A 55,509-nucleotide genomic window follows, 5' to 3' on the forward strand; every position below is an offset into this window, starting at 1 on the left:
CTTGATGCCGCGGTTCTTCAGCTCTTCCAGGGCATCCCAGTACAGGTAGCCATCCAGGCCGGTCGGCAGCACATCATGGCTTTCATACAGCCATGCTTCGCCCAGATTTTCGCCGCGCATCGCGCGCGTGCGTTCCATCTGCGAAAAGGTTGGTGGCTTCGGGATGATGTTCGGATTGATTTCCGACCGTCCGAACCATGCGCCGATGATGTTCTGTTCCGCAATCTGCGGGAACAGGGTGCGCAGCGACTGCCGGATCTTCTGGTTGAGCGCCACCGTGTCATCGATCTTCGGGTCGAACCACTGTTTGTTGGCGCCCACATGGTGATTCATCAGCACCACCGCCGTTTCGTTGAGCGGAACATTGCTGTTGATTGCGCGGACAATGCCCACCACCTGGATCCAGGCCAGGGCCGGATCCTCGGTGAACGGGTTGGGTCGGCCGGTCAACGGCACTGCTGCATCCGTGACGGGTGCGCCGAGTGAGGAGGTCCAGTTCGCCGGGGCGGTCGGGTAGGAGTCGGTCATCAGGTTCGACGGATCATTGACCCACTCGACCGTCACGCTTTTCCCGTTTGCAGTGTTGTAGGCGTTGACCAACTTGCGGGTTTCGCTGATCTGCTCAAAGGTTTTCCAGAAACGTACACCGCTGGTGGTGGTGTCAACGACGATCAGCCGGCTGATGTCGTTGGCGAGCATGCGCTCAACGGCCCCATCGACGTTGTAACGCTGTGGATCACAACCTGCCCAGGGGCCACCGTCGGTCGGGCCGCCACAGTAGGTCAGGGGCGCACCGCCAGCGACCTGCGGGTTGTACATGCCGCGTGGATTCGGCAAGTCGGCCGGGTTGTCGCTGATCCAGCTCATTTTCCCCGTGAAAATGGTTACAGGGGTCTTTTTGTTGATCTTGTTGTAGCTGGCAGCCCGGATGTTCAGCGCGGAGGTCATGTGCGCCAGTTGGGTATCGGTGATCGAGTTGTAGCGGTCCTGCCCACCCAGCCGCGCATATTCGAAATCATATTTTTTCGACTGGGCCTGGCCGGTCGGATCAAGCAGCATCAGTGGCCAGAATGTGGGATTCCAGATGATGTTCTTGTAACCGAATGAATTTGCATCGTAATAAAACATCTGTGCGCTGGAGTCCCAGGCGTTTTGCGGGCCCCAGCTTGTCGCTCCACCGTGGATCGCGTAGAGCACGCCAATACGTTGCGGTGGACTTGGCGGTGCAGCACCAGCCTGGCTGGCCAGTGTCAGACACAGGGCGGCCAGCAAACCGGCCCGGATCGTTTTCTTGCGTAGCATTGTTCTCTCCCCGGATATACATGAATGACGGTTTCCCCCGTCCGCGTCCCGAGTAATCGCATCGCCGGCGATCCCTCGCAAGCGGAAAGTCTTGAATCCACGGGTATTTGTCCTGAGTGGAGATTCATGTCAGGGGCTCTGGCATGAAATGCAGCCGGAATGACCGGCTTGTGGACGGTGAGGAGGCTGGTTTGCCCGATCCGGGCTTGCCGGTTGCCACTGCTCGTGGCATTAATTGGACAGGCCCATGATCAACAAGAACAGGCTTGGAATCGGCGAAACACGGTGATTGCCCAACCACTATCTGCCGTCTGGAACGGTGCTGGTCGATCGCCGCGCGGTCAGCCCGGTAATCTGCGTGACCGAAAACCCGGCCGCAGGGATCATGTTTTCTTCCTGCTGGTGACGCCGCTGCTGATTTCCCTGTGGATTGCCGCACTGGGTATCCGGCCGATCGGTGAACTCGGCTTTGCGGCCGGCTGGTTTTATCTGGGGAGCCGGGTTCTCATCGCGTGGTGGGGCGGGCATCTGGGTGCGCTGGCAGCTGCGCACCTTGTGCGTGATCGTGGTTGGGCATTGTGGCGGATCCTGCTGCTGGGTTTCCTGATTGCCTGGTTGCCGCTCACGGTGCTTCTGTATTGCCACCTGCTGATATTTTCATGGCTGTACCCGGATCACGCGGCCAGCCTGTCACCACAGGCGGTGACATTTACCAGTGATTACCTGCTGCGGTTGTTCAGCCGGTCCACAGTGTTTTTTCTGCCTCTCTGGATGGCTGCCGTCCATGGTTACCGGCGTCAGTTCGGCGTCGGCTGGTACACGCAGCGCGAGGCGAAGCCAGCCGCACGACTGGCTGGTCGTGAAGTAATGACCACCGATGCCTCCGCGTCCCCCGCTGCGACTGCTGTCATTGTCGACCCTGAACGGCCGGGTTTTCTGCAGCAGTCGAAGCTGCCGCCTGAATCCAGGGTTCAGACGCTGAAGGCGGCCGAGCACTACATCGAGGTGGTGAGCGACTGCGGAAGTGACCTGGTGCGCTATCGCTTCAACGATGCGATACGGGAAATGGTTGCACTGGATACTGGTAGCCAGGTGCATCGGTCCTGGTGGGTCTGCTGGGACAGCGTTGCACGGATGGTTCAGCGGGGCAGCGGGCTGGATCTCATACTGCATGACGGGCGCACAATTCCGGTCAGCCATGCCTGGAAAAACGAGGTGCGACGGCGTTGCTCTGACCGCAACCAGAGCCAGCCCTGAGCGCTACGGTTGCGCCTGCATCAATTGCTGCCAGTGTGCGAAACGCGAGTGCAGACCCGGATTTCGTGCCGGCGTCAGCGTTGATGTGCTTGGCAAGGGCCAGTCGCGAGCCTCATCAGCGGCAATCAGCCGCGCCAGTCCGCGCGCGGTCGCTTCGGGCTCATCGCTGCGCACGACCGGCATCCCGCAGAGATCGGCCAGGCACTGGCACAGGTAGTCGTTCGCGGTCAGGCCGCCGGTCAGAAGCAGCCGAGTGAAGCGCGGCCCGTGCGCTTCCAGTTCGCGGTAGTTGGTGTACAGCAGGAAGGCGACGCTCTCGAGTACGGCGAGCAGGCGTGTGCCGGGAGTCCCTGTACCTGCGAAGCGTGATTCGAAATCGCTGCGCCAGAAAGGTGAGCCGAGTCCGCCGATGCCGTTCAGAAACAGGGGTGGCTCCAGACCGGCAGCAATCGCCGATTGTCCCGCCTCCAGCAGTTCGCCCAGTGTCAGCTTCTCGCTCTTGGCCAGCCAGTCGAGCGCACTGCCGGCCCCGTTGACCGTGCCTTCAAGCATGTAGTCGACGCGTTCAGCATCGGACCAGACGACGCTGACCAGCAGCTGCTCTGCCGCCGGCATGCGGTCGCGCAATGCGCGCTGGATGAAGGCACCCGTGCCGATGTTCACGTAAGCCGTGCGGGGATCGAGCGGGCCGAAGGCAAAGGGCACGGCCGATTGGTCGCCGGTGACAACTGTCAGGGGGACAGCGCCGGATGGTGTGCCCAGCTGACCCCAGGTGTAGCGGCTGGTGACCGGCAGGGGCAAATCTTCGCGGGCGATGCCAAAGAGGCGCAGCAGCTCGGCCGACCAGTCTCGTGTAGCCGGATCCCAGAGCTGGGTGCGTGCAGCATTGGCCGGATCGGCGAGGCAGGGCTGGTTGTCGAGCAGACGACTGCAGATAAAGCTCGCCAGCGGTCCCATCACGAGGTTGCCGGCCGCGTGGGCAGCCTGCACCGCCGGCAGATGGTCCAGGCACCAGCGCATCTTGCTGGCACCGTAGTGCGGGGTCAGCACCAGGCCGGTCCGATGCCGGATCATGCCGGCGTGCGTGCCGAGTGTCTCCAGCCAGGCTGCGTTGCGCCGGTCCTGCCAGGAAATCACCGGGCTGAGCGCGGTGCCGCTTCGACGTTGCCAGCAGCACATGCTCGAACGCTGGGTGGCGAGTCCCGCCGCAACGATCCGGCCGTGCGCAGGAAGCCCCTTGCAGGCAATTGAGATCGCTCTGTTCAGCGAGGCGATCAGTGCCTCGGGCTCGTGCTCGACATGGCCGCTGGCATTGCGGAGCGTGTCGATGGGCATGGAGCCGGTCGCCACAAGCTGACCGTTATCGTCAAAGACCAGTGCCCGGCTGGTATGACCGCCCTGATCGAGCGCGAGGTAGAGTCGCTGCTCAGTCCTCATCGGGCGGCGGGGTCTTGTGGGGATACTCGCAGTAAGCGGCGATCACGCAGTTCGGGCAGTCGGGCTTGCGTGCCTTGCAGACATGCCTGCCGTGCAGGATCAGCCAGTGGTGTGCATCAAGCTTGAAGGCTTCCGGTGTACAGGCGACCAGACGGTCCTCGACAGCACGCGGCGTCTTGCCGGGGGCGAGCCCGGTGCGGTTGCAGACCCGGAACACATGGGTATCGACCGCGATGGTGGGTACACCGAAGGCGATGTTCATCACGATATTGGCGGTCTTGCGGCCTACCCCGGGCAGAGCCTCGAGCGCCTTGCGGTCCGCAGGCACCTCGCCGCCATATTCGTCCAGCAGGATGCGGCAGGTGCGGAGGATGTTCTTCGCCTTGGTGTTGTAGAGACCGATGGTGCGGATGTATTTCTTGAGTCCCGCTTCACCGAGTTTCAGCAGTCCTTCCGGTGTGTTGGCGACCTTGAACAGGGGTTTGGTTGCCTTGTTGACGCTGACGTCAGTGGCCTGGGCAGACAGGATCACCGTGACCAGCAGCTGGAATGTCGAGCGGTAGACGAGTTCGGTCTTCGGCCGCGGATTGGCCTTCTGCAGACGGCGGAAGATCGCCAGGCGGCTCGCGGGCGTCATCGGGATGCGACCTTCCTGTTCCGCAGGACATTGCGCAGGGCGATCAGTCCGGCCAGTGCGAAGAAGCCGCCCGGCGGCAGGCTGGCGATCAACAGGCCCTGGCTGAACAGCTCGCGAGCCGCGCCAAGTGCCGTGAGCACCAGCAGAAAGCCCAGCCCGTGGCCGAGGCCATCGAGCAGTGCGGGCAGCAGCGGATTGCGGATCGCGAAGGCCTCGGCGCGGCTGAGGATCACGCAGTTGGTGACGATCAGCGGAATGAACAGGCCGATCTCGCCGTACATGTCGAACCAGAAGGCCTTGAAGACCAGGTCTACGCTGGTCACGAAAGCGGCGATGATCAGCACCAGGGCGGGCAGTCGTACGCGGGCGTCGATCCAGCGACGGGAAACCGAGACCAGTACGTTTGTGGCGCAGATCACCAGCAGCGTCGCGATGCCGAGCGCCAGTCCGGCAAGCAGCGTGCGGCTGACGGCGAGCAGCGGGCACAGGCCGAGCAGCTGGGCCATGCCCGGATTGTTCGACCAGATGCCGGTACTGAAGATTTCCCGATAGCTGCCCGTCGTCGAGGTCTGCGCCGTCATCCTTCCCGCTGACTCCGGAGTCATTGCCGTGCCTTGCCTTCAGTCGCTGTCGCCGGTGCTGCAAAGATCTGCTCGCGATGCAGGCCGAAGTATTGCATGGCGCGGCGGGTTGCCGCGACGACCGCGCGGCTGCTGATCGTTGCGCCGCTGATCGCGTCGAAGTCGCCGCCGTCCTTGCGCAGCCGCCAGCGGCTTTCTTCCGGATCAGTCAGCGAGTGCCCGGAAAAATTGCCGATCCATGCGGATTTTCGTGCCTCGATCGCGTCACCGATGCCAGGCGTTTCACTGTGACTTGCCACGCGCACGCCGAGCAGCTTTCCATCGATGGCAATTGCAACCAGCAGCCTGATCTGGCCGGAATAGCCATCGGGCGCCAGACTGGTGAGCACTGCGGCCACAGGCTCGCCGTTGCGCCGGGCGCGCCAGACCTGGCGCGGCTCGTCGCCAGGCAGATCCAGTGCGATGACGTCCAGCTGCGGTTCATTGTCATAGAGCGCCGGGGGGAGAATCGTGGTCAGTTCGTCCAGCACGCGCCGCGCTTCATTGTCGGCGATGCGCTCGTGTGTGGTGTCCCAGGCAAGACCAACGACCAGCCCGACCAGCGCCGCGAAACCGGCAAGACTGAGTGCAGCGCGCCAGCCCGCACGCCGCGCGGATGCCGGAGGGCTGATTTCCGTCTCCTGTTGTGCCATCACGCAGACCTGCCGTAGATGCGCGGCCGCGTCCAGCGCTCGATCAACGGTACCGTCATGTTCATGAGCAGCACCGCGAAGGCGATGCCATCGGCATAGCTGCCCCAGGTACGGATGATGTAGGTGAGCATGCCGATGCCCGCGCCATGGATGAGCCGCCCGCGCGCAGTGGTCGGCGAGGAGACCGGATCGGTGGCGATGAAAAAGGCACCGAGTATCGCGCCGCCGCTGAACAGGTGGAAGGCAGGGGATGGACTGATTTCCGGATCGAGCAGCCACACGAAGCTCGCCATGCCCAGCAGGCCGCCGAGCACGCCAGCCGGTATATGCCAGCGGATGATCCCGAGCAGCAGCAGGGCGCCGCCGCCCATGGCGACGAAATTGTTCACCCATTCCCAGCCGGCACCGCCGAAATCGCCGAATACCGGATTCATGCGGATCTCGTCCATCGTGCGCATGGCACCGAGCCCTGCGCGCACGCTGTCGAGCGTGGTTGCGCGCGCGATGGCATCGAGCGTCAGCGCATCGGGGAACTGGCCGGTAAGACAGTATTGCAGCGTTGCGCCGATTCCCGGCCGCTGATAATCCAGATCGCCGATATCGGGCGCCGGCCAGCCGGTCATAAGGTCAGGAAAGGAAACCAGCACCAGCACGTAGCCCGCCATCGCCGGGTTGAACAGGTTGTAACCGAGCCCGCCATAGGCGTGTTTGACCAGGCCGATCGCAAAGACCATGCCGCTTGCCGTCACCCACCACGGGCAGAGCGGCGGCAGGGAGAAGGCGAACAGGAGCGCGGCGACGAGCGCACTGCCGTCGCCGAGTGTTGCGGTGACCGGTTTTTGCCGGAGGCGCAGTGCGATCGCCTCGGTACCCAGTGCGGCAATGACAGCGATGATGATGTTGAAGAACACGCCCGGCCCATAGAACCACGCGCTCACCATGATGGCTGGCAGCAGCGCGAGGATCACGATGCGCATCATGCCGCTCACGCTCGATGGCGACGGCCACTGGGGTGGCTGTGCGGTTGCAAAGCGCATCAGTCGGGCCTTTCGGGAGTGCGCGGGCGCGTGCGGGCCAGCAGGGTCTGGAGAGCATCGGCGTCCGGCGGATTTTCCGGCTGGGCGCGGTTCTCGTCAGCCAGCCGCCGGTTTCGCGCTTCGAATCGGGCGCGGGCGATGCTCGCCTGCCGGCGGGACAACTGCGCATTCGCCAGCAGGCGCTTGCCGGCATGGAACTGTGCCGTGAGTGGAATATGGCTGGGGCAGCTGTAATCACAGGCACCGCACTCGATGCACTCGCTGATGCCAAGGCTCTCCAGTCGCGCTGTATTCTCGTCGCGTACCGCCGTCAGCAGTTCCTGTGGCATCAGTGCCGCCGGACAAGCTTCAACGCAGAGTCCGCAGCGGATGCACGGCAGTTCGGCAGGCGCCTCGCCGAGTTCCCCGGCGGTCGCTGCGATCACGCAGTTGGTCGCGGCGCTGATTGGCAATTCGTCATCGGCGAGCGCAATGCCCATCATCGGGCCGCCCATGATCAGCCGTTCCGGTGCCCCGGCATAGCCACCGGCCAGCTGTACGAGATCGGCGACGGAAGTGCCGATGCGGGCCTCGATGTTGCAAGGCGTCGCGATACCGCCCCCGGTCACCGTGACGATGCGCGAGATCAGCGGTCGTCCATCCAGAAAGAAATCAGCGACCGCAGCAGCGGTGCCCACGTTCTGGCAGATGATGCCGATGTCGGCCGGCCGTCCGCCGGCCGGAACTTCGCGGCCGAAGACCAGCTCGATGAGCTGCCGTTCGCCGCCGGCCGGATACTTGGCCGTCACCGTCGATATGACCATGCGCGGATCAGCCGCTGCCTCCATTGCGTCCAGCAGTGCCCGGCGCGCTTCCGGCATGTCGGTCTTGATGGCGATGACGCAGAGTTCCGCACCGATCGCGGCAGAGAGGATGCGTCCGCCGGCGACCACGCGCTCGGCACGCTCGCGCAGCAGCATGTCGTCACAACTGATATAGGCCTCGCATTCCGCGCCGTTCAGCAACAGCAGCGGCGCCTGGCCGGCGGAGTCCAGCTTCGCGGCGGTCGGAAACAGCGCGCCACCGAGGCCGACGATGCCGGCCGCAGCGATTTGGCGGCGGATTTCCGCTGTGGGCAGCGAGCTGGCCTCAGGCTGTACAGGATAGCCATCCCAGAATGTTTCGCGCTCACTGCGCTCGATGACGATGCAGGGCACGGGCTGTGCGCTGCCGGCCACCGGATACAGACCGATGTCTTTGACCCGACCGGCGATGCTGGCGTGGATGCAGGGGTGGCCTGCAGCCGTCGGCGTGGCGACGGGTTGGCCACAGTGCAGGCTTTGTCCGGGGACCACGACCGGCTGCGCACTGGTGCCGGCACCGCCGACCAGCGGGATGGTCACGCGGGCCGGCGGCGGCGCGCGCAGGATCGGTGCCTGAGTCGCCAGCGTCTTGCGCCGTGGCGTGCGCACGCCCCAGGCCGGACGACGCGGTTGCGCATTCCAGACGACGGGATCGCTCATGCCGGAGCGGGCTGCGTCGAATGACCGGGAAGTGGATCGAGCCGGATGCAATCCACCGGGCAGACCGGTATACAGAGTTCGCAGCCGGTGCAGTCGGCAGCGATCACCGTGTGGCTGAACTGCGCGGCGCCGATGATTGCATCCACCGGGCAAACCTCGATGCAGCGCGCGCAGCCGATGCAGGCAGGCTCATCGATGACGGCAATTCCGGCGGCCGGCGCCACTGGCATGCGTTGCGGGCCACGGCTGCCGAGCAAGCGGGCGAGCGCACGCGCCGTGGACTCGCCGCCGGGCGGACATTGATCGGTCCCGGCGGTGCCCTGGAGCAGGGCTTCGGCATAGGGCCGGCATCCGGGATAGCCGCACTGTCCGCACTGGGTCTGTGGCAGCAGGGCATTGATGCGTTCGATTCCGGATTCATCGTCGACTTGCAGAGCTGCCGAAGCGCGCGCCAGCAGGATGCCAATGACCATGGCGAGCGCAGTCAGCAGGCCAGCTCCGAGTACCATCGGCGGTCAGACGCGGATCAGCCCGGCGAAACCGAGAAAGGCCAGCGACATCATGCCGGCCGTGACCAGTGCGATGGCCGGACCCCGAAAGGCTTGTGGAACCTCCGCGCTTTCCAGGCGCTCGCGCAGGCTGGCAAACAGCAGCATGACCAGGGCAAAACCGAGCCCGGCGCCGAGACCCATGGCCAGCGCTGCAGCCAGACTGTCTGCGGTACCGGCATTCAGCAGGGCGACGCCCAGCACGGCGCAGTTGGTCGTGATCAGGGGCAGGTACATGCCGAGCAGGCGGTGCAGCAGGGCGTGCCGGCGGCGAATGACCAGTTCGGCCAGCTGCACGGTCCCCGCGATGAGCAGGATGAAGCTGATGATGCGCAGGTAGCCGAGATCGAGCGGCACCAGCACCCAATGGTCCAGCAGGTAACTGAGGCCCGCGGTGACGGTCAGCACGAAGCCCGTCGCGAGCGACATGCCGGCGGCGCTGTCGAGCCTCGAACCCACGCCGAGCAGCGGGCAGAGGCCGAGAAAACGAACCAGTACGAAATTGTTGACCGTCGCGGCGCCGACTGCGATGAGCAGCAGCTCGGCCATCAGCTCACGCGCATGCCCGCGGCTGCACCGCTGTCGGGGCCCACCAGGAACAGTCCGGCATCGCCGCTCGCAGCCAGCACCATGCCTTCGGAAATGCCGAAGCGCATCTTGCGCGGCTTCAGGTTGGCGACCAGGATCACCTGCCTGCCGACCAGGTCTGCCGGCGCATAGGCCGACTTGATGCCGGACAGCACGGTACGCTGTTCGCTGCCGACATCGAGAGTGAGGCGCACCAGCTTGTCGGCACCCTCGACGGCCTCGGCCGCGAGTACGGTCGCGATGCGCAGATCCACTTTCTGGAAATCGGCAAGCTCGATTTCGCCCGGTGAACCGGTGGCGGGTTTATCGGCTGTGCTCACCGTTGCAGGCGGCACGGCTTTGGTTGCCGGACTGTCCATGGAGCTTTTTACCATACGTGAGATCGCCTCCGGGTCAACCCGGACGAGCAGGGCTTCGTACGCTGCGATACGCGTGCCGAGCAGCGGCTGAAGACGTGTTTCCCAGTTGAGCGGGCCGCTGTCCAGGAAAGCCTCGGCGCGTGTGGCGACGCGGGGCAGTACCGGCTTCAGGTAGACCGTCAGCAGGCGAAACAGGTTGAGACCCTGTGTACACACCGCCTGAACGCGCGGCAGGCTGTGCGGATCCCTGGCCAATACCCACGGCTTGCGGTCGTCGATGTAGCGGTTGGCTTCGTCCGCCAGGGCCATCGTTTCGCGCATGGCGCGGCCGAATTCCCGGCTCTCGTACGCGGCGCCGATGCTGTTGCCCGCATCGATGAAGCGCTGCTGCAAATCGGGTGCATCGAGCATGTCGGCGAGCTGGCCATCGAAGCGCTGGCTGATGAAGCCCGCGCAGCGGCTGGCCAGGTTGACGTACTTGCCGACCAGATCGGCGTTGACGCGCGCGACAAAGTCCTCGAGGTTGAGGTCGATGTCATCGAGTCCGGCGCCGAGCTTGTAGGCGTAGTAGTAGCGCAGGTACTCCGGATCCAGATGTTCGAGATAGGTGGCAGCGGCGATGAACGTGCCGCGCGACTTCGACATCTTCTGGCCGTTTACGGTCAGGAATCCGTGTACGTGCACCGCTGTGGGCCGGCGAAAGCCCGCACCCTCCAGTAGTGCCGGCCAGAACAGCGTATGGAAATACAGGATGTCCTTGCCGATGAAGTGATACAGCTCCGCGCTGCTGTCCGGACTCCAGTAATCGTCGAAGGACAGGCCCCGGGCGCGTCCGGCCGGACTGGCGGCCAGATTGCTGAAGCTGGCCATGTAGCCGACCGGCGCATCGACCCAGACATAGAAGTACTTGTCGTCGGTGCCGGGAATGCGGAAGCCGAAATAGGGCGCGTCGCGCGAGATGTCCCAGTCCCGCAGGCCGGTGTCGAACCATTCCCGGAGCTTGCGGGCCACGTTCTCGTGTACATGTCCGCCGGCATGCCATTCCCGCAGGCTCTGCTCGAAGGCACCCAGCCGGAAGAAATAGTGTTCCGAGTCCTTCTGCACGGGCGCGGAACCGGAGACCACCGAGCGCGGATTCTTCAACTCGGAGGGCGAGTAGGTGGCGCCGCAGCTCTCGCAGCTGTCGCCGTACTGGTCGGCTGCCCCGCACACGGGGCACTCGCCGCGTACAAAGCGGTCCGGCAGGAACATCTGCGCTTCGGCGTCGTAGGCCTGCTGGATGGTGCGCCGTTCGATCAGGTCGCGCTGCTGAAGCCGGCTGTAGATCAGCTCGACAAATCCGCGGTTCTCTTCCGAGTGTGTCGTGTAGTAGTTGTCGAAACCGACGAAGAAGCGGGCAAAGTCGCGCTGGTGCTCCCTGCGGTAATTCTCCACCAGCACTTCAGGAGCGATGCCCGCGTCCCGTGCCTTGAGCATGATCGGCGTACCGTGGGCGTCACTCGCGCACACATAGGTGACCTCATGGCCACAGAGGCGCAGATAGCGCACCCAGATATCCGTCTGCACATATTCCACCAGGTGCCCGATGTGGATCGAGCCGTTGGCGTAGGGCAGGGCGCTGGTGACGAGAATCTTTCGCGGCGTGGTCAGTTGAGTTCCTTCACGTCCTCGAACTTGCGTTTTTCGAGAGCGGCTTCATAGGCGGTTTTTCCACTGATCCGGCCATGGTCCATGAGGTCCTTGAGGGCCGAATCCATTGTGCGCATGCCGATGCGCCCGCCGCCCTGCATGGCATTTTCAAGCTGGTCGAGCTTGCCCTGCCTGATGAGATTGGCGACGGCGGGAGTATTCACCAGAATCTCGAGCGCCGCCACCAGTCCCGGTTCGCCCTTGCGGGGGACCAGCTGCTGGGAAATCACGCCGCGCAGGGAAGTCGAGAGCATGGTGCGCACATGGGACTGCTTGTCCGTGGGGAAGGAATTGACGATCCGGTCCACCGTCTGGGCTGCACCGTTGGTATGCAGCGTGCCCATCACGAGGATGCCCATCTCGGCAGCAGTCACCGCGATGCTGACCGTTTCGAGATCGCGCATTTCGCCGATCAGGATCACGTCGGGGTCTTCGCGCAGGGCGGAGTGCAGCGCCGCGGCAAATCCGGGGCTGTGCACACCGATTTCACGCTGGCTGATCAGGCACTTCTGACGCTTGTGCACGAACTCGATCGGGTCCTCGATGGTGAGGATGTGCCCGGCCACATTCCGGTTGATCTCGTCGATCATCGCCGCGAGGGTGGTCGACTTGCCGGAACCCGTCTTGCCGGTCACGAGAATCATGCCCTGCGGCTGTTTGCAAAGCTGGGTGATGACTGGCGGCATCTTCAGGTCGGCGATGGTCCTGGCCTGGGAGGGAATGGCACGGAATACCGCACCGGTACCACCCACATGCCGGAACACATTCACGCGAAAGCGGGCCACGGATTCGAGCGCGTAGGCAAAATCGGCAGAGTCGCGGCGCTGAAACTCCTCGCGTGCCTTCTGCGCCATGATCTCCTGCAGCGCTGCCTCCACTTTCGATGCTGCCAGGGTTTCGGGCGCGAGGATTGCCAGCTCGCCGTAGATGCGTGCGCGCGGCGGTTCGCCGGCGATGAAATGCAGGTCAGAGCCGTTCCGCACGATGACCTGCTTCAGGTACTCGTCGACCTGGTTCATCAGTTGCCCACCTCGAACTTCGGCAGTACCGAGGTGTCGGTGACAAAGCGCTGGAACAGCCCCTTGTCGGTGGCAAAGCGGAAGGCATCGTCCGGATCGATCTGCTTGCGCTGGATCGCATCCAGCAGGGCCTGATCCATCATCTGCATGCCAAGCTCCTTGCCGGTCTGCAGCTGGGCCGGAATCTGGTGTGTCTGGTCGGTCATGATCAGCTTGGCGATGGCGCGGGTCATGACCATGATCTCGACGATTGCCTTGCGGCCCCGGCCATCCGGCGTCTTCACCAGGGTCTGGGTAATCACTGCATTCAGGCTCTGGGCCAGGAAGCTCTTCGATTGCTCGCGCATGTCGCCGGGCAGCGCATCGATGATCCGGTCGATGGTCTTCACCGCGCCGGTGGTGTGCAGGGTGCCGAGCACGAGGTGGCCGGTTTCGGCAGCGGTCATTGCCATCTGTATGGTCTCGGCGTCACGCAGCTCGCCGACCAGGATCACGTCGGGATCTTCACGCAGCGAAGCGCGGATGCCATCGGCGAAGGAGGGCAGATGGGTGCCGAGCTCGCGCTGGATGACCTGCGACTGCTTGCTGCGGTGGATGAACTCGATCGGGTCTTCGAGGCTGATGATGTTGGCATTCTGGGTGCTGTTGAGATGGTCGATCATCGCTGCCAGCGTGGTCGACTTGCCGGTACCCGTGGAGCCGGTGACGAGGATCATGCCCTGGTGGTGGTCGCAGAGCTTGCGCACCACGGCCGGCAGATCCAGGCTCTCCAGCGTCGGCACTTCGCCCGGGATGAAACGGAAGGTGGCACCGACGCCGGTTTCCTTGCGGAACACATTGACGCGAAAGCGGCCCTTGTCTTCCGAGACATAGGAAAAATCGAGGTCATGGCCCTCGTCGAAACGCTTGCGCTGGTTGGCGGTCAGGATCTCGGCGATATAGCCCTCGAGTTCCGTATCGCCGAGGTCGCGGAACTTGATGGGCATCAGGTCGCCGTGCATGCGCAGCATCGGCGGCACGCCGACAGCGAGGTGAATGTCCGAGCAGCCCTGCGCGAGCCCGAGCTTGAGGAATGCGTCGATGCGTGCCATCAGGCGGCCTGCTCCAGGGCAATGCGCAGTTCATCCATCGAGCCGTAGCGCTTCAGCTTGTCCACTTCCATCGCCTTGCGCACGATTGCGGCCAGCGCCGGCGGAATACCCGGGTTCAGTTCCTCGCAGGGTTTGGCCTTGCCCTGCACATGCTGGTACATGACGGCCATGTGGTCACCCTTTGTGTACGGCGGCGTGCCGGTCAGCATCTCGTAGAGGATGACGCCGACGCTGTAGATATCGGCGCGGTGATCGACCTTCTTGCCGAGGATCTGTTCCGGCGCCATGTATTTCGGCGAGCCGATCACGTAGCCGGTCTTGGTGAGCTGCGTGTCGCCGGAAGTCGCGGCCGCTGCCACGCCGAAGTCGACGATCTTGAGCAGGCCTTCGTCGTTGATCAGGATGTTGGCCGGCTTCAGGTCGCGATGGATGATGCCCACCTGGTGTGCCACAGCCATGCCGGTGGCGATGTCCTGCGCCCAGCCCCTGGATTTCTCGAAGGGCAGGGGCTTGTGCCTGGTCATTTCCGCGCCCAGCGTGTGCGAGGGGAAGTACTCCATGGAAATGGCGTAGTTCCCGCCGAGGCTGACGAAATCAAAGATGCGGATCACGTTGCGGTGGGTGATCTTGCGCGAATAACGCAGCTCGTGCACGAAGCGCTTCATCATTTCCTCGTCCGAACTGACGTTCGGATTGAGGAACTTGAGGATCAGCCGCTCATCGACGATCTCGTCATCGACGAGTACCACGGTACCGAAGGCGCCCTTGCCGATCTTCTCGATGTAGCGGTAGCGTCCCTCGATGAGGTCGCCGGTCTTGAGCGTGCTGACATCGAGCTGGATGGCCTGGTCGAAATTCTTGACCATCGCCTCGACCTGCGCATTGTCGACCAGCAGCGTCTTGACCGCCTCGCCAGGGGCGTTTGTCCCGACTTCGGGTGCCCGCTTGCCGGTGCCGGAAATGCTCTCGATGCGCGTCATGGCCTGCGCGGCGACCCGCGCGATGGTCTCGTCGGCGCCGGTGGCCAGCCGTTTCAGCCGCTCCTTGAGCGTGTCCGCGGATTCAGAATTTGCCAGCTGCCCGATGGCGTTGACCGCTTCGATGCGGATGTCTTTCTCGGGCCGATCGAGCATGGGCAGAAGTTTCGGCAGCACGTCCGCGCTGCCCAGCCGTCCGAGTGCGCGCAGCGCGGCAGGTACCGAGCGCGGGTCGCCGCCCAGCATCTCGAGCAGGGCCGGAGCCGCCTTGACGCTGCGGATCTCGGCAAGCGCATCGGCGGCGCGCTCGCGCACCCACCAGTCGTTGTCGCGGGTGGCACCGATCAGGTGATCCACGGCGCGCTCATCCTTGGTCTGGTTGAGGATCTCGATCGCCGAGCGGCGGATGTTGTCATTCTTGTCGCTGACCAGATGCAGAACGGCATCCATGACCTTGGGCCCGCCGATCTTGGCCAGCGCGTCGGAAGCCCGCGAGCGCACCCACCAGTCGCCGTCTTCAAGGGCGACCAGCAGGTACTTTATGGTGTCGGGTTCGGCGATTTCGTTCAGTACTTCGACGGCGGAACGTCGCGCAAACTCCGACTCATCCTTCAGTACCTCGACCAGGTGCTTCATGGTGTCGGGGTGCCGGAGCTTGACCACCAGGTCGATGGCGCGGGCCTGCACTTCGAGTTCGGGGTCGGCAAGCAGCGAGCAGATCAGGCCGATGTCACGGTCGCCGGGCATGGCGGCCAGTGCTTCGAGCGCCGCCTTGCGCACCATCTTGTTGCGGTCCTTCAGCTGGCGCTCCAGCGCCTGCGCCACATCCGGCCGGTTGAAGCGGCTGAGCAGCTCGATGATGTTGAGGCGTACGGAGGCATCCTTGCCCTCGACCCGGGCGATCAGGTCGGGAACGAGTTCTGCCGTGGCGACGTCGGCGAGGATGCGGAATACCGCCGCCTTTTCCTGCGGTTCCAGGTCATAGGCCCGGCGCAGCAGTTCGCGCGGGTTGATGCGCCGGCGCGATACGCTGAGGATCTCGATGACCGCCGGCTTGAAGATGTCGTCACGTCCGAGCAAATCCAGCAGCTTGTTGGTGTCATAACTCGTGGAGATCGCCAGTGCCTTGGCGACGCCGCTGACGCACTGCTGGTTGCTGTGGCCGAGGCCCTTGACGAACATCGGGAAGCTCTTGTCATCCAGGTACGATGCAAGGGTGGTGACCAGTGCGCCGGCCTGTTCCTTGTCGACGCTCGCCAGTGCTTCGATCACCGCCGGCGTGGCGTCCGGACCGATGGCGCGCAGGCTTTCCAGGGCCTTGTGGGCCTCGGGGCTGTCAGAGCCGTGCAGGGTCGAGAGTTGCGTAAGGCAACGCTCGGCCTTCAGTGTGCTGAAGAACTTCATACGCCCCTGGAAACCACTCCGCCCAACCCGCCAATTCCCTAACCCCGGGGCGCGTCAGGTCCCGCCGTCTGCCCGGATCAATCGGGTACACTCTCACGCCTTGAGGAGGGGGATTCTGTTAATCCCGTCACGAATTATGCCAGATGAAATAAGCGGGCAGGTCCGCAGCGAGAACCGGCCGGCAATCCATGCCGTTCAGGCCATGCTGACGCCCCTGCCGAATGTGCGCAACATCATCGCGATTGCCTCCGGCAAGGGCGGGGTGGGAAAGTCAACCACGGCGGTCAATCTCGCGCTTGCGCTGGCACGTGAAGGCGCCCGCGTCGGCATTCTCGATGCCGATATCTACGGACCCAGCCAGCCGCGCATGCTCGGTCTTTTGAACCGTACGCTGGAATCACACGACGGCAAGACCTTCGAGCCGCTGATGGCACACGGGCTGCAGGTCAGTTCCATCGGCTTCATGATCGACGAGGAAAAGCCGCTGGTCTGGCGCGGCCCGATGGTCACTCAGGCGCTGCAGCAGCTGGCTTTCCAGACACGCTGGAACGATCTGGACTATCTGCTGGTCGACCTGCCGCCCGGTACCGGCGATGCGCAGCTCACGCTGACGCAGAAAGTGCCGCTGGCGGGCGCAATCATCATCACCACGCCGCAGGACGTGGCACTGGCCGATGCCCGCAAGGGTCTGAAGATGTTCGAGGCGGTTGGCGTACCGGTACTTGGCGTCATCGAGAACATGAGCACATTCATCTGCCCCTGCTGCGACAAGGAAACCGAGATTTTCGGCAGTGGCGGCGGCGAAAAGCTGGCGCAGGAAAGCGGTGTGACCCTGCTCGGCAAGCTGCCGCTCGATGCCCGGATCCGCGCTGAAACGGATGGCGGCCGGCCCACCGTCGTGGCCGAACCGGACGGCGTACTCGCGAACCGTTATCGGGACATTGCCCGGCAGGCCGTCCATGCCCTGGCACAGCGGCCGAAGGACCAGCGCGGCAAGTTCGGCACCATCGTGGTCGAGGGACGCAAATGAGCATCAGACCAGATGCCTGGATCCGCCGCATGGCGGAACAGCACGGCATGATCGATCCCTTCGAGCCGGGACAGGTGCGCGAAGTGGACGGCAAGCGCGTGATTTCCTTCGGCACCTCGAGCTACGGCTACGACGTGCGCTGTGCGCGCCAGTTCAAGGTATTCACCAACATCAATTCCACGATCGTCGATCCCAAGGCCTTCGACAAGAACAGCTTCGTCGACATGGAAGGCGACGTCTGCATCATCCCGCCGAACTCCTTCGCGCTGGCCTCCACCGTCGAGTACTTCCGCATCCCGCGCACCGTGCTCACGGTGTGTCTGGGCAAATCGACCTATGCCCGTTGCGGCATCATCGTCAACGTCACGCCGCTGGAGCCCGAGTGGGAAGGGCACGTGACGCTGGAATTTTCCAACACCACGCCGCTGCCGGCACGCATCTATGCCAATGAAGGCGTTGCGCAGATGCTGTTCTTTGAGTCGGACGAGGCTTGTGAGACTTCGTATCGCGATCGGGGCGGGAAGTATCAGGGGCAGCGTGGGGTGACGTTGCCGCGGGCGTAGCGGTGAGAATGACCGCCGCTGGTTGCTCGCTGACCATCGGCACACTCGACACCGTAGCCTCAGGAGAGAACCGAATGTTCAGTCATGTGATGCTTGGGTCAAACGACATCGAAAGGTCCAGGCGCTTCTACGACGCGGTGCTCGGGGTGCTTGGCGCGGGCGAGCCCGTGCAGAGCATGAACGGCACCGGGCAGGTCCGTCTGTTCTATCGGCACGACGGTGGAACCTTCGGTGTCGGCGAACCGATCAACGGCGAGCCGGCCACTTTCGCGAACGGCGGGACCATCGGCTTCAAGTGCAGTTCGCCGGAGCAGGTGCGGCGCTTTCATGACACGGCGGTTGCCCACGGGGGCACGTCGATCGAGGATCCGCCGGGGCTCCGCGAGGGCAAGCAGGGTGCCATGCACCTGGCCTATGTGCGTGATCCGGACGGCAACAAGCTCTGTGCGCTGCACAGGCCGAAGTAGTTTCGCCGAGCCGTCAGCGGCATGGACGAAATGGTACCATAGTGGTACCATCAGACCGTGCCACCCAAGATCCGCGAACTCATGCGAACACTCACGCACGCCGGGTTTGAAGACTGTGGCGGCAAAGGCAGTCATCGAAACTTCAAGCATCCCAAAGGTATCCGGATCACCATCAGCGGCAACCCAGGTAGTGACGCAAAACCGTATCAAGAGAAGGCCGTGAAATCAGCTGTCGAGCAGGTGTCTGAATGAAAACGTCAGATCGTTATTTGAAGATCGTGGAATGGTCCGATGAGGATCGATGCTATGTGGGGCGGTGCCCGGAACTCATGCTCGGCGGAGTCCACGGAAAGAACGAGAAGCAGGTCTTTGCTGAGCTCTGCGAGGTAATCGACGAGTGGGTGGCGAAGGCGAAGTCCGACAACGAAGAGTTGCCGGAAGGCATGGCTGGCAAACAGTACTCCGGAAAATTCAATTTGCGGTTGAGCGCCCGACTGCATGAGCGACTGGCGCTGGCTGCCCTCAAGGAGGGCAAGAGCCTCAACAATTACGTTGCCGAGGTTCTGGAGAGGCGGCTTTCCCGCTAACCATGCACCTGGCCTATGTGCGTGATCCGGACGGCAACAAGCTCTGTGCGCTGCACAGGCCGAAGTAGTTTCGCCATCTGGCCGGGCGATGATCGCGCCGCGGTGACGCGCCGGCTAGGGGGGACGAATCCAGTCGTTTTATGGCCAATTGGCGATTGGCCAACGGGGCTTGGCAGAGTACTCTTCAACAATGGCCACAAGCCGAGATGACATATTTCGCGGCGCGCTTTCGTTAAGCGAGCAGGATCGTGCCGACTTGATCGCAGCGCTCATCGAAAGTCTCGATTCGGAGGTCGAAGAAGGCGTCGAGGAAGCTTGGCGCATGGAGATTGAGCGGCGCGCCAGGAATCTTGAGTCCGGCGCTGTCCAGAGCATTCCATGGGAGGTAGTGCGGGAGCGTCTCGGGCGCGCCGCAAGTGGCTGACTTTCCCGTCCGCTTCCATCCGAGTGCCGAGGAGGAAGCGAACAATGCGTGGTCGTGGTATGCCGAACACAGCGCCAGCGCTGCTGCGGCCTTTCTTGTTGAGCTTGATGCCGCCGTGTTCGCGATCTCGGAGGCTCCGTCACGCTGGCCACGGATCCATGGCCGGTATCGGCGGTTCCCGATGCGCAAGTTTCCCTTCAGCATCGTCTACGCAGTGCGTCGCGAATTCGTGGAAGTCATGGCTGTGGCCCATTATCGCCGCAAGCCAGGTTACTGGCGGGTTAGGTAGTATGCCATCGCACAAGTCGGCACCGTGAAGCCGTTATGAAGTGGGGGCGGTCCTTGCCAAATCAAAAGTGCCACTGGAGTATTACTCGCTATGCGCACCGAACTCGTCACCACCCTCAAGCGTCAAGCCACCGAACATCTTTCCGATATCGAACGGGACAGGGAACCGATTCTCATTACCCAGCACGGTCTGCCGAGTGCTTATCTCGTCGATGTGGAAAGCTACGAGTTCATGCAGCAGCGCATGGCTTTGCTTGAGGGCATTGCGCGAGGCGAAATGGTTGTTGCGGAGGGCCGGGTCGTGACCAACGCGCAAGCCAAGGCCCGTATGGTCCGATGGCTCAAGTAATCTGGACCGAGTCAGCGCTTAACGATCTGGACGCCATCGCCGACTATATTGCCGCTAACCCGACCTAACCTCATCGACGATCACCGGCTCCCTGAGCCGCTCGCCATCGAGCCAGGTACAGCCATCCTTCAGCGCCAGTCTTCCCGCGGCAAACCAGGCGATGGCGCGCGGGTAGATCAGGTACTCGCCCTGCTGCACACGGGCGCGCAGCGAGTCCTCGTTGTCGCCGGGTCTGATCTTGACGCGGTACTGCAGGATGCCGGGCCCGGCATCGAGTTCCGGAATCACGAAGTGCACGGTTGATCCGTGCACGCTGTCGCCGGCTTCCAGCGCGCGCCGGTAGGTGTGCAGGCCGGGATATTTGGGCAGCAGCGAGGGATGCACGTTGAGCATGCGTCCGGCCCAGGCACTGACCAGTTCGGCGCTGAGGATGCGCATGAATCCGGCCAGCACGATGAGTTCGGGCTTGAGTTCCGCCAGCACGCCACCGAGCTGCTGCTGGAAAGCCGTGCTGTTGCCGGCCTGCGCATGATCGACGGTCAGTGCGGGGATGCCGGCCTTTCTGGCCCGCTCCAGTGCAAGTACGCCTGGCCGGTCGCTGATCACGCCGGTCAGCGTGATGCCGAGGCTGCCGCTGGCGGCGTGATCGATGATGGCCTGGAGGTTGGTGCCGCTGCCGGACACCAGTACGACGGTTTGCAGCCGGGACGCTGAGGTCACGGGCGGATATCCACCCGCCCGGTGCCCGGGGTGATCTCGCCGATCCGGTAGACCGTTTCACCCGAGCGCTCGAGTATCTGCTGGACCTGGTCGGCTTCGTGGTGCGCGACGACCACCGTCATGCCGATGCCGCAGTTGAAGGTGCGCAGCAGGTCGTCCTCGGGGATGCCGCCATCCTGTTGCAGCCAACTGAAGAGCGCCGGGCGTGGCCAGCTGCTCTTGCGGATCACGGCATCGACGCCGGATGACAGGATCCGTTCCACATTGCCGGGCAGGCCGCCGCCGGTGATGTGCGCCAGACCGTGTACCTGCGTCTGTGCGAACAGTCCGAGCAGCGAGCGGACGTAGATGCGGGTCGGGGTCAGGAGGGCCGCACCCAAAGTGGTGCTTTCCCACGCGGAGTCGGCCTTGCGGTCACTCTGCTCGAGGACCCGCCGGATCAGCGAATAGCCGTTGGAGTGCGGCCCGGAGGAGGCGAGGCCGAGGATCACATCGCCAGCCGCGACCTGCGACCCATCGATCAGCTGATCCCGGTTGACGATGGCGACGCAGAAACCGGCCAGATCGAAGTCCTTGCCGGCATACATGCCGGGCAGTTCGGCCGTCTCGCCACCGAGCAGTGCGGCACCGGATTGCCGGCAGCCTTCGGCGATGCCGCTGATCACGGCTTCGGCAACCGGGACAGATAACTGCCCCGAGGCGTAGTAATCGAGGAAGAACAGCGGTTCGGCACCCTGGACGATGACGTCGTTGACGCACATGGCGACGAGGTCGATGCCGACCGTGTCGTAGCGATCGAGGTCGATGGCCAGTTTCAGTTTGGTGCCCACGCCGTCAGTGCCGGAAACCAGTACCGGACGCGGCCAGCGTGACAGGTCGATTTCAAACAGGCCGCCGAAGCCGCCGAGGCCGCCGAGTACCCCGGGCCGGTGGGTGGATTTCGCCAGCGGCTTGATGCGCTCGACGAGTTCATCGCCGGCATCGATATCGACACCGGCGTCTTTGTAGGTCAGGCTTCTCTTGTTCGTCATGGCGCGGAGCTCGGTCAAGGGGTGGCTATAATAGTGGAAATGACCCGCTCCCAGACCACGAGCTCATGCAAGTCCCTCGCCGGGTGTCTCCGTCTGCTGGCTGTTGTCGCCGGCCTTTTGCTGCAGGCTGATGGATTTGCAGCGACGGTCGCTGATCTCTACGCCGCGCAGGTTCCGGTTGAGGACACCAGCGGGGCAGCCCTTGACGATGCCTTTTCCCGTGCGCTTGCCGAGGTGACCGTGAAGCTGACCGGGAAGCGCAGTCCGCTCGCCGATCCGGCTGTGCGGGAGATGATCGGCAGCGCCACACCGCTGGTCAGTCAGTACCAGGTCGAAGGCGGCGGTCTGCTGCGCGTGCAGTTCGATCCGCTGGCGCTTCGCCGTCGACTGGATGCGGCCAATCTGCCCGTCTGGGCGGATGAGCGGCCAGAGACATTGATCATGCTGGTCGGCGAGGGCGCAGCGGAAAATGACGGGCAGCTCGTGCTCGACACGGCGGCCAGTCGCGGTTTGCCGGTCGCATTGTCGCTGTCGCCGGACGGGGCGCCCGGCTCCACCGCAGATCCGCTCGAGGTCGCACGGGCCGAGGCGGCCAGGGTCGGAGCCGACCTGATACTCATCGGGCGTCGTGCACCGGTTTCCGGTATCGCCGCCTGGCGCTGGACGTTGATCGACAGCGACGGACGGAGCGAGTGGCAGGGCGATGCCGCCGAGGGTGTGCACCACGTTGCCGACCAAGTCGCGGCCCGCTATGCCGTCGCGGCTGCAGACAGTCGCCGGCTGCGACTCGAAGTGCAGGGGGTCGGCAGTTTTGCCGGTTACGGGCGTCTGCAGGACTACCTGCGCAGCGTCGGCGTGATCGAGAGTCTGGCTATATCGAGCCTGCAGGGTGACACCATTCTGTACGATCTCATCGTGCGCGGTGGTGTGTCGCAGTTGCGCGATGCGCTGGCCCTGAAATCCGTGCTGGTACCGGTCGGGCCGCAGGCTGCGCCGGGCGACGGGATGTCCGTGAGTGCCGCGGATCTCGTCTACCGGATTGCAGACGCGCCCTGAGCGATATGTCTGATTCCACCGAGCGCAGGCAGTTCTTCCAGGCGGCCCATATTCCCAACCTGATCTGCGTGGTACGGATCATCCTCGTCTGGCCGATCGTCGTCGCGCTGCTCGATGGCCGCTATGCCCTGGCGCTCGGCCTGATCCTGGTGGCCGGCGCCTCGGATGGTCTGGACGGGTTTCTGGCCAAACGCTTCAACTGGCAGAGCCGGCTGGGCGGGTTGCTGGATCCGCTGGCCGACAAGTTGCTGCTGGTCTCGGTGTTCGTCGCCCTGTCGATGACCGGGCTGGTGCCCTTGTGGCTGACGGCGGTCGTCATCATCCGCGATCTGGTCATCGTCAGCGGTGGCGTCATGTATCAGTGGCTGGTCGAACCGGTGCAACCCGAGCCCTCGGTGGCGAGCAAGATCAATACCGGTATCCAGTTGCTGTATGTGCTGGCCGTGATCAGTCACCGCACTTCCGGCATGCCGCCGCCCGAATTCCTGACCATCTCCGGCGCCGCGGTCTTTGTGACCTCCACTGTCAGCGGACTCGACTACGTGGTGCGCTGGTCGGGTCGGGCGATCCGGTTGCGAGGCTGAGGCGGAGACATGCAGCAGTTGCCGCTCGACGTTCGCCTGGCTGATCACGCCGTGTTCGACAGCTTTCATGCCGCCGGCAACGAGCTGCTGGTGCACCAGTTGCGCACTGGTGCGACCACGCCGGGCCAGCCACCGCTCTGGTTGTGGGCACCGCCGGGACAGGGCAAGACGCACCTGTTGCAGGCGACGGTGGCGCTGGCCGCCGCGCAGGGGCGGCGGGCCGCTTATGTGCCGCTCGATGCATCCCCGGCCTTGCCGGCGGGTGTGCTGGACGGGATGGGCGCTCTCGATCTGGTCTGTCTCGATGATTTGCAGGCCGTGGCGGGACAGCGCGGGTGGGAGATCCCGCTGTTCCGCTTCTACGAAGCGTTGCGAAACACCGGTGGCAACCTCGTGCTGGCGGCCGACGGGCCGCCCGCTGAACTGGTGTTCGGTCTGCCCGATCTCGCTTCACGCCTGAAGTCCGGCGCGACTTTCCGCGTACACGCGCTCGATGACGAGGGACGCCTGTGCGCCCTGCAGATGCGTGCCCGGTTCAGGGGCTTCGAATTGCCGGACGAGACCGGTCGGTATTTGCTGGCGCGGGTCGGGCGAGGTGTTGCCGAGCTGTTTCAGTTGCTCGATCAACTCGACCGCGCAGCGCTGGCGGCGCAGAAGCAGCTGACGATTCCCTTTGTGCGGCAGGTGCTCGGCGGCTGAAGTTCAGCGCTCCCAGCCCTTGAGGCGCAATGCGGCTTCTGCGACACGCCGGCCCAGATGCTGCGCGATACGTGACTCGTCGGGCGTGGGCTCGACTTGGCTCGCATCCGGTGCGAAGTGACTTGCACCGTAGGGACCGCCGCCGCCACGCGTGGTCGTCAGCGCATTTTCCGAGTAGGGGATGCCGACCAGGACCATGCCGTGGTGCAGGAGCGGCAGCGCCATGCTCAGCAGCGTACTCTCCTGTCCGCCATGCAATGAGCTGCTGGAGGTGAACACGCCAGCGGGCTTGCCACGCAGCGTGCCGCCCAGCCACTCGCTGCCGGTGCCGTCGATGAAGTGCTTGAGGGCGGCCGCCATGTTGCCGAAACGGGTCGGGCTGCCGAGCACCAGTCCGTCGCAGCGTTGCAGATCGCTGTTGCTGACATAGGGTGCGCCTTGTGCCGGAACCGCGGGCATCGGGCTGCCGATTCCTGTCATGACGGGTGGGACCGTACGCAGACAGGCACTGGCTCCGGAGACGGCATTGATGCCCCTGGCGACCTGGCCGGCGAGTGCGGCCACGGAGCCGTTTCTTGAGTAGTAAAGGACGAGTATTTCGCTCATGCGGCGCAGATTACAGTGAATCGCGCCCGGCTGGTATTCTGCGCCGATGTCCTCGCTCGTCTGTCGTCGCTTCCTGGTTTCCGGCAAGGTGCAGGGCGTTTTTTTTCGCGCGAGTACCGCGCGTCAGGCCGAGCAGCTGCAATTGCGTGGCTGGGCCAAGAATCTTCCGGACGGCAGGGTTGAAGTGCTGGCGCTGGGCAGCCTCGCAGCAGTGGAGCAACTGGCCGACTGGTTGCAGCGGGGGCCGCCGCGCGCCCGGGTGAATGCGGTCGAGGTCAGCGAGGACGAGGCGGACGATCACCACACGCTGGCTGATTTTCGTACCGGCTGACCGCTGCTACTGCCGGTACCAGCGCGATTGCAGCCGGTCGAATACCAGCTGCGGATATTTCTGGCTGCCGAGGCTGCCGTTGTAGCGCGCCAGTGCCCGGTTCCAGTTGCCGCCTTCCATGTCGTAGTAGTAACGCAGGATCGTGCAGCCCATGCGGATGTTGTCCTGTATGTCGAGCAGCGCGTGGCCGGGCATGCCGAGCTCCGCCAGCCAGAAGCGCATGACCTGCATGAGGCCCTGGGCGTTGGCCCGCGATACGGCATAGCGCTGGAAGCCGCTCTCGACATCGATGACCGCCAGCACCATCTCCGGTGGCAGCTTCGCGCGCACCGCTTCGCGATGCACAGCCTGGAGGATTTCGATGCGCTCGTGCGGGTCGGGCACCTTGCGCGCCAGGCGACCGGCCATGTCGGTCAGCCAGACCTCGGCGTCATAGCGGTCTTCAAAGCTGACCGGTTCGGCCAGTGCGGCTTTCAGCCGCAGACGCAATGCGGGATCGCGCTCCTGGCTGGCGGCGGTTGCCACGCAGGCGGCGAGCAGGCCGAAAGCGAGCAGCAGGCCCGCCGGCAACATGCGGCCCGTACTAGCCGCGGGCAGCCGTAGCGCGCCTGTTGCGCAGAAATTCCACCACGTCTTCAAGTGCGGTCTGCTCCTCTGCACCGGTCGGCCGGTGCCGGTATTCAGCCTTGCCGTCCTTCACCCCGCGTTCGCCGACCACGATACGGTGGCTGATGCCGACCAGGTCAGCGTCCGCAAACTTTACGCCCGGCCGCGCATCGCGATCATCGAGCAGGACCTCAAAGCCGGCATCCTCCAGATCCTTGTACAGCTTCAGCGCTGCTGCCGTGACGGACTCCGACTTTTTCGGATTCAGTTCGATCAGCATCACATCGTACGGGCTCATGGGCTCCGGCCAGATGATGCCGTTGGCATCATGGTTCTGCTCGATCGCCGAACCGACGATCCGCGAGACGCCGATGCCATAGCAGCCCATGGTCATGACCCGTTCCTTGCCGTCCTGGTCAAGCACGGTCGCATGCATGCTCTGGCTGTACTTGTCGCCGAGCTGGAAGATGTGTCCGACCTCGACGCCGCGAGCAATCGACAGCGTGCCGCCACCGCCCGGGCTGAGGTCTCCCGCTTCGACGTTGCGCAGGTCGTGTGTTGCCGGTTCGGGCAGGTCGCGCTGCCAGTTGACGCCGGTCAGATGGGTGTCCGGTGCATTGGCACCGCAGGCGAAATCGGCCATCGCACCGGCGCCGTGATCCGCAAACAGCGGGATCGTGAGGCCGACCGGTCCCAGTGAGCCGACCGGTGCGCCGAGTTCGGCAAGCACGCGTTCCGGCGCCGCCATGCGCAAGGGGCGCGCGACGCCGGCCAGCCGTTCTGCCTTGAGCGGATTGAGTTCATGATCGCCGCGCAGGCACAGCGCGATCAGACCGCCTTCCGTGCCTTCCACGATCAGGGTCTTGAGGCATTGCCGTGTGCCGATCTTCAGGAACGCGGCAACTTCGTCGATGCTGCGCACGCCGGGCGTCGGTACGCGGTTCAGCGTCGCGCCGGCAGCCGGCCTGGGCGAGCGTGGCGGCAGTGCCGGTGCCAGCTCCACATTGGCCGCAAAGTTGTCGCCTTCGCACCAGGCGATCCGGTCTTCACCCGAGTCAGCGAGTACGTGAAATTCCTGCGACTTCGAGCCGCCGATCTCGCCGCCATGGGCATCGACCTTGCGGAAGCGCAGGCCGAGACGCGTGAAGATCCGCATATAGGCTTCGGCCATGCGCTCGTAGGTGGCGTCCAGCGAAGCCTGGTCCAGGTGGAAGGAGTAGGCATCCTTCATCACGAACTCGCGGGCGCGCATCACGCCGAAACGCGGCCGGATCTCGTCGCGGAACTTGGTGTTGATCTGGTAGTAATTCACCGGCAGCTGTTTGTAACTGCGCAATTCACGTCGTGCGATCTCGGTGACGACTTCCTCCGCGGTGGGTGCGAAACAATAGTCGCGTTCGTGCCGGTCGCGGATGCGCAGCAGGAGGTCGCCGTAAACATCCCAGCGTCCGGTTTCCTTCCAGAGTTCGGCGGGCTGCACCACCGGCATCAGGATCTCCAGGGCGCCGGCCCGGTCCATCTCCTCGCGGATGATCCGTTCGACCTTGCGCAGCACGCGCAGGCCGAGCGGCATCCAGGTGAAGAGTCCCGATGACAGGCGGCGAATGAGGCCCGCGCGCAACATCAGCTGATGGCTGACGATCTCGGCATCTGCCGGAACTTCCTTCAAGGTGGTCAGTGGCAGTTGCGTCAGTCGCATGCGTGTCGGTCCTTCGGGTGCGGACACGCATTCTAGCCCGACCGCTCCGGGTTGGCGCTGCCGGTGGACGATCCGTTTGTCTGTCCGGGGTGTAATTGCCGTCCTGACGGCTGATAATCAGCACAGGAAACGGGGGAGAGGATCATGCGCCTTTATACATTCACGATTACGCCGAACAACCGCAAGGTCGAGGCATTCGTCCGGCACTTCGATCTGGACGTCGATATCCATCCCGTGAGTTTCAAGGACAAGGAGACGCAGAGTGCGGCGTTCCTGGCGATCAACCCCATGGGCAAGGTGCCCGCACTGACGGATGGAGATTTCAAGCTCTGGGAGTCAAATGCGATCCTGACCTACCTCGCAACGAAATTTCCGGAGACCGATGCACTGCCAACCGATGCGCGCGGCCGTGCCGATGTGGACCGCTGGCTCCACTGGCAGAGTTGCCATCTGATTCCGGCGATCGGTGCACTGAAAACGGGTACCGAAACGGATATTGCGACGGTGACGCCGCTGCTGAGGATTCTCGAGCAGCAGCTGACCGGCAGGGAATACATGCTGGGCAAGCTGAGCGTTGTCGACTTCGCCATTTCCGCCTATCTGATGACGAAACTCGGTCGGCAGCTCGACTATTCAGCCTGTCCGAACGTTGCGGCCTGGGTTGGGCGGATGGGCAGCCTCAAGGGCTTTGTCGCGACCCAGGTGAAGATGCCATGACTGTACAACCGGCTGTGCGCGCATGGCACACTGCAGGCTGATCGTCGGGAAATAGCGATGCACGATTCTGATGATACTGGCAGCCGCCCGCGCCGCCGCGGGGTCTATCTGCTGCCGAACCTGTTTACGACCGGCACGCTGTTTGCGGGTTTTTACGGCATCGTTGCCTCGATCGACGGCAATTTCCAGCCGGCGGCGATTGCGGTGTTCATTGCCGGATTGCTCGACGGCATGGACGGCCGGCTGGCCCGCCTCACCAATACCGAATCCGAATTCGGCAAGCAGTACGACAGCCTGGCCGACATGGTGGCCTTCGGCATGGCGCCGGCGATCATCGTTTACCAGTGGGGGCTGAAAGCGCTGGTCGAATATGGCTGGGCCTGGGGCAAGCTCGGCTGGCTGGCCGCTTTCTTGTACGCGGTTGCGGCGGCGCTCCGCCTCGCACGCTTCAACGTGACCTCAAAGACGGCTGACCGGCGTTTTTTCGAGGGACTGCCGAGTCCGTCGGCTGCCGGGCTCATCGCCAGCATGGTCTGGGTTGCGGCTGATCTCGACGTCGATGGCTTGCCGACGCTGGCTGTTGTTACCGCGCTCACCGTGCTGGCCGGGGCACTGATGGTTTCGCGTTTTGCATACTGGAGTTTCAAGGGCCTGAGTCCGCGTGGACGCATCTCTTTTGCATATGTGCTGTTCATTCCGCTGATCTTTGTGCTCATCGCACTGGACCCGCCGCGTGTCTGCTTTTTCCTGGCCAGTACCTATGCCTTGTCGGGCATCGTGGTGGCGATATGGCGACGCTGGCGGCGGCAGTCCGGTCGCGTGCGTCGCAACGAGCAGTCACCGCCAGCGGATGAGTGAGGCTGGTGACCGGGAGCAGTAAAGCGCGCAACCCCCGGCCTGGACCGCGTCAGCAGCGGGTCCTTGAAACCATCGGTGTGCAGATCTGGGTGCCGCGTCGGGCAGCGGAAGCAGACCTGTCCGCACCAGCACCCGTACTTGCACCCGCACCTGTGTCACTGCCGACCCCTGAGCCGGGCAGCGAGCAAAGTCCCGCCCAGGTGCGTGCGCCGGCAGCCGAGGCGGATGCGGCCTCGTGCGCCTGGGTTGCACTCGAAGCCGAGGTTGCCAGCTGTACCCGCTGTGCCCTGCACCAGACGCGGACCCGGACCGTCTTCGGAACCGGTTCGCACCAGGCGCGCTGGCTGGTGATCGGCGAGGCGCCCGGTGCCGATGAAGACCGGCAGGGTGAGCCTTTCGTGGGCCGGGCAGGGCAGCTGCTGACGGAGATGCTGCGGGCGGTCGGGCTTTCCCGCGAGCAGGTGTTCATCGCCAATATCCTGAAATGTCGGCCGCCGGAAAACCGGGACCCAAAGCCTGAAGAAGCAAAGAGTTGTGAGAACTATCTCCTGCGACAGATTGATCTGATCAAGCCTGGCCTGATACTCGCTGTTGGCCGCATTGCCGCGCAGAATCTGCTCCAGGTGGATACGCCGATCGGCAAATTGCGGGGGCAGATTCATGAGTATGGTCCGGCGAGGATTCCGGTCGTCGTGACCTACCATCCGGCCTATCTGTTGCGCAGCCCCGGGCAGAAGGCGCGTTCCTGGGACGATCTGTGTCTGGCCCGCCGTATCGTCGCGCCGGTCTGAGGCTGCCTCGATGAGCGCCGAACCCCGATATCTTCCGCCGCTCATTCGCGAGATGCGCCAGACCGATCTGGCGACAGTCGCCGGTATCGAGCGCGGTGCCTATGAGTTCCCCTGGAGTCCCGGCATCTTTCGCGACTGTCTGCTGGCTGGCTATACGAGTCTGGTTCTGGAGCAGGGTGCCGCGGTGATCGGCTACGGAATCATGTCGGTCGCCGCCGGAGAAGCACATCTGCTCAATCTCGCGCTCGCGCCATCAGCACGTGGTCAGGGACACGGCCGGCGGCTGCTGGAACACCTGCTGGATCTTGCCCGTGGAGCGGGTGTCGAGGGCGTGTACCTCGAGGTGCGGCCAAGCAATCGTGATGCGCTTGCCCTTTATCATGGTGCCGGCTTCGAGGTGATCGGAAGGCGGCGGGCTTACTATCGCGCGGTCGGCGGCGCCGAGGACGCGGTGGTACTGGTGCGGCGTCTGCGGCGGCAGCGCTGAGCGCTGCGCGGCATGCAGCCTCCCGGGTCCAATCAACACGGGTCGGGTTTGCCCGGCTCGAAGCGGCTCTGGCGCAATCGACCGATACTCGCCTGGGCATTTTATGACTGGGCCAATTCGGCATTCTCGCTCCTGGTGGTCACGGCATTCGTGCCGCTCATGCTCGGCGGCTTCTGGAACGATGGCGCGGCCTCGCCGCTGACAACCTTTCGTCTGGGCGTGGGTAACGGCATCGCGAGTGCCGTCGTCGTCCTGCTCGCGCCGCTGCTTGGCGCGATGACCGACCGGGCAGGCCGCAGAAAACCCTGGCTGGCCGCATTCACCGCGCTGGGCGTGCTGGCGACCGTCGGACTGGCAGCGGTCGGACCAGGTGGCTGGCCGCTGGCGATGGTCTGTTTTGTGCTGGGCTCGATCGGCTTTTTTGCCGCCAACAGCCTGTACGACGCGCTGCTCATCGATGTTTCCCCGCCAGCTTCATACGACCGTGTGTCGGCGCTGGGCTATGCGCTGGGTTATCTGGGCAGCGCACTCCTGTTCGTGCTGAGCATCGCCATGCTTGTGCAGCCGGAACGCTTTGGTTTTGCCAGCGCGGTGGCAAGCATCCGGTTTTCGTTTCTGCTGGTTGCGCTCTGGTGGGCGGTGTTCACGCTGCCCTTGCTGTTCTGGGTCAGAGAGAGATCCACCGAACGCGCGCCCGCATCCGGTGGCCTGCGTGCCGGCTTCCGCCAGTTGTACCGCACCGTGCAGGCGGTGCGCGGTCAGCCGGAGCTGCTGCGCTTCCTCATCGCCTACTGGCTCTACATCGACGGGGTCTACACCATCATCAAGATGGCGGTGGACTACGGCCTGTCACAGGGGCTTTCATCCACGGATGTCACCGGCGCGATCATGCTCACCAACTTAATCGGTTTTCCGGCTGCGATCGGTTTCGGGATGCTGGGCGACCGACTCGGTGCCCGCCGTGGCATCTATCTCGCCCTGGCGATCTATATCGTGGCGACAACCGCTGCGGTGTTCCTGAGAACAGCCACGGATTTCTATGTGCTGGCGATCACCATCGGTCTGGTACAGGGCGGTGTGCAGTCGCTGAGTCGTTCGCTCTATGCGCGACTCATTCCCGCTGAAAGTCGCGGCGAGTATTTCGGTTTCTACAACATGATGGGAAAGTTTTCATCGATAGTCGGGCCGGTGCTTGCGGGTACGGCCGCGTTGCTGTCGGGCAGCCAGCGCATCGGCATTCTTTCGATACTGTTGCTGTTTGCGGCCGGACTCTGGTTGCTCAGCCGCGTGCGCCTGCCGGCGGAAGCCGAAACTGCCGGACCAGGCGCCTGAAGCGCAGCACCTCGGCGCGCTCCGGTATGCCCTCATAGCGGAGGCGCAGGTAGAGTGCGGTCAGGCTGCGGAGCGGGGCGGCTAGTTCCGGCCGCGCGGCGATGAGCACTGCTGCATATTCGGTGGGCGCCTCACCGGGCTTTCGCTGGCGAGCCAGCCGGGCCAGCCGGTTGCACAGGTACTGCCAGCTCTCTTCGAGCGGATCCGGTTTGGCACCCCGATTGCGCAGCGTCAGCCAGGTAAAGAGCAGCAGGATGATGCTGACGGTAGCTGCGCAGACCATTGCCAGATCCCGCAGTGTGGGCGAGGCAAAGCCGAGTCTGCCCAGCAGCGCACTCTGCTGGTCGGGGCCGAAAGCGAGTACCCAGCGGTCCCACTGCGCGTTGAGCGCATCCCAGCCGAAGGCCACGCGCCCCAGCCACGGACTGCTCCCGAGAAGCGGCAGTTCGGTGGTGACCGATCCGGGCAGCGCCGCGGCCATTCCGGCATCGACCCGTTGTGGTGCGACTGCAGCGGTCGGATCGTAGCGTTGCCAGTAACCGTCGATCCAGACCTCGGTCCAGGCATGAGCATCGGATTGGCGCACGATCCAGTAGTCAGCCAGCGGGTTTGGCTCACCGCCCTGATAACCGGTCACCACACGTGCCGGGATACCCGCCGCGCGCGCCAGCAGGGCAAATGCCGATGCGTAGTGTTCGCAGAAACCACTGCGCGTGCGGAACAGGAAGTCGTCTACCGGCTGGTCGCCGAGCGGCGGCGGCTCGAGGGTGTAGTAATAGGCCTGCTGCCTGAACATGCCGAGCACGCTGCGCAGGTAGGCGCGGTCGGATCCGGCTGCGGCGCGCATCTCGGCGGCGAGTGCCGTGCTGCGCGGATTGCGCCCTGCGCTGACTTCGCGTGTGGCCTGTTCCGGTTCCCGTGCATCGCGAAAGCGCGGCGTCGCCACCGAGCGTCCGCGCCATGCGCTGCGCGTGGCGACCGGTCGGGCGCTCAGCAGTTCGCGGGCTGGACTCAGGGAGGCATCGGCGATATCCCAGCTGAGTGGTGATTCGAGCGGCAACAGCCAGCGCTGGTGATGCGGCTCCAGCATGATTTCATAGCTGTAGATGGCTGCGCCTGCCGCGCTGGGCGGGAGCGGCCGGCCCGACTTCTGTCGACGCGCCGAGTCGGGCAGCGCGCGCCAGCGACGTCCGTCGAAGCTCTCGAGTACCGGTCCGCGCCAGTAGAGTTGCGAGCGATCCGGCGGTGTCCCGTCAAAGCGCACGCGAAATGCGGCTTCGGATGAGCGCGCAAGCGAAGTGATGTCGCCCGGGCTCATCTGGCTCGACAGACCGGTGCGGCCGTTCTGCGCACCGGAGGGCAGTGCCCACAAGGGTCCGGGCAGACGCGGAAAGAGCAGGAACAGGGCGAGAGCCAGCGGTACGGCGTGCATCAGCAGCCGTGCAGTCAGCAGCAGCGCGGTCAATGGTGTCATTACCTGCCTGTTGCGCGCCGCCTGGAGCAGGGCGACGGTGCCGGTCACCACGCCTGCTGCCAGCAGCGGCACGCTGCCGAGTGACTGTTCGCGCAGAAAAGCCGCAAACAGCACGAACCATGCGATCAGCACTACCAGGCTGCGATCGCGCGCGCTGTGCGTCTCGAGCAGTTTGAGCGCAAGCATGATCAGGAGCAGTGCGGAGCCGGCCTCGAGTCCGGAAATCTGCCGATAGACGACGCCGACTGCGAGCGCGCTGCCAAGCGTAAGCGTGCCGCGCAGCATGGTGCCGGGCATCGGCCAGCGCTTGAGCGCTGCTCCGATGCGCCAGATGGCTGCGACCAGGACGATGGCGGAGATCCAGAACGGCAGAGTGCGAAGGTGCGGTGCGCTGACCACGGCGATCAGCAGCAGCAGCCAGAGCAGCTGCGCAACAGAAGCCTCATCGGGTGCGGGAATCCCTTGCGCACGCCATCCACGCAGGACCTGGCGGCCATGTCGCTCAGCCGTCATGCGCAGCCCCGGGGCTGAAGACCGCCAGCGTGGTCAGGCAACGGTGAAAGTGCTCGCGACCATTGTCTGGCGGCAGCACGACGCCCGGCAGCCGCAGGCCGTACGAACGCCCGTCGGCGTCGGCATCGAGGATCATGCGGGTCAGCAGCGAGAGCCTGGCCTCGGTGTCGGTGGTACTCAGTGCATCCCAGTCGAACCAGCTTGAACCGGCGCCGCTGCGAAAATCCTTGGCCAGCAGCTGTCCGCTGCGCGCGAGCGCTTTCCAGGCGATACGCGCAGGCGACTCGCCCGGAACGGGAATGCGCAGGCCAACGAACTCGTCACTGCCGCGCAGGGTATCGCCTGCGTGTTCAAGGTCGGCTTCCTGTGCGGGCAGCGCTGCGGCGAGTTCCGCGGCAGGCTGTGGATAGACCATGAGTTCCCGGACGGGATACAGCCAGGCCCAGGCCTCGAACAGTCCGAAGGGATAACGCGTGCTGATGCGGATTTCCGGACAGGGCTGTGTGCCACGTCGTGTGGTGGGCAGGCACAGGCGCAGCTTCGCACTGCCACCTGCGGCGAGGTCGGCCGGTGGCGTCAGCGCGCGGGCGGGCCCCGCGCTGATCTGCCAGCGCGGACTGCGGCCCGGATTCGTGATGCGCACGCTGCACTCGATCATCTCGCCGGCGAATACCGGCGCACAGCCGTCGACCGTGAGCCGCAGGCCGGTGAGGTTTCTCTGGCAATGATGGATGCTCACCACGGTGACGGCCGTGAGCAGGAAGGCCAGCGCAAAACCCATGTTGTTGCTGTAGTTCAGTGCGCCGAGCAACATGGTGAACAGGACGACGCCGAAGCCGAGTCCGATGCGGGTCGGGAGTATGTAGATTCGGCGCTGATGAAGTTCGATGCTGTCACCGTCGGCGCCCTGGCGGCGGCGGAACCAGCGCTGCATCAGCGCTGCCAGTGTCGGGCGGGAAAGTAACGTGTCCACAGCGCTGTGCGACAGGTGCCCGGACTCAGGGAATCGGTACTGACTCCAGCACCAGTCTGGCTGGATCGCGAACAGCGGCCGGGCTGCCCGGGCGGGCCTGCAAACGGTGACCGGCGACTGCAGGGAATACCGCCTTGACGTCTTCCGGGTGCACGCCGGGATGACCATGCAGCAGCGCGAGGCAGCGTGCGGCCATGACCAGGTCCTGGGCGCCGCGTGGTGACAGGCCCAGTTCGAACAGCGTCGACTGACGCGTATAGCGCACCAGGGCCTGCACGTAGTCGAGCAGTGCATCGGAGATGAACAGCTCACGTGCTGCCGCCTGCAGCGTCCCGAGCCCGGCGCTGTCGACGACCGGCTGCAGATCCGTCAGCAGCAGGCGCCGGTCCTCACCGCGCAGCAGTTTGCGTTCCAGCACTTCGGCCGGATAGCCGAGTCCGAGCCGCATGAGAAAGCGGTCCAGCTGTGATTCGGGCAGCGGATAGGTGCCGGCCTGGTGCAGCGGGTTCTGTGTCGCGATGACAAAGAACGGAACCGGCAGCGGATGCGTTTCCCCGTCCAGCGTGACCTGGTTTTCCTCCATCGCTTCGAGCAATGCACTCTGGGCCTTTGGCGTACTGCGGTTGATTTCGTCAGCCAGCACGATGTGGGCGAATACCGGGCCGGGATGAAAGCGGAAGCGTGCGTTGTCCTGCTCGTATACCGACATGCCGATGATATCGGCGGGCAGCATGTCGCTGGTGAACTGGATGCGGCGGAACGATAGCCCGAGCACTGCAGCAAGTGCGCGCGCCAGCAGCGTCTTGCCGACGCCGGGCACGTCTTCGATCAGCAGATGACCGCCGGCCAGCAGGCAGGTGAAGGCAAGCTCGATCTCGGCCTGCTTGCCGAGGATGATCTGGCCGACCTCGCGGTTGACCTGCTCGCCGAGCTGTTTTGCCTGCTGCAGCTGGTCCGTATTCGCCAGTGCTGTGACATTCCGTGCCATGGCCGGGTTCCGCTCGGGTCGGTTTCATCGGGAAGATAGCATGTCATCCTGCCCGAATCGGCGGCGGGCAGGCGCGAACTGCGGCACAGATCCGCCCGCGTACCGTCACATTTGTGCTCATGCCATACTCAGCTGCCGGGCATTGCCTGATTGCCGGAGAATGCCATGACAGGTTTTACGCCAGGCGGCCGCTCCGAGGACGAGTGGCGACAGCTGCTGGATGGCGATCGTTGCAGGGTGCTGTTCCAGGAGGGAACAGAGCCACCCTTCAGCAGCGTGCTGAACGAGGAGAAGCGCGCGGGGACATACATCTGTGCGGCATGTCACTTGCCGCTTTTCGCCAGCGAGGGCAAGTTCGACAGCGGTACCGGCTGGCCGAGTTTCTTCCAGCCGATTGATCCGGCCAATGTCGCCACCCGGCGCGATTTCCGGCTGCTGCTGCCGCGTACCGAGTATCACTGCGCACGCTGTGGCGGTCACCAGGGCCATGTTTTCGGTGACGGACCGCCACCGACCGGGCAGCGCTACTGCAACAATGGACTGGCGCTGGTCTTCGTACCCGAAGGAGAGCCGCTGCCGGATCTGCGCTGAAGGCCGGCTCGTCGCTGATCGGTCTGTTGCGCCTCAGAGCGCCGCGAGCTGCTTCAGCTGCTCGTCGAGCTTGGCCAGGTCGCGACGCAGCGCCGCCTGCCGTTCCCGTTCCTTCTCGACCACGGCGGCTGGCGCATTATTGACGAAGCTTTCGGTTGCAAGCTTGGTGTCGATGCGAGCGAGGTCCGCACTGAGCTTTTGCTGGTTCTTTTCCAGTCGCGAACGTTCTGCTGCCACGTCGATCAGGCCGGCCATCGGCACCAGGATTTTCAGATTGCCGAGCAGGGCCGTCGCACAGGCCGGTGGCGTTTCTCCGCCCGGCAGCAGACGGATTTCCGTGAGTCGCGCCAGATCGCGCAGATAACGTGCGTGCACATCGAGCAGTTGCTGATCGGCGGTCGTCGCATCCTGCAGCAGCACGGTCAGCCGCTTGCCCGGCGGAATATCCATCTCGCCGCGAATCTGCCGGACCCCGAGTACAAAGTCCTGGATCCACTGCAGTTCCGCTTCCGCTGCTTCATCGACCGGAAACCGCGACGGGTCAGGCCAGCTCTGCAGCATGATCGTTTCGCCGCAGGCCCCCGCAAGCGGCGCCACGCGTTGCCATATTTCCTCGCTGATGAAAGGCATCAGCGGGTGTATGGCGCGCAGCATGCTCTCCAGTATGGTGATCAGCGTACGCCGGGTCTGCGCCTGTTCGGCAGCGGAGGCGCCGCCATCGAGCAGCAGCGGTTTGACGAGCTCCAGGTACCAGTCGCAGTACTCGTTCCAGATGAATTCATATAGCGCACGTGCGGCCAGGTCGAAGCGATAGTCGGCAAAATGGGCGGCAACAGCCTCCACGGTCCGGCTGAAGCGCGACAGTATCCAGCGGTCAGGAAGGCTCAGGGTATTCATGCCGGCGCTGCCCCGCGCGATTTCCCGGTCGGTGACATTCATCAGCACGAAGCGCGCGGCATTCCATATCTTGTTGCAGAAGTTGCGGTAGCCCTCGATGCGGTTCATGTCGAAGCGGATATCGCGACCGGTGCTGGCCAGCGCGGCAAAGGTAAAGCGCAGCGCGTCGGTACCGAAATCAGCGATGCCGTTCGGAAACTGCTTGCGCGTGGCTTTCTCGATCTGCGGCTTCAGCTGTGGCTGCATGAGGCCGGTGGTCCGTTTGGCGATCAGGCTCGGCAGGTCGATGCCGTCGATCAGGTCGAGCGGATCGATGATGTTGCCCTTGGACTTCGACATCTTGTCGCCGTTTTCGTCGCGGATGAGGCCGGTGATGTACACCTCGCGGAACGGCACGTCGCCGGCAAACTTCAGGCCGAACATGATCATGCGCGCGACCCAGAAGAAGATGATGTCGAAGCCAGTGACCAGCACACTGCCGGGATAGAAGGTCTTCAGTGCCGTGGTCTGTTCCGGCCAGCCCAGTGTCGAGAAGGGCCACAGTGCCGAGGAAAACCAGGTGTCGAGCACATCCTCGTCCTGGCGCAGCGTGACGCTGGCAGGGATCCGGTGTTTCTCGCGTACCTCTGTTTCGCTGTGGCCGACAAAGACCTGCCCCTGCTCGTCATACCAGGCGGGTATGCGGTGGCCCCACCAGAGCTGCCGGCTGATGCACCAGTCCTGGATGTTGTGCATCCACTGGTAATAGGTCTTCGTCCAGTTCTCCGGCACAAAGCGGATCCGGCCCTGTTCGACGGCAGCGATGGCCGGTTCGGCGAGCGGCGCGATCTTCACGTACCACTGATCGGTGAGCCAGGGTTCGAGCACGGCATTGCTGCGGTCGCCGCGCGGAACCTGCAGGGTATGGGCGTCGATACGCTCGACCAGTTCCTGCGCCTCCAGCAGTTCCACGACGCGCTTGCGGGCGGCGAAACGATCCACGCCGCGCAGGTCGGCGGGAATCTCGGCAAAGGCCTGCGCCGGGTCATAGCCGGAGCCATGCGCATCGGCACGGCTGAGTATCTTCGCGTCGCGGTCGAAGATGTTGATCAGCGGCAGGGAATGCCGCTTGCCGACCTCGTAATCGTTGAAGTCATGTCCCGGGGTGATCTTGACGCAGCCGGAACCGAACCCGGGATCCACGTAGTCATCGGCGATGACCGGGATCAGGCGGTTCGTCAGTGGCAGACGGATCTGCCTGCCGACCAGATCGCGGTAGCGCGCATCGGCCGGATTGACCGCCACCGCGGTGTCGCCCAGCATGGTCTCGGGACGCGTGGTGGCGACCACGACATGTCCGGAGCCATCGGCAAGCGGATAACGGAAGTGCCACAGCGAGCCTTGCCCCGCTTCAGACTGTACTTCCAGGTCTGAAAGCGCGGTGTGCAGCACGGGATCCCAGTTGACGAGACGCTTGCCGCGATAGATGAGCCCCTCGGCATGCAGCCTGACGAAAACTTCCGTGACCGCCTGCGAAAGTCCCTCGTCCATCGTGAAGCGATCGCGGGACCAGTCCACTGAATTGCCGAGGCGGCGCATCTGCCGCGAAATCGTGCCGCCCGATTCCTGCTTCCACTGCCAGACGCGGGAGAGGAATTCCTCGCGGCCGAGATCCTGGCGGGTCTTGCCTTCGGCATTGAGCTGACGCTCGACGACCATCTGCGTCGCGATGCCGGCGTGATCGGTACCCGGTTGCCAGAGCACGTTGTCGCCACGCATGCGGTGAAAGCGGGTCAGCGCATCCTGCAGCGTGTGCTGGAAGGCATGGCCCATGTGCAGTGTGCCCGTCACATTGGGCGGCGGGATCATGATGCAGTAGGGGGCGCCGCGGCCCGAGGGCGCGAAATAGCCGGCGCTTTCCCACTGCGTGTACCACTTCTGTTCGATGGCCGCCGGCTGGTAGGCCTTGTCCATGGGCGATTCGGAATCCACGCAGCTACTCCGGGGTTTCGTTGTCGAAATGCTCGCGGAGTACCTGGTCGATCAGTTCCGGGAGTTCGTTGCGCAGCCGGCTGACGACTTCGTCGAACAGCACGGCTTCCATTTCCTTGAATGCGCCGTGCAGCAGCTTTTCGACAAGCATGAAACTGCCGGTGGCAATTCTCACCTGCAGTTCGGCGAGTTCACTCTCGCTGAGTGCAGGACGCGTCAGTTCATCAGCAGCGCTGCGTCGTGGTCTGGCGACGATATCGGTCAGTACGGGGATCCTGGTTCTGTCCATGACGATCAGCCGATCTGGTGGGTTTCAGGTTCGAGGCTGTGCTGCCGGTAGAAGCGGTGCCTGTTGCGACCGGCCTCACGGCATTCTGCATTGCCGTCGATGATCTCGGCGATGCGCGCGGAGCGCTGGTAAAAAGCGGGAACCTCGGCGGCAAGGTTGATCAGCAGGTCCACATCCGGCGGTTCGTCAGTGCCACTGCCAATCGTGACCGGCGCGGCCGGCGGCCGTGCCGGATCAAGTCGCTCATGCGGCACAAAGCTGCCCTGGCGAAAGGTCCACAACATCCGGTCCATGGCTTCCGCTTCGCTCCGGTCTGCAGTGTGCAGATGAATCCGCTGGCTCAGCTTGTAGGCTTTCTCGGTCAGTCTGCAGGCATAGTTGAGGCGCGCGACAGGTTCCTGCGCGGCCAGCACATAGAACGATACCCTCAGGCCAGCCTCAGTCACGATGTGCGTTCCTCCGCTCAAACACTTTGCAGCAGATATTCCATGAGCAGTGGTACAGGACGGCCGGTGCCGCCCTTGTTGCTGCCCTGGACCCACGCCGTTCCGGCGATATCCAGATGCGCCCAGCTGGTCTTGCCGACGAAGCGGGACAGGAAGGCAGCTGCGGTGATCGTGCCGGCATCGCGGCCGCCGATGTTCGCCACGTCGGCAAACGGGCTCTTCAGGAGTTCGCCATATTCCTCATCGAGCGGCAGACGCCAGGCGCGGTCACCGGCATTCTGTCCGGCACCGAGCAGCGCGTCGGCCAGTTCATCGGAGTTCGACAGCAGTCCCGAACGCACGCGTCCCAGTGCGATCAGGCAGGCGCCGGTCAGGGTGGCGATATCGATCAGCACCGCCGGTTTGAAACGCTGGGCATAGGTCAGCGCATCGCAGAGAATCAGCCTGCCTTCGGCATCGGTATTGAGGATCTCGACCGTCTGGCCGGACATCGTACGCACGATGTCGCCCGGCCGTGTCGCCGTGCCGCTCGGCATGTTTTCGCAGGCCGGAACGATGCCGACGAGATTGAGCGGCAGCTCCAGTTCGGCTGCGGCCTGCATGACACCCAGTACGCTGGCGCCACCGCACATGTCGTACTTCATCTCATCCATCGCGGCGCCCGGCTTGATCGAGATGCCACCGGAATCAAAGGTTATGCCTTTGCCGACCAGTACCACCGGTTTGGTCTTTGCAGTGGTGCCCCGGTATTGCAGCACGATGAAGCGGGGCGGCAGTTCAGACCCCTGGGTTACAGCCAGCAGCGCACCCATGCGGAGCTTGCGCAGATCAGCCGCGCGCAGCGCGGTTAGACGCAGTTTCCTGCTCGACTTCGCGATGGCCTGCGCGCGCTTCACGAGGTAGTCCGGTGTGCAGATATTGGGCGGCAGGTTGCCAAGATCGCGGGCGAGGGCGACGCCGCCGGCAATCGCCGTGGCGTGCTTCAGGGCGAGGCGGGCCTTGCTCTTGTCGCCCGTCTCGCAGGCCAGCCCCATCGATTTCAGCCGGCTGGTGTCGCGCGGCGGTTTCGACTTCATCGTCGTGAAGCGGTAAGCCGTTTCGTGCCATAGCTCCACCGCGATACGGGCCTTTCGATAGGCGTCAGCATCACTGACCGTTTCAAGGCCAAGGTAGCTGATGGCATCGGCGTATCCACCCTTGCCCAGCGCTGAAAACGCAGCCCGTGCGGCCTTGCGAAAGGCGCGCTGGTCGAGCTTGCCGGCTGTGCCGAGTCCGACCAGCAGGATGCGCTTGCAGGGCAGCTTCCCGGTGTGAGTCAGGAGCAGCGTCTCGCCCGCCTGGCCGCGTATGTCGCGATTATTGACTACGCCGGTGATCATGCCGCCACTGGCCTTGTCGAGCGCCTTTGCCGTGCCCGAGAGAACGCCGTCGGAATAAATGGCCACGATGGCGCAGGCGGTGCGTTGCCGGGTGGCGCCAGGTGTACTGACTGTGAACTTCATGCTGCCCTCTGTGTACCGGCGAATGCCGGCGGTACTCCGGGGTGTCATCGCTGCCAGCTGCGGGCTGACTGACGACAACGGGTGTGCTTGACTCCCGGCAGCCGCTACCACAAGGTAGTTTGATCGCAGGGTTTTGCACCGTCCGGATTGCGCCGTAGTGTACTTGAATCGATATGAGCGTGGCTAAAACACACCGGGCCAGGCCCAGCCTGTTGAATCGTTATCTGCTGCGCGAGGTCGTACTGACCTGGCTCGCGGTGACCGTGGTGCTGATGCTGATCCTCGTCACCAATCAGTTCGCCGCGGTACTCGGCGAGGCGGCCGCGAGCGAGATACCGCGGGATGCGATCGCCCGGGTCATGGGGCTGACGATCGTCCAGTACCTCACCATCCTTTTGCCGCTGAGTTTCTTTCTGGCCATCATGCTGTCGCTTGCGCGGCTGTATCACGACAGCGAGATGTCCGCGATGATGGCCTGTGGCATCGGCCCCGTGCAGCTCTACCGGCCTCTGCTGATGCTCGGCTTGCTGCTGGCGGGCTGTGTCGCGTGGTTGTCCCTGGTGGCATCGCCGGCCGCGGTGCGTGAGGTGCAGGCGCTGGCCGAAATCGCCAGGCGAGACACCGGCCTCGGACTCCTGGAACCGGGGCGCTTCATCAGCTTCGGCGACAGCGGTGCCGTGATGTATGCGGAGTCGCTGACCGGCGATCAGCATCTGCACCAGGTCTTCGTGCAGCGCCGGGTTGGCGACAAGGTGGAAGTCATTCTGGCCGACGAGGCCTGGCAGGTCGTGGCCGATGACGGCAATTATCGTGAAGTGATCTTTGCGCGCGGACGCCGTTATGAAGGCCGGCCCGGCGAGGCCAGATTCCGGATTGTGGAATTTGCCGAGCACGGTATCCCGTTTGTCATCCCCGCGGCACGACGCTCCGTACTCAAGGCCAGTGAGCGGACGACTTCTGCATTGCTGGATTCCGGCGATCCGGTCGACCGGGCGGAGCTGCACTGGCGGCTTGCGCCGGCGCTGACCCTGCTGGTGCTCACCGTGATTGCAGTACCGCTGGCGAAAACCGAACCCCGACGGGGTCGTTTCAGTGGCCTGGCCGCAGCCATTCTGGTCTACGTCAGCTATGCCAATCTGCTTGCCGCCGGGCAAGCCTGGCTGGAGCGGGACAAGTTGCCTGACTTCAGCGGCCTGTGGTGGGTGCATGGCCTGTTTCTCGGCGCTGCGGTGCTGATGCTGCTCGCGCAGGGCGGGAAGTTCCGCAAGTGGCAGCGGCGCTGGTTCCCGGCCGGAGAGCAGGCTTGAACATCGTCGGCCGGTACCTGTTTACGACCATTCTCGGCACGACCGCCATGGTGCTCGCGGTTCTGGGCGGCCTGGGCAGCTTTATCGAGATGGTCGGTCAGCTCGACGATATCGGTGTCGGCGGCTATGGCATGGTGAGCGCCATCGCCTGGGTACTCATGAAGCTGCCGACGGTGCTTGTTCAGCTGCTGCCGATCGCTGTCCTGCTGGGTGCGCTGCTTGGCCTGGGCATGCTGGCCAGCCGCTCTGAACTCATCGTGCTCCGCGCTGCCGGCCTGTCGCCCGGCGAGATTGCCAGGGCTGTGCTGGTCACGGGCCTGGTATTCGCCGTGATCGGCGGATTGCTCGGTGAGTTCGTGGCCCCGCCCCTTGAGCGTTACGCCCGCCAGTACCGCGCCATGGTCAAGTTCGGCCAGACCGGCGCGGGTACCGGTGAGAGCACCTGGATCCGGGATGGCAATATGCTTCTCAACGTACAGCCGCCCACAGACGAGCAGCCGGCAGGCGGTGTTTATGTATTCCGGCTTGCCTCCGCCGGCGCACTGGCCGCGGCCGGCCGCGCCGAAGTACTGCGACAGGCACCGGGCGGGCAATGGCTGCTCGACAATTATGTGGAGAGCGTCTTTACGCCCACAGCAGTCGAGACCACGAGCGCAGGTCAGTCGCTTGCCATCAGTGGTCTGAACCCCGACCTTCTGGGCCTGACGGTAGTGCGCACTACTTCGATGACTGGCAAGGCCCTGTGGCGTTATATCCGCTACCTGAAACGCAATGGTCTGGCGACGCGCGACTATGAGGTTGCTTTCTGGAGTCGGTTTGCGTCGATGGTCGCGGTGCCCTTCATGTGCGTGCTTGCCGTGCCCTTTGTGCTGGGCTCCTTGCGCAGTACGGGTACCGGTGCGCGCATGGTGGTCGGTATCGGCATCGGTCTTGCCTGGTTCCTGACCAGTCGAACCCTGGCGGATGGCGGTGCGGTCTGGGAGCTGAATCCGGTGCTGATCGCATGGCTGCCAACGGTGCTGCTCGCCGTGGTGACCTTGTTGATGCTCAGGCGAACGAGGTAAGGCGGGGCTGATTCAATCCAGTTTGGCCGGCAGCACCACCACCCGCGTTCCGGCCAGGCGGTCGTGCCAGGTCAGCCCATCGCGATCGATCCACAGCCACGCCAGTCCCACCCCGCAGGAAGCAATCGTCAGCAGGCCGCTCGCAAAGCGCAGCAGGCCGGTGCGCAGGTCGATGGCTGCACCCGACCCCTTTTCCAGCCGGATCCGCCACGCCCGCATGCCCAGCGTCTGCCCGCCGCGCAGCCATGAGCTGATGTAAAAAGCGGCGCCGATGACGAACAGCAGCAACTGAAAGGGCAGGGCGCCGGGGCTGATGGCCTCGCCACCACGAAGCGCGATGATGATCAGGGTGACGAGCATCCACACCGCCACGAGCAGCAGCAGGTCATAGAAGCTTGCGGCAAGACGGCGCCAGACGCCGGCTGTCCGGGGCTGGTTGCCATGATCTGATCTGGGAATTGCCACTGACACCGCGTGGAGGTACCGGCCCTGGGAATTGGCGCTCCCTACGAGAATCGAACTCGTGTTTCAGCCTTGAGAGGGCCGCGTCCTAACCGCTAGACGAAGGGAGCTTTGTCGGCTACGCGGCCGAAGCGGGGCTGCTATTATAGGCAGCCCGCCCGCAGTCTCAAGTCGGAGTTTTTTTGAATCAGGCCAGTCTCCCCGTGGATGCTCCGCGCATCATTCCGCGACCGGAACACAATATTTCGCGGGCCAACATCTCGCGGGCCGCCCTGAAAGTTCTGTATCGCCTCAAGGAGGCCGGGTTTCAGGCCTTCATCGTCGGGGGCGGGGTACGTGACCTGCTGCTGAACCGGCAGCCCAAGGACTTCGACATCGCGACCGATGCCAGCCCTGAGCAGGTTCATGCGGTCTTCGGCAACAGCCGCATCATCGGCCGTCGTTTCCGCCTGGTACATGTGCGCTTTCGCGACGAGATCATCGAGGTCGCAACCTTCCGCGGTATCGGCAGCGAAGACGAGGAGAGCGAAGACCGGCAGATCCTCGATGTGACCGGCCGCATCCTCAAGGACAATTCCTACGGTTCGATCGAAGAGGATGCCTGGCGGCGCGATTTCACCGTCAATGCGCTCTACTACAACATCGCTGATTTCTCGATCTGGGATTACGTGAACGGCATGCAGGATATCGCCGAGGGCCGTATCCGGCTGATCGGTGATCCGGTGACGCGCTATCGTGAAGATCCGGTACGCATGATCCGTGCGGTGCGCCTGGCAGCCAAGCTGGACCTCGAAATCCATCCGGATACGGCCGCGCCAATCGCGCAGCTGGCACCCCTGCTGGACAACATGCCACCGGCGCGCCTCTTTGACGAGTTTCTCAAGGTCTTTGCGACCGGGCACGCGCTGGAGAGCTACCGGCGGCTGTGCAGGCATGGATTGCTGGAGCATCTTTTTCCCGCCACTGCGCGCTGGCTGGCGGCCGACACGGACGGCAAACGCCGGCGCTTCATTGAACGGGCGCTGGCCAACACGGATCAACGGATTGCCGAGGGCTTGCCGGTAACGCCGATGTTCCTGTTCGGCGTGTTTCTCTGGGGTCCCGTGCAGGAGCGGGCCGCCGAGCTGTGCAAGTCCGGCGAGATGTCGGAGAACCAGGCCTTGATCGAAGCCGGTATCGAAGTGACCAACGAGCAGATCACGCGCGTCAGTCTGCCCAGGCGTTTTTCGGTGCCGATGCGCGAAATGTTGCAGCTGCAGCCGCGCTTCATGCGACGACAGGGGCGGCGTACCGGAGTGTTGCTTCAGCACCGGCGTTTCCGCGCCGCCTACGACCTGCTGGTGCTGCGCCTTGAGCTCGGTGAAGTCACGCCAGAGCTGGTGGAATGGTGGACGAAGATCCAGGCGATGTCGCCCGAAGAGCAGCAAAAGGAATTCGGCGGGCAGGTCCAGCGGCAGGGACCACGCAGCCGTCGCCGGCGGCGACCGGCTCCATCTGCCTCCTGATGGGACCTGCAGTGCCGGCAGAAACCTGGCTGCCTGCCTATATAGGACTCGGGAGCAATCTCGGTGATCCGCAGGCCCAACTGGAGCGGGCCTTTGCCGAATTGGCGGAATTGCCCTCAAGTCGTCTTGTGGCCCGTTCCCGCCTGTACCGCAGTCCGCCGCTTGGAGGGCTGTCACAGCCCGATTATCTGAACGCGGTGGCTGCGATTCTGACCCGCCTTGAGCCACAGGCACTGCTTGATGCCCTGCATGCGATCGAAGGTGCGCATGGGCGTGACAGGATGAAGGCGAGGCGCTGGGCCGCGCGTACACTCGACCTGGACTTGCTGGTCTACGGCGACCTGAAGCTGAAGTCCGCGCAACTTGAAATTCCTCATCCGGGCATTGCGGCGCGAAATTTTGTATTGTTGCCACTCGTGGAAGTCGCGCCAGGCTTGCGCATACCGGGTCTGGGAGCGCTGGCTGAACTGGCGGCTGCCACCGACCGCTCAGCAGTGGAGCTGGTCGGGTAGTCTGACTGACACTGCTGTTGCGTGCCCTTGATCAACCATAACAACAATATTTCGCCGGCATGGCCAAAACCCGTTATATAGCGATTGAAGGTCCCATCGGCGTCGGCAAGACGAGCCTCGCGCGACGCCTGGCCGCAGCCATGAGCGCCGAGTTGTTGCTCGAAGAACCTGAAACCAATCCCTTTCTGGAACGTTTCTATCGGGAGCCGGACCGGGTGGCGTTGCCGACCCAGCTGTTTTTTCTCTTCCAGCGCGTGCAGCAGATCGAACAGTTGCGGCAGGCGGATATCTTTTCCGACACCAGGATTTCAGATTATCTGATGGACAAGGATCGCCTGTTTGCCGAGATCAACCTCGGACAGAACGAGCTGTCCCTGTACGACAAGGTGGCCGAGTCCCTGGCCTTTTCGCCACCCGTGCCGGATCTCGTGGTCTATCTGCAGGCGCCGGTGGATACCTTGCTGTTCAGAATATCGCGTCGCGGTATCGATGCGGAGCGGCGCATCGGCCGCCGCTACCTGGAGCGCCTTGCCGAGGGCTACGCACGCTTCTTCCACGATTACGCGGCGGCACCACTGTTGATAGTGAATGCAGCTGTCATCGACCCGGTACATAATGACGAACACTTCGAAATGCTGCTGGCGCAGATCGAACGCATCCGCAGTGGCCGGCATTTCTTCAATCCGGTAGTTTCAGCGCTCGCCTGAGTGCGCTTCCTGGAGTACAGATGTACAAGCAGTTACAGCAGCGCGACATGGCAGAAGCGCCGGTCAATGTTTCATCATTGCGGGCGATGAAGGAACGGGGCGAGCCGATCGCCTGCCTGACTGCCTACGATGCCAGCTTCGCGTATCTGGTTGATCACGCTGGTACGGATATCGTGCTGGTAGGTGATTCGCTGGGCATGGTGATCCAGGGACATGACACGACGGTTCCGGTGACCGTGCAGGACATCATCTATCACTCGCGTGCGGTACGGCGTGGTTTGAGCCGTGCGTTCCTGATGGCGGACATGCCGTTCATGAGCTACACGACGCCGGTGCAGGCGCTCGAAAACGCCGTACGGCTCATGCAGGAGGGCGCAGCGATGATGGTGAAGCTCGAGGGTGGCGCCAGTCAGGTGGGTATCGTCGAGCACCTCGCCCAGCACGATATTCCGGTCTGTGCGCATCTCGGGCTGCGTCCGCAGTCGGTACACAAGATCGGTGGCTTCAAGGTCCAGGGTCGGGAGCAGGCACAGGCCGAGCAGATGCTCGAGGATGCCGTTGCCCTCGAGCAGGCCGGTGCAGACATCCTGTTGCTCGAGTGTGTGCCCAATGAACTCGGCCAGGCGGTGCGCCATGCGGTGTCGGTGCCGGTGATCGGTATCGGTGCCGGTCCGGATGTCGACGGGCAGATCCTGGTGCTCTACGACATGCTGGGCATCACGCAGGGTCGCCTGCCGCGCTTTGTTCGGAATTTCATGACCGGCAGCGCCTCGCCGCTGGAAGCCCTGCAGGCCTACGTGCTGGCCATCAAGGACCGGAGCTACCCGGCGCCCGAGCACTGCTTTTCCTGAATCTTCCCCAGCGGAATCTGATCCTTTGAAAACCGTTCGCACGATTCCGCCACTGCGCGAGATGCTGCGTGCCTGGAAGCACGCTGGCGAGACGGTTGCGATTGTTCCCACCCTCGGCAACCTTCATGAAGGACACATCAGTCTTGTGGATCTGGCGCGCAGGCAGGCTGACCGGATCGTCGTCAGTGTTTTTGTCAACCCTACCCAGTTTGGCCCGGGGGAGGATTACCAGTCCTATCCGCGCACGCTCGATCACGATCGCCGTCGCCTCATGCGCGCCGGTGCCGATCTGCTGTTTGCGCCGGCCGTGGAGGCGGTGTATCCGCGGGGTGAGAGTTCGGCGACTGTCGTATCGGTGCCGGGGCTGGCGGACATCCTGTGCGGCAGGTTTCGTCCCGGTCATTTCGATGGTGTGACATCCGTGGTCAGTCGTCTGTTCAATATCGTGCAGCCCGACTTTGCCGTATTCGGCCAGAAGGATTACCAGCAGCTCACCATCATTCGCCGCATGCAGGCCGATCTGCACTTCCCGGTACAGATCATCGCCGGGCCGACCCTGCGTGAGGCGGATGGCCTGGCGCTCAGTTCCCGCAACCAGTATCTCAGTGATGCAGAACGCGGCATTGCGCCAAACCTCTACCGTGCGGTCAGCGAGTGCGGTGATCGTTTGCGGGCGGGTGCGCGCGACTATGCGGCGCTGGAGGCACACGGTATGGCCTCGCTCGTGGCGGCGGGATTCCGACCGGACTATTTTGCGGTTCGCAATGCCGATGATCTCGGCACTGCGCAGGCCATGGACCGCCACCTCGTGGTGCTGGTTGCGGCACATCTCGGGCGTGCGCGTCTGATCGACAACCAGCTGGTCGATCTCTGATCAGTTCTCCGTCGCCGCGGCTCGCGCCTCGTGCTGAGCGAGCGCCCAGGCCACATGCTCGCGCACCAGTTCGAGCGGGTGATCGCGCCGGGCTTGCAGCGCGGCCAGAACCTCTGCGGAGCTCGGCGCATTGCCGAGCGCGACAGCAATATTCCGCAACCAGCCAGGGTAACCGGTTCTTCGCAGCGCGCTGCCTTCGGTGCGACTGCTCCATTCGGCTTCGGTCCAGCTGAACAGCTCAATCAATCCGGCCTTGTCCAGTCCGTGCCGGACCGCGAAGTCGCTTTCCGTGCCCGGCCGGGCAAACTTGTTCCACGGACAGACCAGCTGGCAGTCATCGCAGCCGAAGATCCGGTTGCCCATCGCAGCTCGCAACTCAACCGGAATCGGACCACGCGTTTCGATCGTGAAGTAGCTGATGCAGCGGCGGGCATCCAGCTGATAGGGCGCAATGATCGCCTGCGTCGGACAGATATCGAGGCAAGCCTGACAGCTGCCGCAGTGATTGCTGGCGGGCCTGTCGGTGGCGAGCGGCAGATCCGTATAGATTTCACCGAGCAGGAAACACGAGCCGGCGTTGCGGTTGATCAGGTTGGTGTGTTTGCCGATCCAGCCAAGGCCGGCGGCTTCGGCGAGTGGCTTTTCCATCACCGGTGCACTGTCGGTGAATACACGGTAGCTGTGCGGCTGCACTTCCTCGGTGATGCGGTTCGCGAGCTTTTGCAGTCGCTGGCGCAGCGTCTTGTGATAGTCGCGTCCCAATGCGTAGCGCGCGATATAGCCGCGCTCCGGATCGGCAAGGCTGCGGGCGGCCGCGCTCACATCGGCGTTGAGGTAGTCCATGCGCGCTGAAATTACCCGGCAGGTGCCTGGCCACAGTTCAGCCGGCCGGCTGCGCTTGCTGCCATGTCGGGCCATGTAGGTGAGTTCGCCGTGGAGGCCGGCATCCAGCCATGCGCCGAGCCGGGCTTCTGCCGTGCTGAGGTCGATATGGGTGATACCTATCTGCTGAAAACCGAGCGCGAGGCCCCAGCGCTTGATGTGCAGGGCAAGTTCGGGAGAGTCGGGTAGAAGCTCTGACACGGTATCCGCAGGAAGGCCCGGTGCATCCCGGGGCATCAGTATAATCATCGCCATGACTGATATGGCACGCAGCGTGTGGACACCGGCACAGGTCCGTGAAATCGATCGCATGGCGGTCGGGTACTGCGGGATTCCAGGCTATGAACTGATGACCCGCGCCGGCGAGGCGGCGTTTGGCATTGCCTGTCAGCGCTGGCCGGAGGCCCGTCGCTGGCTGGTGCTCTGCGGTGCCGGCAACAATGCGGGCGATGGCTATGTTGTCGCGCGGCTGGCACAGGCCGCGGGTCTGGATGTCACCGTGGCTGCACTGTCTGATCCGGCTTGCCTGCAGGGTGATGCCGCCACGGCCTGGCGCGACTACAGGGATGCGGGCGGTATGACGCAGCCATTTTCGGCAGCTCTCATCGACAGCTCCGAGCTGGTCGTCGACGCGCTGCTCGGCACCGGTCTGCAACGGCCGGTTGCCGGCGAGTACCTGGCGGCTATCGAAGCCGTGAATGCCGAGGCACGACCGGTGCTGGCGCTCGATGTGCCAAGCGGGCTCGACAGTCTCAGTGGCGCCGTCCTCGGTGCGGCAATGTGGGCCGATCTGACCGTTACTTTTGTCGGGCTCAAGGCGGGTCTGTATCTGGGCTCGGGGCCTGAGTATTGCGGCGAGATCGAGTTTGCCGGGCTGGATATCCCGGTCAGTGCCGTGCAGCAACTGGAAACAGCACCGCTTTTCAATCTCTATGGCAGGGACGATCTGTTGCACTTGTTGCCGCCGCGCCCGGCCAATGCGCACAAGGGCAGTTTCGGGCATCTGCTGATCGTCGGCGGTAATCGCGGCATGAGCGGTGCCGTGCGTCTTGCGGGCGAAGCTGCCTTGCGCGCCGGGGCAGGGCTGGTAACGGTGGCCACGCGGCCAGAACACGCGCTTTGGCTGCCATTGACCCGGCCGGAACTCATGTGCTCCGGTGTGGGTTCGGCCCGGGATCTTGCGCCGCTGCTGGAGCGCGCCACGATCGTGGCTTGCGGACCGGGCCTCGGTCGCGATCCCTGGGCGCAGGAACTTTTCGATATGGTGGCAGGCAGCGGTCTGCCGCTGGTACTGGATGCCGACGCACTCAACCTGCTCGCGGATCGCAAGCTGCGCCGGGACAACTGGATCCTTACGCCGCATCCGGGCGAAGCGGGCCGCCTGCTCGGTACCAGCAGTGTGCGGGTGCAGGGCGACCGGTTTGGCGTGCTGAAGCAGTTATGCCGGCAATACGGCGGGACCGTGGTACTCAAGGGCCGCGGTACCTTGATCGGTTGTGAGGACAGCGTCCCCGTGCTGATCGACCGCGGCAATCCGGGCATGGCTACGGCGGGTATGGGTGATGTGTTGACCGGTCTGGTCGCCGGTCTGGCTGCGCAGACCGGCGCCGTGGATGTGCCTACGGCTGCGGGCGCGGCTTTTGTTCATGCGGCTGCCGGGGATGCTGCGGCGCTGACCGGCGAGCGTGGGTTGCTGGCCAGCGACCTGTTTGCCCAGTTCCGGACGTGGCTGAATCCCGCACACTGAAGCTGGCTGATCCGGACGCGACAGCGCGCCTCGGTCATGCGTTTGCGCAGGCGCTGATCGCCATCCAGCCGGCGCAATTCTGTGTCTACCTGCAAGGTGAACTCGGTGCCGGCAAGACCGCGTTTGCGCGTGCCCTGCTGGCCGGACTGGGCTACCGGGGGCGCGTGCCCAGTCCCACCTACACGCTGGTGGAGCCCTATACCGCAGGCGGTTTTCAGCTTCTGCATGCCGATCTGTACCGACTCAGGGATCCAGCGGAACTCGATTACTTGGGTATTGCCGACCAGTTTGCCGCCGGTTGCCTGTTGCTGGTCGAATGGCCGGAGCGGGGGCAGGGACGGCTGCCACCGCCCGATCTCAGGCTCGGCTTTTCCATCGTGGACATGGGTCGCCAGGTTGTTCTTCAGGCGCTCACAGCGCAGGGCACCGGCCTGCTGGCGCTGCCCAGCTTCGATCCCTGCCCCCAGCAGATATAAGCAGTTCAGCCGGTATCTTCATTGTTCCATTGATATACCGCGGCTATCCCTATATTTAAAAAAGGAATATCGTTCCCCATACGGGACTGATTACGTATAATCGACCGCGTGGTCGGGCATCCGGGAGGCGGGGCGTGAAACGCAGCGGGCTTAACTGCCTTGTTTGCATCATTGCGATATTGCTGATTCGCGTTTCAGCCGTGAACGCCGCGGAGCGCGCGCAGGTCCAGGCGGTCCGGCTTGCCGAGCAGGGCGATGCCACCCGTATCGAACTGCGCCTGTCGCGATCTGCCGATTTCAAGATGTTTACGCTGACCAGGCCCGACCGGGTCGTGCTGGACATTTCGGCGGCAGCCCTCGGCCGCAGCGCCTTGCCGCTGCCGGGGGCCACGGGTTCTGTGCGTAATGTCCGTGCCGCGCATCGTGACGGCGATCTGCGCATCGTTTTTGACCTCACGGGCGCCATGCGCCCGACAAGCACCACCGCCAGTGAAGGTTCGATTTCGCGACTGACGATCGATCTGCAAGCGCCGGCGAGTTCACAAAGTGCCGCTTCGCCCGAGTCATCACCATCGCCAGTCACCGTATCGGCGCCGGAGCCTGAACCCGGTTTGAGGCCACAACCGGAGGTGGCCGCGAAAGCGGCGCCTGTCGCTGAGAAGCCGATCCGGCCCGCACGCGATATCGTCGTGGTCGTCGATGCCGGCCATGGCGGCCATGATCCGGGCGCGCATGGTGCACGCGGCTTGCGGGAGAAGGACGTTACGCTGGCCATCAGCAAGCGACTGGTGCGCCTGATCAACAACGAACCCAATATGCGGGCCGTGCTGACGCGTGACGATGATCGCTTCCTGGGCTTGCGCGAACGTATGGAGCGGGCGCGGTCAGCGAGTGCCGACCTGTTCATTTCCATTCATGCCGATGCGGCCATGAACCGGAGCGCACGTGGGTCTACGGTTTATGTGCTGTCGGAGAAGGCGGCCAGCGATGAAGCTTCACGCCGTCTGGCGGCGCGCGAGAATGCGGCGCTGATCGGTGGTGTCGAGCTCGGTGACAAGGATCCGGTTCTGGCTTCGGTACTCATGGACCTGTCGCAGAACGCGTCCATCAGTTCGAGTATCAGCATCGGCGGGGCCATTCTTGGCGAGATGGCCGGGCTCGGGCACCTGCACCGGAACACCGTGCAGCATGCGCCGTTCATGGTGCTGAAATCCCCTGATGTGCCCTCCGTGCTGATCGAAACTGCCTATATCTCCAACCCCGACGACGAGCGCGATCTGGGTTCCGCAAAGCATCAGGAAAAGCTCGCTCGCGCCGTGCTGGGCGGCGTCCGTCGGTACTTCGATGCGAACCCGACGGCCGGTGTGATGGCGGCCACTGCACCGTCCGAAAAAGCACCCCGCGATATCCGGCATGTGATCCGGCGCGGCGATACTCTTTCCGGAATCGCGGACCGCTACAACATCAGCATGCAGCGGATCCGGTCAGTCAACGGACTTCGCTCTGATACCGTGCGTCTCGGGCAGACGCTGCGGATTCCGGCCGAACGTACCTGAAGCCCTCCAGCCCGCCGTTTCCGGTCCGGCTGCTCGCCGCGGTTTGCAATACTCGCGGTATTTGAAACAATCCCGGCATGCCGATTCGCGAACTGCCTGCTCACCTGGTCAATCAGATTGCAGCTGGTGAGGTCGTCGAACGGCCCGCTTCTGTCGTCAAGGAGTTGCTCGAGAACAGTCTCGATGCGGGTGCTTCGCGAATCGAGGTGGAGCTGGAAGAGGCGGGAGTCAAGCTCTGCCGGGTGCGCGATGACGGCACCGGTATCCCGCGCGATGAGCTGGCACTGGCACTTGCCCGGCATGCGACCAGCAAGATCAGTTCACTCGAAGAACTCGAGCACGTGGCGACCCTGGGATTTCGCGGCGAAGCGCTGCCCAGTATCGCCTCGGTATCGAGGCTGCGGATTACATCCCGGGAGCGCTCCGCGGACTCGGGTTTCATGCTCGACGGCGCTGACTGCGATGGCGTGAGTCCTGCTGCGCATCCGCCCGGAACCACGGTCGAAGTACGCGACCTTTTCTTCAATACGCCGGCGCGCCGGCGTTTCCTGCGCAGTGAGCGTACGGAGTTCGGCCGGGTGCGTGAGGTGATCGAAAGAATCGCCCTGTCGCGCAGTTCGCTTGCCTTGCGGATCACGCACAATCATCGCCAGATTCTCGATCTGCCGGCCGCTGTCACGCCGGCCGAGCTGGTCGACCGTGTCAGTCGGGTTTGTGGTCGCGAGTTCACCGACAACGCGATCTATGTCCAGCGCGAATCGGGCGGGATGCTGCTGCGTGGCTGGCTGGTGCGACCGGTCCATGCGCGCAGTCAGCCCGATCTGCAGTACATGATTCTCAACGGGCGTGCGATTCGCGACAAGTTGCTGGCTGGCGCGGTGCGCGCCGGTTATCGCGATGTCCTGTATCGCGACCGGTGGCCCGCATTTGTGCTCTATCTGGACATGGATCCGGCCTGGGTTGATGTCAATGCACACCCGGCCAAGCAGGAGGTTCGCTTCCGGGACCCGGGACCCGTGCGTGATTTCGTGCGGCGGACGGTAGAGGCGGCGATTGCCGAGCCTGCGGCCGCGGGTGTCGGTCCACACGACTTCGGTGCGCATGCGGCATCTTCCGTGGTGGCAAGACAAAGTCCGCTGGCCTTCGCCATGCCCGTGTCGCCTGGCCGTGTCCGCGAGCAACTGGCGAGCTACTCCAGGCTCGCGGCACCGGCTGCTGCGGAGGATCACTCAGCACCGCTTGGTTATGCGCTGGCGCAGCTGCACGGCGTGTACATCCTTGCGCAGAATGCCAACGGCCTGGTGATCGTGGACGCCCATGCAGCACACGAGCGGATCAGTTACGAGCGGCTGAAAGCGACGGTTCGCCAGTCATCGGTTCAGGTCCAGACACTGCTCGTGCCGCCAGTACTCGCGGTCAGCGAACGCGAAGCCGGGCAGGTCGAGCAACACGGCGAGCTGCTGGAGCGCTGCGGATTCCTGCTCAGCCGCGTCGCGCCGGACCGGGTTGCTGTGCGCGGCATTCCCGCGCTGTTGACCGGCGTGGATCCCGGGATGCTGGTTCGCGAACTGCTGCCCGGTCTCAGCGGAGACCTGGTGCTGGATGATCTGCTCAATGTCCTCGACCGGGTCCTGGCTGGTTCGGCCTGCCATGCGGCGATACGCGCCAATCGCCGTCTGACGATCGAAGAGATGAACAGCCTGTTGCGCGACATGGAGCGCACCGAGCGCAGCGATCAGTGCAATCATGGCCGGCCAACCCTTGTCGCGCTGTCGATGTCCGAGCTGGATCAGCTGTTCGCGCGCGGTCGGTGACGGCCGGGTCCGGTTCGATGATCAGTCCGCCTCTTGTGATCTGCCTGATGGGACCGACTGCGGCCGGCAAGACAGCGCTCGCCGTCGAACTGGCCAGACGATTCCCTGTCAGTATCGTCAGCGTTGATTCGGCGCTGGTGTACCGTCGAATGGACATCGGCACCGGAAAGCCCGGGCCGGAGGTGTTGGCGGAAGTGCCGCACCAGCTGATCGATATTCGTGAGCCCTGGGAGAGCTATTCCGCCGGTGAATTCCTGCGCGATGCCCGGGCGGCAATTGAAGGGATCGTGGCTGCCGGACGCGTGCCGCTGCTGGTCGGCGGGACAATGCTGTACTTCCGCAGTCTCTGGCAGGGCCTGTCGGAGTTGCCGCAGGCCGACGGTGAGGTTCGTGCCGCGATCGACCTGCGCGCTGCGGCCATCGGTTGGCCTGCGTTGCACGCCGAACTGGCCCTGGTGGATCCGCTGACCGCGCAGCGCTTGCAGCCGGCCGACCGGCAACGCATTCAGCGCGCACTCGAAGTCCATCAATTGACCGGTGTACCACTCTCGGCCCAGCAGGGACGCGCGTCACCCACCAGCGATCTGCGCTTCCTGCGTATCGCCGTTATCCCGCAGGACAGGCGGTTGCTGCATGCACGAATAGAGGCGAGATTCCGCGAGATGCTGGGACGAGGCTTTGTCGCAGAAGTGGAGGGGCTGATGCAGTTGTCTGAAATGCGAGCGGATCGCCCGGCAATGCGGGCGGTTGGCTATCGCCAGCT

At 63.9% G+C, this 55,509-nt stretch carries 58 protein-coding genes and 1 tRNA gene (2 of these 59 running past the window's edge); 31 read left to right on the top strand and 28 right to left on the bottom strand.

Features of this window, described 5'->3' with window-relative positions:
- Positions 1-1,302: the 5' portion of a hypothetical protein gene (locus H6979_00750; GenBank protein ID MCP5138375.1), read on the bottom strand. The gene continues 504 nt to the left of window position 1, outside the view; 1,302 of the gene's 1,806 nt are visible here — the first part of the coding sequence; it begins with the start codon at positions 1,300-1,302; the stop codon falls past the left edge of the window.
- Positions 1,303-1,704: 402 nt separating this feature from the next.
- Here H6979_00750 and H6979_00755 point away from each other — a divergent pair, with 402 nt between their 5' ends.
- Positions 1,705-2,559, top strand: coding sequence for a LytTR family transcriptional regulator (locus H6979_00755; GenBank protein ID MCP5138376.1), 855 nt, complete (start codon positions 1,705-1,707; stop codon positions 2,557-2,559).
- A gap of 3 nt (positions 2,560-2,562) precedes the next feature.
- Here H6979_00755 and H6979_00760 read toward each other — a convergent pair whose 3' ends face one another.
- Genes H6979_00760 through H6979_00815 form a run of 12 tightly spaced genes read right to left on the bottom strand, consistent with a single transcriptional unit; the run spans position 2,563 to position 16,120 of the window.
- Positions 2,563-3,996, bottom strand: a complete 1,434-nt coding sequence (locus tag H6979_00760) for a hypothetical protein (GenBank protein ID MCP5138377.1) — start codon at positions 3,994-3,996, stop codon at positions 2,563-2,565.
- The gene (gene nth, locus H6979_00765) at positions 3,986-4,633 is read right to left on the bottom strand and encodes an endonuclease III (protein MCP5138378.1); all 648 of its coding nucleotides are present in this window, start codon (positions 4,631-4,633) and stop codon (positions 3,986-3,988) included. The genes H6979_00760 and nth overlap by 11 nt, the downstream gene beginning before the upstream one ends.
- A complete protein-coding gene (gene rsxE, locus H6979_00770; GenBank protein MCP5138379.1) occupies positions 4,630-5,214 on the bottom strand; it encodes an electron transport complex subunit RsxE in 585 nt (194 codons plus the stop codon). The genes nth and rsxE overlap by 4 nt, the downstream gene beginning before the upstream one ends.
- 20 nt (positions 5,215-5,234) lie before the next feature.
- A complete protein-coding gene (rsxG, locus tag H6979_00775) occupies positions 5,235-5,906 on the bottom strand; it encodes an electron transport complex subunit RsxG (protein MCP5138380.1) in 672 nt (223 codons plus the stop codon).
- Positions 5,906-6,943, bottom strand: a complete 1,038-nt coding sequence (locus H6979_00780; GenBank protein MCP5138381.1) for an RnfABCDGE type electron transport complex subunit D — start codon at positions 6,941-6,943, stop codon at positions 5,906-5,908. The genes rsxG and H6979_00780 overlap by 1 nt, the downstream gene beginning before the upstream one ends.
- Positions 6,943-8,445 carry an electron transport complex subunit RsxC gene (gene rsxC, locus H6979_00785; GenBank protein MCP5138382.1) on the bottom strand — a complete coding sequence of 501 codons (1,503 nt, stop codon included), beginning with the start codon at positions 8,443-8,445 and terminating at the stop codon, positions 6,943-6,945. The genes H6979_00780 and rsxC overlap by 1 nt, the downstream gene beginning before the upstream one ends.
- The gene (locus tag H6979_00790) at positions 8,442-8,954 is read right to left on the bottom strand and encodes an RnfABCDGE type electron transport complex subunit B (GenBank protein MCP5138383.1); all 513 of its coding nucleotides are present in this window, start codon (positions 8,952-8,954) and stop codon (positions 8,442-8,444) included. Before H6979_00790 ends, rsxC begins: the two co-directional genes overlap by 4 nt.
- A gap of 6 nt (positions 8,955-8,960) precedes the next feature.
- Entirely contained in the window at positions 8,961-9,542 is a 582-nt protein-coding gene (gene rsxA, locus H6979_00795; GenBank protein MCP5138384.1) for an electron transport complex subunit RsxA, read from the bottom strand.
- Positions 9,542-11,590, bottom strand: coding sequence for a methionine--tRNA ligase (gene metG / locus H6979_00800; protein MCP5138385.1), 2,049 nt, complete (start codon positions 11,588-11,590; stop codon positions 9,542-9,544). The genes rsxA and metG overlap by 1 nt, the downstream gene beginning before the upstream one ends.
- The gene (locus H6979_00805; protein ID MCP5138386.1) at positions 11,587-12,648 is read right to left on the bottom strand and encodes a type IV pilus twitching motility protein PilT; all 1,062 of its coding nucleotides are present in this window, start codon (positions 12,646-12,648) and stop codon (positions 11,587-11,589) included. Before H6979_00805 ends, metG begins: the two co-directional genes overlap by 4 nt.
- Positions 12,648-13,739 carry a PilT/PilU family type 4a pilus ATPase gene (locus H6979_00810; protein MCP5138387.1) on the bottom strand — a complete coding sequence of 364 codons (1,092 nt, stop codon included), beginning with the start codon at positions 13,737-13,739 and terminating at the stop codon, positions 12,648-12,650. Before H6979_00810 ends, H6979_00805 begins: the two co-directional genes overlap by 1 nt.
- Entirely contained in the window at positions 13,739-16,120 is a 2,382-nt protein-coding gene (locus tag H6979_00815; protein MCP5138388.1) for a HEAT repeat domain-containing protein, read from the bottom strand. The genes H6979_00810 and H6979_00815 overlap by 1 nt, the downstream gene beginning before the upstream one ends.
- Before the next feature lie 136 nt (positions 16,121-16,256).
- On the opposite strand from H6979_00815, the gene apbC reads away from it, so the two are divergent.
- From apbC to H6979_00855, 8 genes are all read left to right on the top strand, one after another.
- Positions 16,257-17,150, top strand: a complete 894-nt coding sequence (gene apbC, locus H6979_00820; GenBank protein ID MCP5138389.1) for an iron-sulfur cluster carrier protein ApbC — start codon at positions 16,257-16,259, stop codon at positions 17,148-17,150.
- Positions 17,147-17,713 (top strand): dCTP deaminase, encoded by a 567-nt coding sequence (locus H6979_00825; protein MCP5138390.1) that lies wholly within the window; start codon positions 17,147-17,149, stop codon positions 17,711-17,713. The genes apbC and H6979_00825 overlap by 4 nt, the downstream gene beginning before the upstream one ends.
- 74 nt (positions 17,714-17,787) lie before the next feature.
- Complete coding sequence (locus H6979_00830; GenBank protein ID MCP5138391.1) at positions 17,788-18,180, top strand: VOC family protein; 393 nt, start codon at positions 17,788-17,790, stop codon at positions 18,178-18,180.
- Positions 18,181-18,237: 57 nt separating this feature from the next.
- The gene (locus tag H6979_00835) at positions 18,238-18,432 is read left to right on the top strand and encodes a type II toxin-antitoxin system HicA family toxin (GenBank protein ID MCP5138392.1); all 195 of its coding nucleotides are present in this window, start codon (positions 18,238-18,240) and stop codon (positions 18,430-18,432) included.
- A complete protein-coding gene (locus tag H6979_00840; protein MCP5138393.1) occupies positions 18,429-18,767 on the top strand; it encodes a toxin-antitoxin system HicB family antitoxin in 339 nt (112 codons plus the stop codon). The genes H6979_00835 and H6979_00840 overlap by 4 nt, the downstream gene beginning before the upstream one ends.
- 190 nt (positions 18,768-18,957) lie before the next feature.
- Complete coding sequence (locus H6979_00845) at positions 18,958-19,191, top strand: addiction module protein (GenBank protein MCP5138394.1); 234 nt, start codon at positions 18,958-18,960, stop codon at positions 19,189-19,191.
- Complete coding sequence (locus H6979_00850; protein ID MCP5138395.1) at positions 19,184-19,480, top strand: type II toxin-antitoxin system RelE/ParE family toxin; 297 nt, start codon at positions 19,184-19,186, stop codon at positions 19,478-19,480. Before H6979_00845 ends, H6979_00850 begins: the two co-directional genes overlap by 8 nt.
- A 90-nt stretch (positions 19,481-19,570) precedes the next feature.
- Positions 19,571-19,828 (top strand): type II toxin-antitoxin system Phd/YefM family antitoxin, encoded by a 258-nt coding sequence (locus H6979_00855; protein ID MCP5138396.1) that lies wholly within the window; start codon positions 19,571-19,573, stop codon positions 19,826-19,828.
- A gap of 54 nt (positions 19,829-19,882) precedes the next feature.
- Here H6979_00855 and H6979_00860 read toward each other — a convergent pair whose 3' ends face one another.
- Positions 19,883-20,548, bottom strand: coding sequence for a phosphoribosylglycinamide formyltransferase (locus tag H6979_00860; protein ID MCP5138397.1), 666 nt, complete (start codon positions 20,546-20,548; stop codon positions 19,883-19,885).
- Positions 20,545-21,579: a phosphoribosylformylglycinamidine cyclo-ligase gene (locus H6979_00865; GenBank protein MCP5138398.1), complete on the bottom strand. Its 1,035-nt coding sequence runs from the start codon at positions 21,577-21,579 to the stop codon at positions 20,545-20,547. Before H6979_00865 ends, H6979_00860 begins: the two co-directional genes overlap by 4 nt.
- Before the next feature lie 39 nt (positions 21,580-21,618).
- On the opposite strand from H6979_00865, the gene H6979_00870 reads away from it, so the two are divergent.
- From H6979_00870 to hda, 3 genes are read left to right on the top strand one after another with little or no spacing between them, the layout of a single operon-like run.
- Positions 21,619-22,635, top strand: a complete 1,017-nt coding sequence (locus tag H6979_00870) for a DUF2066 domain-containing protein (protein ID MCP5138399.1) — start codon at positions 21,619-21,621, stop codon at positions 22,633-22,635.
- Between the two features lie 5 nt (positions 22,636-22,640).
- Entirely contained in the window at positions 22,641-23,219 is a 579-nt protein-coding gene (locus H6979_00875) for a CDP-alcohol phosphatidyltransferase family protein (protein MCP5138400.1), read from the top strand.
- A 9-nt stretch (positions 23,220-23,228) separates the two neighbouring features.
- Positions 23,229-23,918, top strand: a complete 690-nt coding sequence (hda, locus tag H6979_00880) for a DnaA regulatory inactivator Hda (protein MCP5138401.1) — start codon at positions 23,229-23,231, stop codon at positions 23,916-23,918.
- Between the two features lie 3 nt (positions 23,919-23,921).
- Here the strand turns inward: hda and wrbA are convergent, their stop codons facing one another.
- Positions 23,922-24,524: an NAD(P)H:quinone oxidoreductase gene (gene wrbA, locus H6979_00885; protein ID MCP5138402.1), complete on the bottom strand. Its 603-nt coding sequence runs from the start codon at positions 24,522-24,524 to the stop codon at positions 23,922-23,924.
- A gap of 46 nt (positions 24,525-24,570) precedes the next feature.
- On the opposite strand from wrbA, the gene H6979_00890 reads away from it, so the two are divergent.
- A complete protein-coding gene (locus H6979_00890; GenBank protein MCP5138403.1) occupies positions 24,571-24,855 on the top strand; it encodes an acylphosphatase in 285 nt (94 codons plus the stop codon).
- A 6-nt stretch (positions 24,856-24,861) separates the two neighbouring features.
- On the opposite strand, the gene H6979_00895 is transcribed toward H6979_00890, so the two are convergent.
- Together H6979_00895 and H6979_00900 are read right to left on the bottom strand one after the other, a co-directional pair.
- The gene (locus H6979_00895) at positions 24,862-25,428 is read right to left on the bottom strand and encodes a transglycosylase SLT domain-containing protein (protein MCP5138404.1); all 567 of its coding nucleotides are present in this window, start codon (positions 25,426-25,428) and stop codon (positions 24,862-24,864) included.
- Positions 25,429-25,438: 10 nt separating this feature from the next.
- Positions 25,439-27,160 carry a proline--tRNA ligase gene (locus H6979_00900; GenBank protein MCP5138405.1) on the bottom strand — a complete coding sequence of 574 codons (1,722 nt, stop codon included), beginning with the start codon at positions 27,158-27,160 and terminating at the stop codon, positions 25,439-25,441.
- Positions 27,161-27,304: 144 nt separating this feature from the next.
- Here H6979_00900 and H6979_00905 point away from each other — a divergent pair, with 144 nt between their 5' ends.
- From H6979_00905 to H6979_00925, 5 genes are read left to right on the top strand one after another with little or no spacing between them, the layout of a single operon-like run.
- Positions 27,305-27,877 carry a glutathione S-transferase family protein gene (locus tag H6979_00905; protein ID MCP5138406.1) on the top strand — a complete coding sequence of 191 codons (573 nt, stop codon included), beginning with the start codon at positions 27,305-27,307 and terminating at the stop codon, positions 27,875-27,877.
- 57 nt (positions 27,878-27,934) lie between these two features.
- Positions 27,935-28,735, top strand: coding sequence for a CDP-diacylglycerol--serine O-phosphatidyltransferase (gene pssA, locus H6979_00910; protein MCP5138407.1), 801 nt, complete (start codon positions 27,935-27,937; stop codon positions 28,733-28,735).
- Between the two features lie 2 nt (positions 28,736-28,737).
- Complete coding sequence (locus H6979_00915; GenBank protein ID MCP5138408.1) at positions 28,738-29,526, top strand: uracil-DNA glycosylase; 789 nt, start codon at positions 28,738-28,740, stop codon at positions 29,524-29,526.
- Positions 29,527-29,536: 10 nt separating this feature from the next.
- Positions 29,537-30,013 (top strand): ribosomal protein S18-alanine N-acetyltransferase, encoded by a 477-nt coding sequence (gene rimI / locus H6979_00920; protein ID MCP5138409.1) that lies wholly within the window; start codon positions 29,537-29,539, stop codon positions 30,011-30,013.
- 12 nt (positions 30,014-30,025) lie between these two features.
- The gene (locus H6979_00925) at positions 30,026-31,345 is read left to right on the top strand and encodes an MFS transporter (GenBank protein MCP5138410.1); all 1,320 of its coding nucleotides are present in this window, start codon (positions 30,026-30,028) and stop codon (positions 31,343-31,345) included.
- On the opposite strand, the gene H6979_00930 is transcribed toward H6979_00925, so the two are convergent.
- The 3 genes from H6979_00930 to H6979_00940 all read right to left on the bottom strand — a co-directional run bounded on the left by H6979_00930 (position 31,293) and on the right by H6979_00940 (position 35,293).
- A complete protein-coding gene (locus H6979_00930; protein ID MCP5138411.1) occupies positions 31,293-33,332 on the bottom strand; it encodes a DUF3488 domain-containing transglutaminase family protein in 2,040 nt (679 codons plus the stop codon). The genes H6979_00925 and H6979_00930 overlap by 53 nt on opposite strands.
- Positions 33,322-34,266 (bottom strand): DUF58 domain-containing protein, encoded by a 945-nt coding sequence (locus H6979_00935; protein ID MCP5138412.1) that lies wholly within the window; start codon positions 34,264-34,266, stop codon positions 33,322-33,324. The genes H6979_00930 and H6979_00935 overlap by 11 nt, the downstream gene beginning before the upstream one ends.
- A 64-nt stretch (positions 34,267-34,330) precedes the next feature.
- Complete coding sequence (locus tag H6979_00940) at positions 34,331-35,293, bottom strand: AAA family ATPase (protein ID MCP5138413.1); 963 nt, start codon at positions 35,291-35,293, stop codon at positions 34,331-34,333.
- A 165-nt stretch (positions 35,294-35,458) separates the two neighbouring features.
- Here H6979_00940 and msrB point away from each other — a divergent pair, with 165 nt between their 5' ends.
- Positions 35,459-35,884: a peptide-methionine (R)-S-oxide reductase MsrB gene (gene msrB / locus H6979_00945; protein MCP5138414.1), complete on the top strand. Its 426-nt coding sequence runs from the start codon at positions 35,459-35,461 to the stop codon at positions 35,882-35,884.
- A 33-nt stretch (positions 35,885-35,917) separates the two neighbouring features.
- Here msrB and H6979_00950 read toward each other — a convergent pair whose 3' ends face one another.
- The 4 genes from H6979_00950 to H6979_00965 are packed head-to-tail and all read right to left on the bottom strand — an operon-like array spanning position 35,918 to position 40,989.
- Positions 35,918-38,734, bottom strand: coding sequence for a valine--tRNA ligase (locus H6979_00950; protein ID MCP5138415.1), 2,817 nt, complete (start codon positions 38,732-38,734; stop codon positions 35,918-35,920).
- 22 nt (positions 38,735-38,756) lie between these two features.
- Positions 38,757-39,041 (bottom strand): hypothetical protein, encoded by a 285-nt coding sequence (locus H6979_00955; protein MCP5138416.1) that lies wholly within the window; start codon positions 39,039-39,041, stop codon positions 38,757-38,759.
- Between the two features lie 5 nt (positions 39,042-39,046).
- Entirely contained in the window at positions 39,047-39,487 is a 441-nt protein-coding gene (locus H6979_00960) for a DNA polymerase III subunit chi (GenBank protein ID MCP5138417.1), read from the bottom strand.
- A gap of 17 nt (positions 39,488-39,504) precedes the next feature.
- The gene (locus tag H6979_00965) at positions 39,505-40,989 is read right to left on the bottom strand and encodes a leucyl aminopeptidase (GenBank protein MCP5138418.1); all 1,485 of its coding nucleotides are present in this window, start codon (positions 40,987-40,989) and stop codon (positions 39,505-39,507) included.
- A gap of 173 nt (positions 40,990-41,162) precedes the next feature.
- Here H6979_00965 and lptF point away from each other — a divergent pair, with 173 nt between their 5' ends.
- The gene (gene lptF / locus H6979_00970; protein ID MCP5138419.1) at positions 41,163-42,296 is read left to right on the top strand and encodes an LPS export ABC transporter permease LptF; all 1,134 of its coding nucleotides are present in this window, start codon (positions 41,163-41,165) and stop codon (positions 42,294-42,296) included.
- Entirely contained in the window at positions 42,293-43,360 is a 1,068-nt protein-coding gene (gene lptG / locus H6979_00975; protein MCP5138420.1) for an LPS export ABC transporter permease LptG, read from the top strand. The genes lptF and lptG overlap by 4 nt, the downstream gene beginning before the upstream one ends.
- Before the next feature lie 12 nt (positions 43,361-43,372).
- Here the strand turns inward: lptG and H6979_00980 are convergent, their stop codons facing one another.
- Both H6979_00980 and H6979_00985 read right to left on the bottom strand, forming a co-directional pair.
- The gene (locus H6979_00980) at positions 43,373-43,819 is read right to left on the bottom strand and encodes an RDD family protein (GenBank protein ID MCP5138421.1); all 447 of its coding nucleotides are present in this window, start codon (positions 43,817-43,819) and stop codon (positions 43,373-43,375) included.
- Between the two features lie 38 nt (positions 43,820-43,857).
- Positions 43,858-43,932: transfer RNA gene (locus H6979_00985), tRNA-Glu, on the bottom strand.
- A gap of 72 nt (positions 43,933-44,004) precedes the next feature.
- Between H6979_00985 and pcnB the strand changes: the two genes are divergently transcribed.
- From pcnB to H6979_01010, 5 genes are read left to right on the top strand one after another with little or no spacing between them, the layout of a single operon-like run.
- Positions 44,005-45,327 carry a polynucleotide adenylyltransferase PcnB gene (pcnB, locus tag H6979_00990; protein ID MCP5138422.1) on the top strand — a complete coding sequence of 441 codons (1,323 nt, stop codon included), beginning with the start codon at positions 44,005-44,007 and terminating at the stop codon, positions 45,325-45,327.
- On the top strand, positions 45,327-45,839 hold the full coding sequence (gene folK, locus H6979_00995) for a 2-amino-4-hydroxy-6-hydroxymethyldihydropteridine diphosphokinase (GenBank protein ID MCP5138423.1): 513 nt from the start codon (positions 45,327-45,329) through the stop codon (positions 45,837-45,839). The genes pcnB and folK overlap by 1 nt, the downstream gene beginning before the upstream one ends.
- 59 nt (positions 45,840-45,898) lie before the next feature.
- Positions 45,899-46,546, top strand: coding sequence for a deoxynucleoside kinase (locus tag H6979_01000; GenBank protein MCP5138424.1), 648 nt, complete (start codon positions 45,899-45,901; stop codon positions 46,544-46,546).
- Between the two features lie 47 nt (positions 46,547-46,593).
- Entirely contained in the window at positions 46,594-47,397 is an 804-nt protein-coding gene (panB, locus tag H6979_01005; GenBank protein MCP5138425.1) for a 3-methyl-2-oxobutanoate hydroxymethyltransferase, read from the top strand.
- A gap of 25 nt (positions 47,398-47,422) precedes the next feature.
- A complete protein-coding gene (locus H6979_01010; protein ID MCP5138426.1) occupies positions 47,423-48,271 on the top strand; it encodes a pantoate--beta-alanine ligase in 849 nt (282 codons plus the stop codon).
- Here the strand turns inward: H6979_01010 and queG are convergent, their stop codons facing one another.
- On the bottom strand, positions 48,272-49,390 hold the full coding sequence (gene queG / locus H6979_01015; GenBank protein MCP5138427.1) for a tRNA epoxyqueuosine(34) reductase QueG: 1,119 nt from the start codon (positions 49,388-49,390) through the stop codon (positions 48,272-48,274).
- 25 nt (positions 49,391-49,415) lie between these two features.
- Between queG and H6979_01020 the strand changes: the two genes are divergently transcribed.
- The 5 genes from H6979_01020 to miaA form a co-directional block, all read left to right on the top strand.
- Entirely contained in the window at positions 49,416-50,900 is a 1,485-nt protein-coding gene (locus H6979_01020; protein MCP5138428.1) for an NAD(P)H-hydrate dehydratase, read from the top strand.
- The gene (gene tsaE, locus H6979_01025; protein MCP5138429.1) at positions 50,879-51,376 is read left to right on the top strand and encodes a tRNA (adenosine(37)-N6)-threonylcarbamoyltransferase complex ATPase subunit type 1 TsaE; all 498 of its coding nucleotides are present in this window, start codon (positions 50,879-50,881) and stop codon (positions 51,374-51,376) included. The genes H6979_01020 and tsaE overlap by 22 nt, the downstream gene beginning before the upstream one ends.
- A 134-nt stretch (positions 51,377-51,510) precedes the next feature.
- On the top strand, positions 51,511-52,932 hold the full coding sequence (locus tag H6979_01030) for an N-acetylmuramoyl-L-alanine amidase (GenBank protein ID MCP5138430.1): 1,422 nt from the start codon (positions 51,511-51,513) through the stop codon (positions 52,930-52,932).
- 77 nt (positions 52,933-53,009) lie between these two features.
- Positions 53,010-54,746, top strand: coding sequence for a DNA mismatch repair endonuclease MutL (gene mutL, locus H6979_01035; protein MCP5138431.1), 1,737 nt, complete (start codon positions 53,010-53,012; stop codon positions 54,744-54,746).
- Positions 54,747-54,763: 17 nt separating this feature from the next.
- A protein-coding gene (miaA, locus tag H6979_01040; protein ID MCP5138432.1) for a tRNA (adenosine(37)-N6)-dimethylallyltransferase MiaA crosses the window boundary here: on the top strand, positions 54,764-55,509 show its 5' portion. It continues 211 nt past the right edge of the window; only the first 746 of its 957 coding nucleotides appear in the window; its start codon is at positions 54,764-54,766; its stop codon lies beyond the right edge, outside the window.

The sequence above is a fragment of the Chromatiales bacterium genome, from assembly GCA_024234935.1.
Taxonomy (GTDB): Bacteria; Pseudomonadota; Gammaproteobacteria; order Steroidobacterales.

Excerpts from the sequence above, each read along its gene's own strand:
- rsxE (MCP5138379.1), bottom strand. The coding sequence starts at position 5,214 with ATGACGGCGCAGACCTCGACGACGGGCAGCTATCGGGAAATCTTCAGT.
- pssA (MCP5138407.1), top strand. The coding sequence starts at position 27,935 with ATGCACGATTCTGATGATACTGGCAGCCGCCCGCGCCGCCGCGGGGTC.
- H6979_00855 (MCP5138396.1), top strand. The coding sequence starts at position 19,571 with ATGCGCACCGAACTCGTCACCACCCTCAAGCGTCAAGCCACCGAACAT.
- H6979_00780 (MCP5138381.1), bottom strand. The coding sequence starts at position 6,943 with ATGCGCTTTGCAACCGCACAGCCACCCCAGTGGCCGTCGCCATCGAGC.
- folK (MCP5138423.1), top strand. The coding sequence starts at position 45,327 with ATGGGACCTGCAGTGCCGGCAGAAACCTGGCTGCCTGCCTATATAGGA.
- hda (MCP5138401.1), top strand. The coding sequence starts at position 23,229 with ATGCAGCAGTTGCCGCTCGACGTTCGCCTGGCTGATCACGCCGTGTTC.
- lptF (MCP5138419.1), top strand. The coding sequence starts at position 41,163 with ATGAGCGTGGCTAAAACACACCGGGCCAGGCCCAGCCTGTTGAATCGT.
- H6979_00810 (MCP5138387.1), bottom strand. The coding sequence starts at position 13,739 with ATGGCACGCATCGACGCATTCCTCAAGCTCGGGCTCGCGCAGGGCTGC.
- rimI (MCP5138409.1), top strand. The coding sequence starts at position 29,537 with ATGAGCGCCGAACCCCGATATCTTCCGCCGCTCATTCGCGAGATGCGC.
- H6979_00870 (MCP5138399.1), top strand. The coding sequence starts at position 21,619 with ATGACCCGCTCCCAGACCACGAGCTCATGCAAGTCCCTCGCCGGGTGT.
- wrbA (MCP5138402.1), bottom strand. The coding sequence starts at position 24,524 with ATGAGCGAAATACTCGTCCTTTACTACTCAAGAAACGGCTCCGTGGCC.
- H6979_00790 (MCP5138383.1), bottom strand. The coding sequence starts at position 8,954 with ATGGTACTCGGAGCTGGCCTGCTGACTGCGCTCGCCATGGTCATTGGC.
- H6979_00830 (MCP5138391.1), top strand. The coding sequence starts at position 17,788 with ATGTTCAGTCATGTGATGCTTGGGTCAAACGACATCGAAAGGTCCAGG.
- H6979_01000 (MCP5138424.1), top strand. The coding sequence starts at position 45,899 with ATGGCCAAAACCCGTTATATAGCGATTGAAGGTCCCATCGGCGTCGGC.
- H6979_00925 (MCP5138410.1), top strand. The coding sequence starts at position 30,026 with ATGCAGCCTCCCGGGTCCAATCAACACGGGTCGGGTTTGCCCGGCTCG.
- H6979_00950 (MCP5138415.1), bottom strand. The coding sequence starts at position 38,734 with ATGGACAAGGCCTACCAGCCGGCGGCCATCGAACAGAAGTGGTACACG.
- H6979_00815 (MCP5138388.1), bottom strand. The coding sequence starts at position 16,120 with ATGAAGTTCTTCAGCACACTGAAGGCCGAGCGTTGCCTTACGCAACTC.
- H6979_00900 (MCP5138405.1), bottom strand. The coding sequence starts at position 27,160 with ATGCGACTGACGCAACTGCCACTGACCACCTTGAAGGAAGTTCCGGCA.
- panB (MCP5138425.1), top strand. The coding sequence starts at position 46,594 with ATGGCAGAAGCGCCGGTCAATGTTTCATCATTGCGGGCGATGAAGGAA.
- H6979_00760 (MCP5138377.1), bottom strand. The coding sequence starts at position 3,996 with ATGAGGACTGAGCAGCGACTCTACCTCGCGCTCGATCAGGGCGGTCAT.
- H6979_00895 (MCP5138404.1), bottom strand. The coding sequence starts at position 25,428 with ATGTTGCCGGCGGGCCTGCTGCTCGCTTTCGGCCTGCTCGCCGCCTGC.
- H6979_00875 (MCP5138400.1), top strand. The coding sequence starts at position 22,641 with ATGTCTGATTCCACCGAGCGCAGGCAGTTCTTCCAGGCGGCCCATATT.
- H6979_00890 (MCP5138403.1), top strand. The coding sequence starts at position 24,571 with ATGTCCTCGCTCGTCTGTCGTCGCTTCCTGGTTTCCGGCAAGGTGCAG.
- H6979_00840 (MCP5138393.1), top strand. The coding sequence starts at position 18,429 with ATGAAAACGTCAGATCGTTATTTGAAGATCGTGGAATGGTCCGATGAG.
- apbC (MCP5138389.1), top strand. The coding sequence starts at position 16,257 with ATGCCAGATGAAATAAGCGGGCAGGTCCGCAGCGAGAACCGGCCGGCA.
- nth (MCP5138378.1), bottom strand. The coding sequence starts at position 4,633 with ATGACGCCCGCGAGCCGCCTGGCGATCTTCCGCCGTCTGCAGAAGGCC.
- H6979_00865 (MCP5138398.1), bottom strand. The coding sequence starts at position 21,579 with ATGACGAACAAGAGAAGCCTGACCTACAAAGACGCCGGTGTCGATATC.
- H6979_01020 (MCP5138428.1), top strand. The coding sequence starts at position 49,416 with ATGGCACGCAGCGTGTGGACACCGGCACAGGTCCGTGAAATCGATCGC.
- H6979_00965 (MCP5138418.1), bottom strand. The coding sequence starts at position 40,989 with ATGAAGTTCACAGTCAGTACACCTGGCGCCACCCGGCAACGCACCGCC.
- rsxG (MCP5138380.1), bottom strand. The coding sequence starts at position 5,906 with ATGGCACAACAGGAGACGGAAATCAGCCCTCCGGCATCCGCGCGGCGT.
- H6979_00930 (MCP5138411.1), bottom strand. The coding sequence starts at position 33,332 with ATGACGGCTGAGCGACATGGCCGCCAGGTCCTGCGTGGATGGCGTGCG.
- rsxA (MCP5138384.1), bottom strand. The coding sequence starts at position 9,542 with ATGGCCGAGCTGCTGCTCATCGCAGTCGGCGCCGCGACGGTCAACAAT.
- H6979_00955 (MCP5138416.1), bottom strand. The coding sequence starts at position 39,041 with ATGGACAGAACCAGGATCCCCGTACTGACCGATATCGTCGCCAGACCA.
- queG (MCP5138427.1), bottom strand. The coding sequence starts at position 49,390 with ATGCCCCGGGATGCACCGGGCCTTCCTGCGGATACCGTGTCAGAGCTT.
- H6979_00905 (MCP5138406.1), top strand. The coding sequence starts at position 27,305 with ATGCGCCTTTATACATTCACGATTACGCCGAACAACCGCAAGGTCGAG.
- H6979_00805 (MCP5138386.1), bottom strand. The coding sequence starts at position 12,648 with ATGAACCAGGTCGACGAGTACCTGAAGCAGGTCATCGTGCGGAACGGC.
- mutL (MCP5138431.1), top strand. The coding sequence starts at position 53,010 with ATGCCGATTCGCGAACTGCCTGCTCACCTGGTCAATCAGATTGCAGCT.
- rsxC (MCP5138382.1), bottom strand. The coding sequence starts at position 8,445 with ATGAGCGATCCCGTCGTCTGGAATGCGCAACCGCGTCGTCCGGCCTGG.
- H6979_00940 (MCP5138413.1), bottom strand. The coding sequence starts at position 35,293 with ATGGCACGGAATGTCACAGCACTGGCGAATACGGACCAGCTGCAGCAG.
- H6979_00825 (MCP5138390.1), top strand. The coding sequence starts at position 17,147 with ATGAGCATCAGACCAGATGCCTGGATCCGCCGCATGGCGGAACAGCAC.
- H6979_00845 (MCP5138394.1), top strand. The coding sequence starts at position 18,958 with ATGGCCACAAGCCGAGATGACATATTTCGCGGCGCGCTTTCGTTAAGC.
- H6979_00935 (MCP5138412.1), bottom strand. The coding sequence starts at position 34,266 with ATGCAGCGCTGGTTCCGCCGCCGCCAGGGCGCCGACGGTGACAGCATC.
- msrB (MCP5138414.1), top strand. The coding sequence starts at position 35,459 with ATGACAGGTTTTACGCCAGGCGGCCGCTCCGAGGACGAGTGGCGACAG.